This is a genomic window from Halovulum marinum, assembly GCF_009697225.1.
GTDB classification, from domain to species: domain Bacteria; phylum Pseudomonadota; class Alphaproteobacteria; order Rhodobacterales; family Rhodobacteraceae; genus Halovulum; species Halovulum marinum.
This window is the reverse complement of the sequence record NZ_WIND01000005.1, coordinates 1-54579: the sequence shown is the minus strand read 5'-3', so window position 1 is coordinate 54579 and position 54579 is coordinate 1. Positions and strand designations below refer to the sequence as shown.

Below are 54579 nucleotides of genomic sequence, written 5' to 3'. Positions count from 1 at the left end.
TTGTTTTCGGTGGTCAGCCGGTCGGCGCGGAAGTACGGCATCACCGCCGCAGCCGCCGCGTCGGCCAGCGCATGCGCGACCGAAATCAGCTCGGGGTGCTGCGTTTCCGGCACGGCTCCCATCGCATTCCGATCCGCTCAATTTTAGGTGAATACGCCCCCGCGCCGTTAACCAATGCGGCGCAGGGGCGGCAGGACTCGCTGACCGGTCAGGCCACGTCGCTCAGGACGCGGGCCAGATCGAACAGCCGGCGACGCTGGGCCTCGGGGATCGTGTAGTACGACCGAATCAGTTCCATCGCCTCCTTGTCGGCCATCAGGTCGCGGGGCATGTCGCCCTTTTCCTGCGCCGGATGCTCGGCGGCATCCTCGGCGCTGAGGCCCTCGAAGAAGAAGCTGATCGAGACGTCCAGCGCACGGGCGATGTCCCAGAGCCGAGAGGCGCTGACACGGTTCATCCCGGTCTCGTATTTCTGGATCTGCTGGAACTTGATCCCGACGGCGTCGCCAAGTTGCTGCTGGGTGATTCCGAGCATCCACCGGCGGTGGCGAATGCGTTGTCCGACGTGCGCGTCGACAGGATGTTTCATGTGCTTGCTCCCAATGCGGTGTCCAATCCCGCGTCCCGCTGCACTCTGGTCAGAGCCGAGGCTTCAACCGTGGCACGAACGAAAATCGCCGACTGGTGACGACCCTTTTATAGCATAAAGCGTGTTTGATCCAGCGCGCTCAACCGGTGATACGCATTTTTTGCACACTTTCGCCACAGTTCAACACATTACAATACAATCAAAAGTTGTAAAGCGCGGCGGCGGTGATCCGCCGACGCATCACCCCGCGGCCCGCGACGCCCGCTTGCGCTCGTGCGGATCAAGGTGCCGCTTGCGCAATCGGATGTGGTTCGGAGTCACCTCGACCAGCTCGTCCTGGTCGATATACGCGATCGCCTCCTCGAGGCTCAGACGCCGCGGCGGGGTCAGGGTCACGGCGTCGTCCTTGCCCGAGGCGCGCACGTTGGTCAGCTTCTTGCCCTTCAGCGGGTTCACCTCAAGGTCGTTTTCGCGGTTGTGCTCGCCCAGGATCATGCCCTGGTAGACCTGCTCGCCCGTGGTGACGAAGAAATAGCCCCGATCCTCAAGGTTGAACAACGCATAGGCGACCGCATTGCCGCTCTCCATCGAGATCAGCACGCCGGCGCGGCGGCCGGGAATGTTGCCCTTGTAGGGCGCCCAGCTGTGGAACACGCGGTTCAGCACGCCGGTGCCGCGGGTGTCGGTCAGGAACTCGCCGTGATAGCCGATCAGCCCGCGCGACGGCACCAGCGCGACGATCCGCGTCTTGCCGCCGGCGGCGGTGCGCATCTCGGACAGCTCGCCCTTGCGGCCGGCCAGCTTCTCGACCACCGCGCCGGCGTATTCCTCGTCGACGTCGACGGTGACTTCCTCGATCGGCTCGTTGCGCTGGCCGTCGATGTCGCGGAACAGCACCTGCGGGCGCGACACCGACAGCTCGAAGCCCTCGCGGCGCATGTTCTCGATCAGCACGCCCAGCTGCAACTCGCCGCGGCCGGCGACCTCGAAGGCCTCGCCGCCGGGGGTGTCGCTGACCTGGATCGCCACGTTCGACTCGGCCTCGCGCATCAGCCGCGCGCGGATCACCCGGCTCTGCACCTTGTCGCCGTCGCGGCCAGCCAGCGGACTGTCGTTGATCGAGAAGGTGACGCTGATCGTCGGCGGGTCGATCGGCTGCGCCGGGATCGGCATGTCCAGCGCCGGGTCGCACAGCGTGTCGGCCACGGTCGCCTTCGTCATGCCGGCCAGCGAGACGATGTCGCCCGCCTCGGCAACCTCGATCGGCTGCTGCGACAGGCCGCGGAATGCCAGGATCTTGGTGACGCGGAACCGCTCGACCTCCTTGCCGTTGCGGCTGAGCGCGCGCAGCGTGGTGCCGGCGGTCAGCCGGCCGCTTTCCACCCGGCCGGTCAGCAGCCGGCCCAGGTACGGGTCCGCCGCCAGCGTGGTCGCCAGCATCGCGAACGGCTGGTCGCGTTTCTCGATCACCTTCGGCGCGGGCACATGGCGCAGCACCAGCTTGAACAGCGCCGACAGGTCCTTCTGCGGCCCCTCCAGATCCTCGTCCGCCCAGCCCGCGCGCCCCGAGGCGTAGAGCACCGGAAAATCCAGCTGGTGCTCGTCGGCGTCCAGGCCCGCGAACAGGTCGAACACCTCGTCCAGCGCGCGGTCGGGCTCGGCGTCGGGCTTGTCGACCTTGTTCAGCACCACGATCGGCCGCAGGCCCAGCGCCAGCGCCTTCGAGGTGACGAACTTGGTCTGCGGCATCGGCCCCTCGGCGGCGTCGACCAGCAGCACCACGCCGTCGACCATGCTGAGGATGCGCTCCACCTCGCCGCCGAAATCGGCGTGGCCGGGCGTGTCGACGATGTTGACGCGCGCGCCCTGCCATTCGACGCTGGTGGCCTTGGCGAGGATGGTGATGCCGCGCTCCCGCTCCAGGTCGTTGCTGTCCATGGCGCGTTCCTGCACCGCCGCCCCTTCGCGCCAGGTGCCGGACTGCGCCAGCATGGCGTCGACCAGCGTGGTCTTGCCATGATCGACGTGCGCGATAATGGCGATGTTCCGAAGCTCCATCGGCCCGAACCCTCGATTGTGATGAGTGTGTCGCGCAGGCCATACGCGCGCCGCCGGCAAAAGGCAACTGGGCTTCCCCGCCTCCTTCCGCGCGGGTATGCTGCGCCGCAACAACAGGAGGATCCGATGCGGGCGATGCGGGTACGGACGCTGGGCGCAAGGATGGTGGCCGAGGATCTGCCCGATCCGGTACCGGGTCCGGGCGAGGTGCGGATTCAGGTCCGCGCCTGCGGGGTGAACTTCGCCGACACGCTGATGATCGACGGCCGCTACCAGGAGCGGCAGGCGCCGCCCTTCACCCCCGGCATGGAGGTCTGCGGCACCGTCGCCGCGCTGGGGCCGGGGGCGGAGCCGGCGCTGCTGGGCCGCCGCGTCGCCGCGATGCCCGGCGCCGGCGGCTTCGCCGAGGCGGTCTGCCTGCCGGCGGCGGCGTGCGTGCCGGTGCCGGAAGGGATGACCGACGCCCAGGCCGCCGGGTTCATCATCGCCTACGCCACCAGCCTGATCGCGCTGCAGCGCGCGGCGCTGGCGCCGGGCGAGACGCTGCTGGTGCTGGGCGCCGCCGGCGGCGTCGGACTGACCGCGGTCGAGGTCGGGCGGCAGATGGGCGCGACGGTGATCGCCTGCGCGCGCGGCGCGGGCAAGCTGGCGGTCGCCCGGCGCGCCGGCGCGCACCACCTGATCGACAGCGACGGCGCCGACCTGCGCGCCGAGGTCAAGGCGCTGGGCGGCGCCGATGTGGTCTATGACCCGGTCGGCGGCGCGCTGTTCGACCAGGCGCTGCGCGCGACACGGCCCGGCGCACGGCTGCTGCCGCTGGGGTTCGCCTCGGGCACGGTGCCGCAGATCCCGGCGAACATCCTGCTGGTCAAGAACCTCAGCGTGATCGGCTTCTACCTCGGCGGCCACGCCAGGCTGCATCCGGAGGCGCTGCCGCGCGCGCTGCAGACGCTGTTCGACTGGTTCGACCAGGGATGCATCGCCCCGCACGTCAGCCACGAGGTGCCGCTGGACCGGGCGAACGACGCGCTCGAGCTGCTGCGCAGCCGCGCCGCCACCGGCAAGGTGGTGGTGACGATATAGCGGCGGAGCTTGCGGCCGGCGGTCTGGCCCGCCGGCCGCAAGCTCCGCCGCTACTCGGCGGCCTTCGCCACCCGCCGGCCGTAGGCGTCGCGAACGAACTCGCACAGCGCATCGATCAGCGGCGCGTCGCTGCGCGGCAGGCGGTACATGATGATCCCCACCGCCGGCAGCTCGGGCAGCGCGCCGCCGTGGTCGATCTCCTCCAGGTAGGGCGAGGAGTTGCCGTTGATGTTGGCGTGCACCGCCAGATCCGCCGAGACGGTGGCATCGACGGTGCGCGTGCTGTCCGAGTTCACCACCATGTCCCAGGGGATCCCGGCCTCGTCCAGCGCCCGCTGCACGGCGGCGCGGAAGATGCAGGCGGTCTCGAACGCCAGGCGCAGCGGGCGCTGCCGCCAGGCGACGCCGCCGGGCGCGCCGACCCAGCTCAGCGGCAGCCGTTCCAGCACCTCGCCGCCGCGGTCCGGGGTCGGCTCGGTGGTCAGCATCAGGTCCAGCTCGCCGCGGGCGTACTGTTCCTTCAGCCCGCGGGTGAAGGACGACACCAGCTCCACCCGCACCCGCGGGAACTCGGCGGCGAAGCGCTGCAGCACGCCGGGGATGTAGGGATAGACGATGTCGTGCGGCACGCCCAGGCGCAGCTCGCCCTCGAACGCGTCGTCGCGCATCTTGCCCCAGATCTCGTCGTTCAGCGCCAGCATGCGGCGGCCATAGCTGACCAGCTGCTCGCCGTGCGCGGTCAGCGCGATGCCACGCCCCGATCGGTCGAGCAGCGGCTGGCCCAGCGATTCCTCGAGCCGCTTCAGCTGCATCGAGACCGCGCTCTGCGTCAGGTTCAGCTGCCCCGCCGCCCGGGTCACGCCGCCGGTTTCGGCGACGGTGACGAAGGCGCGCAGGGCGGTCAGGTCGAGGTTTCGCGGCATATCACAATTCCTGATGAGATCGTCATGAATCATTCATTTGTGCAATGTATCGCAAAGGGGCATATGGATCAATGTCCGACATGAGTCGGGCAGTTTGCATCACGATCTGGAATGGATTACATCATGGAACATGTCAGCCTCGGCACGGCCGGCTATGGCCTGCGGCACCCCTCGCTCTGGCAGCGCCTGCTGCGCTTCGTTCTGTCGCGCGACGCCGCCTTCCGGCAGCGTCACGCGCTGGGCCGGCTGGACGATCACCTGCGCCGCGACGTCGGCCTGCTCGACGGTCACGCCACCGTGCGCCGCAAGCACCCGCGCGACCTGCTCGACCCGTGACCGCGCCCGCCACGCCGCGCTGGCGCGCCTCCCGCCAAGCCCGAACCTGAACCGGGCGCATCCGCCTCAGGATTGCGCCCGGTCCACCAGCCGGGCCACATAAGGCCCGATGTCCCGGACGATCTGCGCCACGCCCTGCGCGTTGGGATGAATGCCATCCCCCTGCATCAGCTCGCGCACCTGCGCCAGACTGCCGCCGTCCTCGCCGGTCAGCCCCTGCAGGAAGAACGGGTACAGGATCGCGCCGTGCGCCTCGGCCAGTTCCGGGAACATGGCGTCGAACTCCCGCTTGTAGTCCGGCCCGTAGTTCCCCGGCGCCTGCATGCCGGCGACCAGCGCCGGCACGCCGCGCTCCCCGATCGCCGACAGGATCCCGTCCAGGTTGGCGCGCGAGGCCGCCGGATCGAGGCCGCGCAGCACGTCGTTGCCGCCCAGCGCCACGATCACCGCGTCGACCTCGTCCGACAGCGTCCAGCCGATCCGCGACAGCCCGCCGGCGGTGGTGTCGCCGGACACGCCGGCGTTGATCACCTCGACCTCGGGATGGCCGTTCGCGTTCAGCCACGCCTGCAGCTGCGGCACGAAGCCGTCCTCGGGCGGCAGCCCGTAGCCCTGGGTCAGGCTGTCGCCCAGCGCGGCGATGGTGATCCGCTCCTGAACCTGCGCGGCGGCCGCCGCTGCGGTCAGCAGCAGCGCCAGCAGGACCGCAACTGCCTTGCGTGCCGCCGCACCGCTCCCATATGCAGGTTTGCGCACACCACTGGAAAGAGATTTCATGACCGACCCCGTTATCTCGCTGAGCGAGGCCAGCCTGACCCTGATGGGCAACGCCGGCAAGGTCGAGATCCTCAAGGACATCACGCTGAAGGTGAACCGGGGCGAGACGCTGGGTCTGGTCGGTCCGAGCGGGTCTGGCAAATCCTCTCTCCTCATGATCATGGGCGGGCTGGAACAGGCCACCGGCGGGCGGGTCGGCGTGCTGGGCCACGACATGACGGCGATGGACGAGGACGAGCTGGCGCTGTTCCGCCGCGATCATATGGGTGTCGTGTTCCAGTCTTTCCACCTGATCCCGACGATGACCGCGCTGGAGAACGTCGCCACGCCGCTGGAGCTGGCCGGCGCCCGCGACGCCTTCGACCGCGCCGCCGACGAGCTGCGCGCCGTCGGCCTGGGCGACCGCATGGACCACTACCCGGGGCAGCTGTCCGGCGGCGAGCAGCAGCGCGTGGCGCTGGCCCGCGCCGCCGCGCCGCGCCCCGAGATCCTGCTGGCCGACGAGCCCACCGGCAACCTCGACGGCGTCAACGGCGAGGCGATCATGCAGATGCTGTTCGGGCTGCGCGACCGCCACGGCGCGACGCTGGTGCTGGTCACCCACGCCCGCGAACTGGCCGAGCGCTGCGACCGGGTGATCCGGCTGCGCGACGGACGACTGGACCGGATGGCCGAGGCCGCGGAATGAGCCGCCCGCAGCTGCGCGCCGCCGCCCGCATCGCCGGGCGCGAGTTGCGCGGCGGGCTGTCGGGGTTCCGCATCTTCCTGATCTGCCTGGCGCTGGGCGTCGCCGCGATCGCCGCCGTCGGCTCGGTCCGCACCGCGATCCAGGCCGGGCTGGAGCGCGAGGCCTCGGCGCTGCTGGGCGGCGACGCCGAGGCCGAGTTCACCTATCGCTTCGCCACCGACGAGGAAAGCGCCTGGCTCGAAGAAAATTCCGACCGGCTGTCCGAGGTGGTCGATTTCCGCTCGATGGCGGTCGCCGATCCGGACGGCGCGGCGGAGCGGGCGCTGACCCAGGTCAAGGGCGTGGACGCCGCCTACCCGCTGTTCGGCTCGGTCGCGCTGGACCCGCCGATGCCGCTGGCGCAGGCGCTGGCCGGCGCCGACGGGCTGCCGGGGCTGGTCGCCGCGCCCGCGCTGCTGGACCGGCTGGCGCTGGCGCCCGGCGACGTGCTGCGGCTGGGCACCCAGGATTTCCGGCTGATGGCGGCGCTGCTGCGCGAGCCAGACGGCGTCACCGCCAGCTTCGCGCTGGGGCCGCGCATCATCGTCGCGACGGACGCGCTCGAGGGCAGCGGGCTGATCACCACCGGCACCCTGTTCGAGACCGCCTACCGGCTGGCGCTGCCGCCCGAGGCCAACGTCGTCGCGCTGGGCCGCGAGGCGCAGCGGCGCTTCCGCGACGCCGGTCTGTCCTGGCGCGACAACCGCAACGGCACGCCCAGCGTCTCGCGCTTCGTCGACCGGCTCAGCGCCTTCCTGGTGCTGGTCGGCCTCGCCGGGCTGGCGGTCGGCGGCGTCGGCGTCTCGGCGGCGGTGCGCAGCTACATCGAGGGCAAGACCGCGACCATCGCCACGCTGAAGACGGTGGGCGCGCAGGGCGGCACGATCTTCGCGATCTACCTGATGCAGATCGGCGTGCTGGCGCTGGCCGGCGTCGGCCTGGGTCTGGTGCTGGGCGCCGGCATCCCGTGGCTGTTCGCGCCGGTGATCGAGGCGCGGCTGCCGGTGCCGGCAGAGTTCGGCCTCTATTCCGCGCCGCTGGCCGAGGCGGCATTCTACGGGCTGATGACGGCGCTGATCTTCACGCTCTGGCCGCTGGCGCGGGCCCGGCGGATTCGCGCCGCGGGGCTGTTCCGCGACGTCACCGAAGCCGACCGCCACCTGCCGTCGCGGCGCTTCATCGCGCTGATCGCGGCGCTGGCCGGTGTGCTGATCGCCGCCGCCACCTGGCTGTCGGACATGGAGTTCCTGGCGCTGTGGTCTGCCGCCGGGGTGCTGGCCGTGCTGGGCGCGCTGCTGCTGGCGGCGCGCGGCGTGCGCTGGCTGGCGCGGCGGCTGGCGCATTCGGCGCTGGCCCGCGGCCGGCCGTCGCTGCGGCTGGCGCTGGGCGCGGTCGGCGGGCCGGGGGGCGAGACCGCGGCGGTCACCCTGTCGCTGGGTCTCGGGCTGACGGTGCTCGCCACCATCGGTCAGATCGACAGCAACCTGCGCGGCGCGATCCAACGCGAGATCCCGGAGATCGCGCCGGCCTATTTCTTCATCGACATCCAGCCCGACCAGCTGGACGGCTTCCTCGTGCGTACCCGGCAGTCTGATGGCGTCACCGGGATCGAGACCGCGCCGATGCTGCGCGGCATCCTGACCCGGATCAACGGCGAGAACGCCCGCGCCTATGTCCGCGCCAGCACCGGCGAAAGCCACTGGGTGCTGCGCGGCGACCGCGGTGTGACCTATGCCGCGACCCCGCCCGACGGCACCGAGATCCTGGCCGGCGACTGGTGGCCCGAGGATTACGACGGCCCGCCGCTGCTGAGCTTTGCCGAGGAAGAGGCGCGCGAGATGGGGCTGCAGCTGGGCGACGAGGTCACCGTCAACGTGCTGGGGCGCGACCTGACCGCGACCATCGCCAACTTCCGCAAGGTCGAGTTCCAGGACATGGGCATCAACTTCGTGATGCTGCTCAACCCCGGCGCGCTGGCCGGCGCGCCGCACACCTATATCGCCACGGTCTACGCCGATCGCGGCGTCGAGGGCAGCCTGCTGCGCACCCTGGGCGGGGCCTATCCCAACATCACCGCGATCTCCGTGCGCGAGGCGATCGACCAGGTGACGCAGGCGCTGGACGGGCTGGCGGCGGCGGTGCGTTACGGCGCGGCGGCGACGCTGCTGACCGGCTTCGTGGTGCTGATCGGCGCGGCGGCGGCGGGCGAGCGGCGGCGGGTGTTCGAGGCGGCGGTGCTGAAGACCGTCGGCGCGACGCGGGCGCGGATCCTGGCCAGCTTCGCGCTGCGCTCGGCGATCCTGGGCTCGGCGGCGGGCGCGGTGGCGATCCTGGCCGGCGGGCTGGCCGGCTGGGGGGTGATGCGCTTCGTGATGGAGACCGACTACGTGTTCGAGCCGGTCTCGGCGCTGGCGATCGTCGCCGGCGGCGCGCTGGCGGCGCTGCTGGCCGGGCTGGTGTTCGCCTGGCGGCCGCTGACCAGCCGCCCGGCGCGGGTGCTGCGCGCCCAGGACTGAGCCGCGGCCGGGCGGTTGCCGCAAGCTGCGCCGGAACATGACGAAAATCGTCATGAAATGCGTCGGGGCGGGCGCCGAGGTACTTGAATTGCAGGGGCTATCTGCCAATATCAATTGCAACTGCCGGACGCTCGGCGTTCCGTGCATGGGCTGACTTATGGAGGAATGTATGGCCGAATTCGAAACTGTCCGGCGCTCGAGCGCAGGCGTTCGCACCGCGCAGATCGACCAGGGCCTGCGCGCGCACATGAACAAGGTCTACGGCACCATGTCCGTAGGCATGCTGATCACCGCCCTGGCGGCGTGGGCGATCTCGGGCCTGGCGGTCACCACCGACCCGTCGCTGGCGGTGGCGCAGATCGGCGCTGACAAGTACCTGAACAGCTTCGGCGCGGCGATCTACACCTCGCCGCTGCGCTGGGTGATCATGTTCGCGCCGCTGGCCTTCGTGTTCGGCCTGAGCGCGGGCATCAACCGGCTGTCCGAGGCCGCCGCCCAGTTGACCTTCTATGCGTTCGCTGCGGTGATGGGCCTGTCGCTCAGCTCGATCTTCCTGGTGTTCACCGGCTACTCGATTGTGCAGACCTTCCTGATCACCGCGATCGCCTTCGCCGGTCTCAGCCTGTACGGCTACACCACCAAGAAGGACATCTCGGGCTGGGGGTCGTTCCTGATCATGGGCCTGATCGGCCTGATCGTGGCGATGGTGGTGAACATCTTCCTCGCCAGCCCGGCGGTGCAGTTCGCGATCTCGGCGATCGGCGTGCTGATCTTCGCCGGCCTAACCGCCTACGACACGCAGCGGATCAAGACCCAGTACCTGGAGATGGTCAACGCCGGCGCCGGCGACTGGCTGGGCAAGGCGGCGATCATGGGTGCGCTGAACCTGTACCTGGACTTCATCAACCTGTTCATGTTCCTGCTGCAATTCCTCGGCAACCGCGAGTGATCCGCGGCGGACCCCCGAACCAGCGAAAGGCCGGCCCCGCGCCGGCCTTTTTCATTGCGCGCCGCCTGACCTGACCGCAGCCGTCCGCCAGCGCGCCGGATCGCACCTGCTGAACGCCGATCGCCGGGGGAACGCGGGCGCCCGCCTCGCCCCACGGCGCTGTCGCGGCCCTAGCGCGGCCCGGCAAGCTCCCGGCTGCGCCGAGTCGCGGCCGCCACGGTGGCGCGGATCAACGGCGGCAGGCCGGCGCGTTCGTCCATCAGCACCTCGAGACCCGCGGCGGTGGTGCCGTTCGGGCTGGTGACGTTGCGGCGCAGCGTCGCCGGATCCTCGGCCCCCGGCGCGGTGGCCAGCGCGCCGGCGCCGGCCACGGTGGCGCGCGCCAGCTGCAGCGCCAGCGCCGGCGGCAGGCCCTCGGCCGCGCCGGCGGCGGCCAGGCACTCGATCAGGTGAAAGACATAGGCCGGTCCCGAGCCCGAGACGCCGGTGACCGCATCCATCTGGCCTTCGTCCTGCAGGCGGACGACCTCGCCCACGGCGGACAGCACCTGTTCGGCCAGCGCCAGGTGCGCGTCCGTCGCGGCGGCGTTGCCGACGATGGCGGTGATGCCCCGCCCCACCGCCGCCGGCGTGTTCGGCATCGCGCGCACCACCGGCGTGCGCGGCCCGAAGGCGGCCTCGAAGCGCGCGATCGGGGTGCCGGCGGCGATCGACAGGATCACCGTGCCGCCGCCGCCCAGCGCCGCGGCGTCGGGCAGCGCCTCGTCCATGATCTGCGGCTTGACGGCGATCAGGCACAGCGCCGGCGCGGCGGGCAGATCGCCGTTCAGCGCCAGCCCCTCGGCGCGCAGCGCCTGCAGCCGCGGACCTGGGTTCGGGTCGCGCACATGCACCGCCGGGGGCGGCAGCCCGGCGGCCAGCCAGCCCTCCAGCAGGGCCGAGCCCATCTTGCCGCAGCCCAGCAGCAGTATGCCGTCTCGGGAAAGTGTCTCGAAGCTCATCCGGTCCCCCCTTGCTGGACCGCCGTTAGCGGGCGGCGCGATGCGCTGTCAAGCGCCGCAAGACCTGGAAGGCGGAAACGGGAAACGGCCGGGCGCTGGTTTTGGGGAGAGGCGCCCGGCCGGTAGGAACCGGACGGTTTGGGGGGGGAGGTGTGGCGTCCGGCCCGTGGGTCCGGCGCCCGGCACTGGCCGGGCGTCGGGATCAGAATCTCATGCGCGCCCGTAGGCTTCGGTCATCGCGATCTGCATCGCCTTCTGCGGCGTCTCGTCACCCCAGCAGACCATCTGGAACGCCGGGAAGAAGCGCTCCGAGGTGGTGACGGCGACGCGCACCATCTCGACGATCTGCTCGGCCGAGGCGGTGGCGCCCCCGGCCAGGATCAGCCCGTAGCGCCAGACCATCAGCTTCTGCTCCGGCCACAGGGTGAAGGCGCCGGCCCAGCAGCGGTCGTTGGCGCGCTCCATGGTGGCGGTCAGCGCCGGCAGCCGCGCCTCGGGGGGCTCCATGTCGAAGGCACAGATCAGCCGCAGCGTCTCGTCGTGCCCGGACCAGGCCAGGGTGAGCGAGTAGGTCCGCCAGTCGCCCTCGATCGCCATCGCGATCTGATCCTCGGCGACCCGGTCGAAATCCCATTCGTGACGCTCGGCCAGCGTCTCGACGATGTCGATGGGGTGCAGCTCTTCGGTGAGGAAGTCGTGTTCGACAATGCTCATGCCTCGGTCCCTCTGGCTATGGCCTCCGGCGGAGCGAACCCCGCTAGGGGCTGTGGGGATGTCCATGGATCGTTAAGATTTGCATCCGACCCACAACATATCGTGGCAGAAATTCCGAGCCTGTAAAGAAGAAAATCGTCAAACCCCGATGACGGTCAAGGGGCGGGCGCACGAACTCTCCCGCGGTCGCGCGGCGGCGCCGGCCGCGCGCGGCGCCTCGGCGCTGCGGCGACTCACTCGGCCAGCCTTGCCTCCAGCGCCTCGATCCGCGCCTGCAGCGCGGCGTTCTCCTCGCGCGCCTTCTGGGCCATGGCCAGCACCGCGTCGAACTCCTCGCGCGTCACCAGGTCGCGATCGGCCAGCCAGCGGTCCATCAGGCCACGCACGGCGGTCTCGGCCTCTTCCCGCGCGCCCTGGGCGACACCCATGGCATTGGTCATCAGCTGGCTGATGTCGTCGAAGATCTTGTTCCGGGTCTGCATGGTCGCCTCGTCCTCCTGGTTGCTTCAGATAATGGGGGCGCGCACCCCGATTGCCAAGGCGGCGCTTGACTTCACCCCTGCATCAGGAGATCACCGCGGGCGTCTGCTTGCGAGGTATCATGCTGTCCGTCCTGCCCTTTCCCGACATCGACCCGGCGCTGTTCACCGTCACCCTGTTCGGGATGGAGTTCTCGCTGCGCTGGTACGCGCTGGCCTATATCGGCGGGCTGCTGATCGGCTGGTGGCTGGTGGCGCGCCTGATGCGCCGCCCGGCGCTGTGGGGCGGCACCCCGCCGATGGAGCCGAAACGCACCGAGGACCTGCTGACCTGGATGGTGCTGGGCGTGGTGCTGGGCGGGCGGGCCGGCTTCGTGCTGTTCTACCAGTGGGAATACTACAGCCAGAACCCGGGCGCGATCCTGGCGGTGTGGGAGGGCGGCATGTCCTTCCACGGCGGCATGCTGGGCGTGCTGCTGGGCATCGTCGGCTTCAGCCTGGTCAACCGGCTGCCGATGGTGCGCATCGGCGACGCTATCGCTGCCGTCACCCCGGTCGGCCTGTTCCTCGGGCGCCTCGCGAACTTCATCAACGGCGAGCTCTGGGGCCGCCCGACCGACCTGCCCTGGGGCGTGGTGTTCCCGGGTCCGGCGGCGCAGACCTGCCCCGACCTGGCCGAGATCTGCGCCCGCCACCCCAGCCAGCTCTACGAGGCCGGGCTCGAGGGGCTGCTGCTGGGGCTGGTGATTCTGTGGGGGGTCAGCCGCCGCGGCTGGCTGCAGGCGCCGGGCCGGGTGACCGGCGTGTTCCTGCTCGGCTACGGTCTGGCCCGCACCTTCGTCGAGGGCTTCCGCCAGGCCGACGCGCAGTTCATCACCGAGGACAACCCGCTGGGCCATGTCCTGCAGCTGGGCGAGTTCGGCCTGACCATGGGCCAGGTGCTGTCGCTGCCGATGGTCGCGGTCGGGCTGCTGGTGCTGCTGGCCAGCCGGAGACGGCGGTGACGCCACTGGCCGAACGCCTGGCCCGGCGCATCGCCGCCGAGGGGCCGATGCGGGTGTCCGAGTTCATGGCCGCCTGCCTGACCGACCCCGAGCACGGCTACTACACCACCCGCGACCCGCTGGGCGCGGCGGGCGATTTCACCACCGCCCCCGAGATCAGCCAGATGTTCGGCGAGCTGGTCGGCCTGTGGCTGGCGCAGGTCTGGCAGGACATCGGCGCGCCCGAGGCGGTCACCCTGGCCGAGCTGGGGCCGGGCCGCGGCACGCTGATGGCCGACGTGCTGCGCGCCGCGGCGCGGCTGCCCGGCTTCCGCCAGGCCGCCCGCGTCCACCTGGTCGAGCTGAGCCCGGTGCTGCGCGCCGCGCAGGCCGCGACGCTGGCGGATGCCGCGCCGGTCTGGCACGACAGCGCCGCCGGCCTGCCCGACGACCGGCCGCTGCTGCTGGTCGCCAACGAGTTCTTCGACGCGCTGCCGGTGCGCCAGTTCCTGCGCACCGCCGACGGCTGGGCCGAGCGGATGATCGGCGCCGGCCCCGGCGGACTGGGCTACGGCCTGGCCCCCGCCGTCGCCGACCCCGAGCTGGACCGCCGCTTTCCCGGCGCCGGCCCGGACACGCTGGTCGAGACCTGCGCCCCCGGCGAGGCGGTGATCCAGGCCCTGGCGCCGGTGATCGCGGCGCGGGGCGGCGCGGCGCTGGTGATCGACTACGGCGACTGGGACGGCACCGGCGACACGCTGCAGGCGATGACCGGCCACGCCTACGCGCCGGTGCTGGAGACCGCCGGCGCGGCCGACCTGACCGCGCATGTCGGCTTCCGCTGGCTGGCCGAGGCCGCCGCGCCGTTGCGCGCCGCACCGCTGGCGACGCAGGGCGCGTTCCTCGAACGGCTGGGCATCACCGCCCGCGCCCGGGCGCTGGCGACGGGCGACAGCGCCGCCGGGATCGTCGCGGCCCACCGCCGGCTGACCCACCCCGAAGAGATGGGAACGCTGTTCAAGGTGCTGGCGCTGACCCCCGCCGGCCAGCCGCAACCGCCGGGATTCGCCTGATGACACCGCAGCCGCGCCCGCTGACCTCGCCCCTGCTGAGGGGCATCACCCACGGCTTCTTCACCCGCGACGGCGGCGTCTCGGCCGGGATCCACCAGGGGCTGAACTGCGGGCCGGGCAGCACGGACGATCCGAACGCGGTCGAGATCAACCGCCGGCGCGCCGCCGCGGCGCTGGGGGCGGAGGCGCTGCTGACCCTGCACCAGGTGCATTCCGACGTCGCGCTGGTCGCCGACCCGGACCTGGCGGCGCCGCCGCAGGCCGACGCGCTGGTCACCGACCGGCCCGGTCTGGCGATCGGGGCGCTGTCGGCCGACTGCGCCCCGGTGCTGTTCGCCGACCGGCAGGCGGGGGTCGTCGGCGCCGCCCATGCCGGCTGGAAGGGCGCGCTCGGCGGCATCGTGGAGGCGACGCTGGCGCGGATGGAAGACCTCGGCGCCGACCGCGGGCGCGTTGCCGCCGTGGTCGGGCCCTGCATCAGCCAGCGCGCCTACGAGGTCGGACCGGAGTTCTTCGAGACCTTCACCGACGAGGATCCGGACCATCACCGCTTCTTCGTGCCCGGCGCCGGCGACCGGCTGCTGTTCGACCTGCCCGGCTTCGTGCTGCACCGGCTGCGCGCCGCCGGCGTAGCCGAGGCCGAGTGGATCGGCCGCTGCACCTATTCCGACCCCGGGCGCTTTTTCAGCTACCGCCGCGCCACCCATGCCGGCGAACCCGACTACGGCCGCCTGCTGTCGGCGATCCGGCTGTGAAAGCGACCGTGAAAACCGGGATTTCACCGTGAAAACCCCCTCAACCCACTGATCCCGATAAGAAACAGAATCCGAAAACTTCGTTAACGCCCCAGATCCGGGCGCGGTCCCGCCTTCCGCGTTCCCCGAAATTTCCCCGCCGGAGGCCCCCGCCCGCCGCGCGCGGCGCGTCAGGCGCGCGGCGCGATCCGGTTCAGATGCCCCATCTTGCGCCCCGGCCGAGCCTCGGCCTTGCCGTAGAGGTGCAGGCCGGCATCGGCCACGCCGAGCTGCGCGAACACCTCGTCGCCGATCAGGTTGGTCATCACCACGTCCGAATGCCGCGACCCGTCGCCCAGCGGCCAGCCGGCGACTGCGCGCACATGCTGCTCGAACTGGTCGATCAGGCAGCCGTTCTGGGTCCAGTGGCCGGAATTGTGGACGCGCGGGGCGATCTCGTTGACCACGAGGCCCGACGGCGTCACGAACAGCTCGACCCCGATCACGCCGACGTAGTCGAGCGCGTTCAGGATCCGCCCGGCCAGCAGCACCGCGTCGGTGGCCAGCGCGCGCGGGACCCGCGCCGGCACGGTGGTGGTGTGCAGGATGCCGTTGCGGTGCACGTTCTCGCCCGGGTCGAAACAGGCGATCTGGCCGTCCGCGGCGCGGGCGCCGATGACGCTGATCTCGCGCTCGAAATCGACGAAGCCTTCCAGCACCGAGGGCGCGCCGTTCATCGCCGCCCAGGCTGCGGCGGCATCATCCGCCGCGTGCAGCCGCGCCTGGCCCTTGCCGTCATAGCCGAAACGCCGGGTCTTGAGGATCGACGGCGCGCCGATCCGCGCCACAGCGGCCTCCATGCCGGCGGCGTCGTCGACGGCGGCGAACGGAGCGACGGTCAGCCCGAGGCCCGACAGCCAGGTCTTTTCCGCCAGCCGGTCCTGGCTGACCGCCAGCGCCTGCCGGCCCGGGCGGATCGGCACCTGCGCCTCGATCGCGTCGAGCGCGGCGGTGGGGATGTTCTCGAACTCGTAGGTCGCCACGTCGACCGCCGCCGCGAAACCGCGCAGCGCGTCCAGGTCGTCATAGCCGGCATGGGTGTGCGCGGCGGCGACCTGCGCCGCCGGCGCGCCGGTGTCCGGGTCGTAGACATGGCACTTCAGGCCCAGCCGCGCCGCCGCCAGCGCCAGCATCCGGCCCAGCTGCCCGCCGCCGAGGATGCCGATGGTCGCGCCCGGCGCCAGCGCGTCAGTCACTTGACGGCTCCTCGGCGATGGCGTCGGTCTGGGCCGCGCGCCAGGCCTCCAGCCGCGCGGCCAGGCCGTCGTCGGTGGTGGCCAGCATCGCCGCCGCCAGCAGTGCGGCGTTGGCGGCCCCGGCCTCGCCGATCGCCAGCGTGCCGACCGGCACGCCCCTGGGCATCTGCACGATCGAAAGCAGCGAATCGAGCCCCGACAGCGCCCGCGACTGCACCGGCACGCCCAGCACCGGCAGCCGGGTCTTGGCGGCCAGCATCCCCGGCAGGTGCGCCGCGCCGCCGGCGCCGGCGACGAGCGCGCGCAGCCCGCGCCCCGCCGCCGCCTCGGCATAGGCGAACATCCGGTCCGGCGTGCGGTGCGCCGAGACGATCTTCGCCTCCCACGCGATGTCCAGCGCGTCGAGGATGTCGGCGGCGGCCTTCATGGTCGGCCAGTCCGACTGGCTGCCCATGACGATGCCGATCAGCGGGCGGGTCATGCGTGCGGAGTTCCTTCGGGCAATGACGTCATGCGATGATGTCGGGGGTGAGTTCGTCCTCGATCCGGGCGATCTGGTCCTTCAGCGCCAGCTTGCGCTTCTTCATCCGGCGCAGCGTCAGCATGTCGGCGCCGGCGCGGTCCTCCATGACGCGGATCGCCTCGTCGAGGTCGCGGTGTTCCTCGCGCAGGACGCCGAGCCTTGCGCGCAGGATCTCCAGGCGCTCCATCTTGTCGGCATGTGTCATGGCGGGGGTCCACGGCTTCGGATCCCTTGTCTTATGCCCCTGCACTCCCCATGTTTTCAAGTGGCAGGGCCGCCGAATTCGGGACCCCGCCGCCGCTGTCGCTTGAACAAGGGCCGAACACAATGACCAAGGCAAGCTTTGCCTCTCATCCCTACCTGCTGGGGTTCGAGCAGTTGGAGCGGATGCTGGAACGCACCGCCAAGAATGGCAATGACGGCTATCCGCCCTACAATATCGAAAGCAGGGGCGAAGGCGTCTACCGCATCACCATCGCCGTCGCCGGGTTCGCCGAAACCGACCTGTCGATCACGCTGGAGAGCGCGCAACTGGTGGTGCGCGGCAAGCAGGAAGACGACGCCCACGAGCGGGTGTTCCTGCATCGCGGCATCGCCGCACGCCAGTTCCAGCGCCAGTTCGTGCTGGCCGACGGCGTCGAGGTCGCCGGCGCGCACCTGGAGAACGGCCTGCTGCACATCGACCTGCGCAAGCAGACCCCGGAAAGCATCGTGCAACGGATAAAAATCGGCACGGCCGACGCACGGAAGGAGAGGTAGGAGATGGCGAATTACCCGTACATGACACCCGGCGACGACCGGCAGATCGCCTATGTCCGCCGCGTCGACCCGGAGACCCTGCCGGTCGAGATCCGCGACCAGACCCGCGGCATGGCCGAGATCTATTCGATCAACGGCGCCGACGGCCAGGTGCTGGCGCTGGTGGACGACCGCGAGAAGGCGTTCATCGTCGCCCGCATGAACGAGATGCAGCCGGTCAGCGTCCACTGAGCCGCCGGGCGCGCTCAGACGAACCCCCAGTAGTCGGCGTCGCCGAAGCCCTCGGCCAGCGCCACTTCCGCCAGCCCGTCGCGGCCGCGCAGCAGTTCGATCGTCTCGACGTTGCGCAGCGTCAGGCCCAGAATCTGCGCCAGCGCCGCGGCGGTGTCCGCGGCGCTGGCGACGGCATCGTAGTGCGCGTCGCTGAGCGCGATGTAGCTGGTGTCGGCGCCGGCCTTGCCGTCGTAAAGGTCGGTGTCGCCGGCGCGGCCCAGCAGCGCCGGGTCGGTGTAGAACAGCAGGTCGTCGCCGCCGCCGGCCAACAGGGTGTCGTTGCCGAGCCCGCCGATCAGCAGGTCGTCGCCGGCGCCGCCGCGCAGCAGGTCGTGGCCGCGGCCGCCGGCGATGATGTCGTCGCCGAGCTGGCCCAGCACCGTGTCGGCGCCCGAGCCGCCGCCCAGGATGTCCGCGCTGGCGCCGCCCTGCAGCGTGTCCCAGCCCAGCCCGCCGAGCACGATGTCGCGCCCGGCGTTGGTGTCGATGTCGTCGCGGCCTTGCCCGCCCAGCACGAAGTCGCGGCTGGCGCCGTAGCTGGCAATATCGTCGCCGGCGCCGAGGAAGCGCTGCACGTCAAGCTCGAGCGTCGCCGCGGTGAACACCGCCAGCAGGCCGTGGAACGCGGCCGAGGGGTGCACGTCGTCGAAGAACACGAACTGGTCGGCGTCGAAGCCCATCGGGTCCAGCCCGACCGCGGTCGGATCGTCCGGGTCGGTCACCACCGGGAACGCCTGCAGGTCGGCGTAAAAGCCGAAGGCGGTCGGATCGTCGCGCACCTCGCGGGCCAGCCGGTCCAGCTGGACGATCTCGATGTCGACGCCGCGAAAGGCGCGGCTGCCGTTCAGGTCCGCCAGCACCTCGTCGTTGATCTGACCGGCGAGATCGTCGCCCAGCGCCCGCAGATCGGCGCCCACCTGCTGGCTGGCGGGGAAGAACGAGATTGCCGGCAGGGTGTAGTAGATCAGCGTGTCGATCCCGGCATCGGCAAGCCGGCTGGCGGAGGCGCGGATCGCGTCGGCCACGTCGTCGGCGAAGTCGAGGATCTCGAAGAAGGCGATGATCGGATTGTTCGACGGGCGGAAGCTGCCCAGGTCGTTGATGCCGATCATCAGCGCCGCGGCGGTGTCGGACAGGTCGCCCGCGGTGTCCAGGAACCGGTCCACCTGCGCGCCGAGGTTGATGTCGTAGTCCTCCAGCCCCGCCGGCAGCACCATGTCGTAGCGCGCGAGCAGCGCGGTCATCGTCCCGCTGCCGATCGCCCGGGCGGCGGCGAGGGCGTGGTTCTCGCCGTCGAGGCCGGTGAGTTCGAGCAGCACGTCGGCATGCACCGGGCCGTCGGAAAACGCCCCGCCGTGATAGGGCGGCGGCGGCAGCGTCCGATCGGCGGTGCTGACCAGCGCCGAGAGGTTGCCGTTGTCGGACAGGCTGTCGCCGAAGAACACCACCGACGAATAGGCCATCGCTGCCTCCCGGTACTGGTTACGCTACGCTACGCTACCATGATACCACCCGAAGCGATTCCCGGCCATCCGCCCGTCGGCCGACAACACCGCGCCCGTGCGCGGGCAACGCGTTTGTCCCTTGCACCCGGCGGCGGAATTCGGTTGGTAGCGGCAGCACGGTACGGGGGACAGGCAGTTGGTTGACCTCAGCGACATCCATGCGCTCGACGCGCTGACCATCATTCCGGCGCAGGGCCCGATCCGCGGCCGCGCCAGCCCGCCGGGGTCGAAATCGATCACCAACCGCGCGCTGCTGCTGGCGGCGCTGGCGCCGGGCACCAGCCATGTCACCGGCGCGCTGAAGAGCCTCGACACCACGCTGATGGCCCGCGCCCTGCGGCAGCTGGGCGTCGAGGTGACCGAGCCCGACGGCACCACCTTCGTCGTGGTCTCGGAAGGCACGCTGCGCGCCCCGTCCGAGCCGCTGATGCTGGGCAATGCCGGCACCGCGATGCGGTTCCTGACCGCCGCCGTCACCCTGGCCAACGGGCCGGTGGTGGTGGACGGCGACGCGCACATGCGCAAGCGGCCGATCGGCCCGCTGGTGTCGGCGCTGGGCGGGCTGGGCATCGGCATCGAGGACACCGGCGGCTGCCCGCCGGTCACCGTGCGCGCCAACGGCGGCGTGCCGGGCGGGCGGATCGAGATCGACGGCGGGCTGTCCAGCCAGTACGTCTCGGCGCTGCTGATGCTGGCGCCGCGGGCGGCGGCGCCGGTAGAGGTCGCGCTGACCGGGCCGAAGATCGGCGCGCGCGGCTATGTCGAGCTGACCCTGGCGGCGATGCGCCGGTTCGGCGCCGAGGTCGGCGCCGCCGGCGACGGCGCCTGGCGGGTGGCGCCGACCGGCTATCACGCCGCCGAGTTCCGGGTCGAGCCCGACGCCTCGGCCGCGACCTACCTGTGGGCGGCGCAGGCGCTGACCGGGGGCGAGATCGACCTCGGCGTCTCGGACGACGCCTTCACCCAGCCCGACGCGCAGGCGCGGGCGGTGATCGCGCGGTTCCCGGACCTGCCCGAGGTGATCGAGGGCAGCCAGATGCAGGACGCGATCCCGACCATCGCCGTGCTGGCGGCGTTCAACAACCGCCCGGTGCGCTTCACCGGCATCGCCAACCTGCGGGTCAAGGAATGCGACCGGGTGGCGGCGCTGGCGACCGAGCTGAACCGGATCCGTCCCGGGCTGGCGCGCGAGGACGGCGACGATCTGATCGTCAATGCCGACCCGTCGCTGGCCGGGCAGACCCTGCCGACCCGGATCGAGACCTATGCCGACCACCGCATCGCCATGAGCTTCGCACTGGCCGGGCTGCGGATCGGCGGCATCACCATCCTGGACCCGGCCTGCACCGGCAAGACCTGGCCCGAGTACTGGGAGGTGCTGTCGGAGCTGGGCGTGCGCTTCGAGGCCCGGGCCGGGGCCTAGCCCGGGAACACCCGCTCGCGCGGGTAGCGCGGCGGCGTGCGCGTCGCCAGCATGACCCCAGCGTCAGCGGCCCGACCCGGCCGAAGAACATCAGCGCCATGATCACCACGCGGCCCAGCGCGTCCGGCTGGGCGGTCGCGCCGCGCGACAGGCCGGTGGTGCCGAAGGCCGGCGCAGCCTCGAACGCCATGGCCGGGAACGGGCCCCCGTGGATCAGCGGGATCGCGAAGATCGCCGCGACCACCGACAGCCCCGAGACCGTGACCAGCGCCAGCGCCTTGTGTACCTGATCGGGCGGAACCGAGCGGCCGGACGCCTGCAGCGACCCGCGGCGACGGAAGAAGTCGATGGTGGCCGGCAGCAGCACGACGAAGGTGGTGACCTTGATCCCGCCCGCGGTCGAGGTCGAGCCGCCGCCGATCTTCATCAGCACCGCAGGCGCGCGTTCATCGCGCACAGGATGCTGGGCTGGAGATCCTCGCCGATGGCGGCGATGGCGACGTCGGGGTGCTCCAGCCCGGCCCGGCGCAGCGCGTCCTCGTCGTCGGCGATCGGCACCTGCGCCAACTCGTCGGCGAGGCGGCCGGCGACCTGTTCCGAGATGTCGATCCCCGGCACCCGGCTGCCGAACCGGGCCAGTAGCTCGGCCACGGTGCCGCCGAAGGTGCCCAGGCCGATGACGGCGAAGCTGCGGCTGTGGTCGTAGGGGGTGCGGGCGGGCCTACTCGGCCGCCTGCACCTCCTTCTCGGCCTGCGCGGCGGCGGCCAGGAAGCGCTCGGCGTCCAGCGCCGCCATGCAGCCCATGCCGGCCGAGGTTACCGCCTGGCGGTAGACGTGATCGGTCAGATCGCCGGCGGCGAACACGCCGGGGACCGAGGTGCGGGTGCTGCCCGGCTCGACCTTGACGTAGCCGCCCATGTGCGTCTCGAGCTTGTCCTTCACCAGCTCGGACGCCGGCGCGTGGCCAATGGCGACGAACACCCCCTTGGCCGAGATCTCGGTGATCTCGCCGGTCTCAACGTGGCGCACGCGCACGCCCTCGACCCCCAGCGGCATGTCGGTGCCGGTGATCTCGTCGACCTCGTGCCACCACAGCGTCTCGATCTTCGGGTTTTTGAACAGCCGGTCCTGCAGGATCTTCTCGGCGCGCAGCTCGTCGCGGCGGTGCACCAGCGTCACCTTCGAGGCGAAGTTGGTCAGGAACAGCGCCTCCTCGACGGCGGTGTTGCCGCCGCCGACGACGACGATCTCCTGGCCGCGGTAGAAGAAGCCGTCGCAGGTGGCGCAGGCCGAGACGCCGAAGCCCTTGAACTTCTCCTCCGACGGCAGGCCAAGCCACTTCGCCTTGGCGCCCGTCGCCAGCACCAGCGCGTCGGCGGTGTAGACCGTGCCGCTGTCGCTCTGCGCGGTGAACGGGCGGCGCGACAGGTCCAGCGCGGTGATGTAGTCGTGGACGATCTCGGTGCCCATCGCCTTGGCGTGGGCCTCCATCCGCTGCATCAGCTCGGGGCCCTGCACCTCGGTGTCGCCGGGCCAGTTCTCGACCTCGGTGGTGGTGGTCAGCTGGCCGCCGGGCTCGATCCCCTGGATCAGCAGCGGCTCGAGCATGGCGCGCGCGCCGTAGACGGCGGCGGTGTAGCCGGCGGGGCCGGAGCCGATGATCAGCAGGCGGGTGTGGCGGGTCTCGGGCATCTGTGGCTCCTCTCGCGACTGGCTTTCTATATAGGCGCGTCGTTCCCGGGCCGCAATTCGCGCGGACGCCAGGCGGCCGTCGCGCCGGCCTTCACTGATATTGCGCCGAAGTGAAATATTCTTGCGCATCGGCGCTGGCTTGCGTAATAGATCCGAAAACCGACCAAAGGATAAACCGCGTGCCGAATTTCAAGCTGGACCCGATCGACCGCAAGATCCTGGCCGAACTGCAGGGCGACGGCCGGATGACCAATGTCGAGCTGTCGCGCCGCGTCGGCATCTCGGCGCCGCCCTGCCTGCGCCGCGTCCGCACCCTGGAGGAGAACGGCTTCATCCGCGGCTACCACGCCGAGGTCAACGCCCGCGAGCTGGGCTTCGAGGTGCAGGTCTTCGCCATGGTCAGCCTGACCAGCCAGGCCGAGGCGGCGCTGTCGGCGTTCGAGGCCCGCGCCCGCGCCTGGCCGCTGGTGCGCGAGTGCCACATGCTCAACGGCGAGATCGACTTCATCCTGAAGTGCGTGGCGCCGGACCTGTCGACCTTCCAGAGCTTCCTGACCGAGCAGCTGACCGCGGCCGAGAACGTCGCCAGCGTCAAGACCTCGCTGGTGATCCGCAACGCCAAGGACGAGCCCGGCGTGCCGTTCGAGGTGATCGAGGCGCGCGCGGCGATGGACGACTAGCGGCACAACGGGAGAGACGCGATGGGACTGGATGCACTGGCCGCCGGCAATGTCGCCGTGGTCACCGGCGGCGCCGGCGGGATCGGCCTGGCCGCGGCGCAGCGTTTCGCCGCGCACGGCATGGCGCTGGCGATCGCCGACCTGCGCGAGGATCTGTTCGACGCGGCCGCGGCGGCGCTGCGCGCGCGCGGCGCCGCCGAGGTCCTCGCCCGCCCGGTCGACGTCGCCGACCGCGCCGCGGTCGAGGCGTTCCGGGACGAGATCCTGAACCGGTACGGCCGCATCGACGTGCTGATGTGCAACGCCGGAATCCAGCCCGGCAGCGACATCTTCGATACCTCCCGAAGCTGGCAGCGCATCCTCGACGTCAACCTCGGGGGGGTGGTGAACTGCTGTCAGGCGATGGTGCCGGGCATGATCGCGGCGGGCCGGCCCGGAATGGTGATCGCCACCGGCTCCAAGCAGGGCATCACCACCCCGCCGGGCGATCCGGCCTACAACACCTCGAAGGCCGGCGTGAAGGTGTTCACCGAGGCCCTGGCGCACCACCTGCGCGAGGTCGGCGCCGCGGTCTCTGCGCACCTGCTGATCCCCGGCTTCGTCTACACCGGCCTGACCCGCGGCGACCGCACCGAGAAGCCCGCCGCCGCCTGGACCCCGGAGCAGACCGCCGAATTCCTGATGCGACGGCTGGCCGCGGGCGATTTCTACATCCTGTGCCCGGACAACGACGTGCCCCGCGCCCTGGACGAGAAGCGCATGGCCTGGGCGATGGGCGACATCATCGAGAACCGCCCGCCGCTGTCGCGCTGGCACGCGGCGTGGAGCGCCGCGTTCGAGGACTTCCTGAAGAAGGTCTGAGCCCGGCCGCGGGCGCCGCCGCCGGCCGCGCCGCCCCGCCGTCCACTTTTCGCCAGATATCCCCGCCGGAGGCATCCGGCGCCGGCCACGGCGCGCGGCGCCCGACCCGCCGGGCGCGTCGTCAGTCCAGCTCGGCCGCCGAACTGATCACCCGCGACAGGATGCCGTAGTTCACCGCTTCCTCGGTGTTCATCCACTTGTCGCGCTCGATGTCCTTGCGGACCTGGTCGATGTCGGTGCCGGTGGTGGCCGAGATGATCTGCGCCAGGCGCTCGCGCATCTGCTCGATCTGCTCGGCCTGGATCTCGATGTCCGAGGCGGTGCCGCCGACCCCGCCCGAGGGCTGGTGGATCAGGAACCTGGTGTTCGGCAGGCAGAAGCGGTTTTCCTTCTTCGCCGCCAGGAAGATGTGCGTCCCGGCCGAGGCCACCCAGCCGGTGCCGACCATGCGCACCGTCGGCTTGATGAACTGGATGATGTCGTGGATCGTGTCGCCGGCCTCGACATGCCCGCCCTGGCTGTTGATGAACATGGTGATCGGCGCGTCCGACTCGCCGGCCAGCGCCAGCAGCTGCGCGGTGACGCGCTTGGCCATCTTCTGGTCGATGCCCTCGCAGATGATGACCTGGCGCGAGGCCAGCAGCAGGTTGGTGATCGGGTCCGGGCGGTTGTGGTCGTCGGTGGTGGTCTCGTCGCTCATCGCTCGGTGGTCCTTTGCGGCAAATGTCCCACCCGAGGTATGCCGGTTGCGCCGGAAGGACAAGGCCCGGCGCGCGGCGGCCGGGGCCGGCGCGCGGCCCCGGCACCGGTTCAGGCCGGCATCCGGTAGCCCGGGGTCGATTCCGAGATCCGCCGCTCCTCGTCGTCCATGTCCTCGGCGATGTGCTCGAACAGCGGCGTCGACAGGTAGCGCTCGCCGGTGTCGGGCAGCATGCACAGGATCACCGATCCCGGCTCGGCCCGTTCGGCGATCTGCATCGCCAGCGCGAAGGTCGCGCCGCCCGAGACGCCGGTGAAGATCCCCTCCTGCTGCGCCAGCTTGCGCGCCCAGCTCATGCCGTCGGGCCCGGAGACGGCGATCAGCTCGTCGTAGAGCGCGTCGTCGATCGCCTCCTGCAGCACCAGCGGGATGAAGTCGGGCGTCCAGCCCTGGATCGGGTGCGGCTCGAACGCCGGGTGGCTTTGCGCCGGCGCGCCGTCCGCGCCGCGGGCCTGGCCCTTGCCCGAGCCGACGATCGCCGCGTTGGCCGGCTCGCTGAGGATGATCTTCGTCTCCGGCCGCTCGCGCCGCAGCACCCGGCCGACGCCGGTGACGGTGCCGCCGGTGCCGTAGCCGGTGACGAAGTAGTCCAGCCGCTGACCGTCGAAATCGGCCAGGATCTCCTGCGCGGTGGTCGCCTCGTGGATCGCGGCGTTGGCCGGCGTCTCGAACTGGCGCGCCAGGAACCAGCCGTGCGCCTCGGCCAGCTCGGCGGCCTTGCGGTACATGCCGAAGCCCTTCTCGGCGCGCGGCGTCAGCACCACCCTGGCGCCGAGAAAGCGCATCAGCCGCCGGCGTTCGATCGAGAAGCTGTCGGCCATGGTCACCACCAGCGGGTAGCCCTTGGCGGCGCAGACCATCGCCAGGCCGATGCCGGTGTTGCCGCTGGTCGCCTCGACCACGGTCTGGCCGGGCTTGAGGCTGCCGTCGCGCTCGGCCGCCTCGATGATGCCGATCGCCAGCCGGTCCTTGACCGAGGCGGCCGGATTGAACGCCTCGGCCTTGACGTAGATCGTCACGCCCTCGGGCGCGAGGCGGTTGATGCGGATCGCGGGCGTGTCGCCGATGGTGTCGATGACGCTGTCGAACAGGCGGCCGCGCCCCTTGGTGCGGCGCACCGATGAGATGTCCATGATGAGCTCCCTGTTGCGGGCCCGGACCGGGCCCGGCGGGCGCATGTTAGCAGAACCCGCGCGTGCGGCAGCGGGCAAATGCCACACCGGCACGCCAGTGCTGACGCGGCCGGTGGGGCAGCGGCCAGGGGCCGCCGCGCCCGGGTCAGCCGGCGTAGCCGGGTCAGCCGGCGTAGCCGTGGCGGGCGGCGTTGGCCTCGGCGTCGGATCTGCGGCCGTAGCCCTCGCAGGCGGCGCCGACGATCTGGCCGTTCTGCGCCCGCCGGCGCCAGCGGTGCTCGCCCTTCTTGTCGGTGTAGAATTCCCACTTGTCGGTGGCGACCGCGCCGCGGTTCATGTTCTTCTCGCAGTCGGACCTGGAATTGTAGCCCTCGGTCGCCGCGCCGACGACCTTGCCGTTCGAGGCCAGGCGGCGCCAGCGGTACTTGCCGCCCTTGTCGGTGTAGACTTCGTACTTGTCGTTTTCCCCGGCCATGAGCCGTCCCTCCACTGTCGTTCCGGTGCGCCGAGTGTGGCGCAACGTATACGCGCCGCGCAATCCCCCCGTCAGGCCGGCGGGATCAGCGGTTGCGGAGCTGCAGCACGGTGCCCAGCGTGCGCAGCAGCACCGCCAGGTCCCGCCGCAGCGAGCGGTTGCGCACATAGTCGAGATCGATCTCGAGCCGGCTGGGCGGCGCCGCGCCGGATTTCGACGCCACCTGCGCCGGGCCGGTCAGCCCCGGCCGGACCGAGCAGCGCAGCGCCCAGTCCTCGGGGTCGTAGCCCGCCTGCTGCGCCGGCGTGTCCGGGCGCGGCCCGACCAGGCTCATGTCGCCGGCCAGCACGTTGATCAGCTGCGGCAGCTCGTCGATGCTGGTCCGCCGCAGCCAGCGGCCCAGCGGCGTGATCCGCGGATCGCCGGCCGCCGTCTGCCAGCCGCCGCGCCGCTCGGCGTCGGGCACCATGGTTCGGATCTTCCACATCCGGAACCGGCGCCCGTGCAGGCCGACGCGTTCCTGCCGGAAGAAGGCCGGGCCGCCGTCCTGCAGCCGCACCGCCAGCGCCGCGCCGCCCCACAGCGGCAGCGTCACCAACAGCGCGGTCGCCGCGACGGCGATGTCCAGACCACGGCGCGCGGCGGCCTGGGCTGCGGCGGCGTCAGAGAAGTTCGGCGGCGACATCCGCGACCCTTTCCGCCGCGCCGCCCACCGGCGGCACGTCGAGCCGCGCCAGCGCCGGCGCGGCGACCGTCGCCAGCGCGGCCGGCAGCCCGTCCGGCGCATCGATGTCCCACGCCAGGCCGTATTCCGCGAGCGGCGGGATGCCCCGGTTGGCGATGGTGATCACCGGCTTGCCGCACAGCGCCGCCTGCAGGCCGACGGTCGAGGACTGCTGCACCACCACGTCGGCGGCGTGGATCAGCGTCTCGATCGGCGTGTCCGGCAGCCGCAGCACGCGGGCGTCGGTGCGCGGCCAGCTTTCGCCCGGGGCGCTCGGATGCGGGCGCAGCAGCAGCCGCAGGTCCGGGTCGGCGTCGAGCGCCGCCTGCAGCCCCGGCACGATCCGCGCCGACGGCAGCAGCGGCTTGTCGCGCACCAGAGTCGAGGGCAGCTGCTGCGGCCACAGCACCACCCGCCGGCGTTCCCACCCGGCGTTCTCGCGCAGCCGCTGCGCTGCCGCCGCGTGGGCCGGATCGACCAGACCGTCGAACGCCGGGTTCCCGGTGACGCGGATTTCCCGCGCCGGCCGGCCCGCGTCGCGCAGCGCCGCGGCCACCGGACCGCTCAGCACGGTGATCAGATCGCCATGACCGGCGCGGCGGACATAGTCCATCTCGTAGACCAGGAAATGGTCGCTGACGCACAGCGCGCGGCGCCCGCCGGCGCGCGCCGCGGCCAGCGCCGCGCTTTCCGCCCGCGGTGCGCTGGTGGCGATCACCAGGTCCGGTGCAAGCTGGTCCAGCAGCCGCGACAGGCCGCGCACCGGGTGGAAGGCGCGCCGGCCCTCGGCGGCGAAATGCGCGCGCGCCGCGGCCTCGCCCAGCTCCTCGGCCAGCTCGGCAAGGCCGAGGCCGTGGTAGACATGCGTGTCCTGGTCCGAGATCGCCGGGTGCGCCGACACCGGCGCCACCGACGCGCCGAGCGCGACGATCCGGTCCGCGTCCGGCCAACCGGCGATTAGATCGGCGAGCGTCACGAACGGCAGGCGCGAGGCCCGAGCGTCGGTGATCGCGACGTTCAGCGGCAGCAGCGTCACCTCGGCCCCGCGGCGCTGCAGCGCCCGCGCCACCGGTGTCAGCATGCGCATGTGCCCGCCACCGTATCCGACGAACAGCAGGCGACGCCCCGTGATGCCCATTCCGTCTGCAGCTCCGTGCCTCGTCCGGGGTCACGGTGCACCATCGCCCGGACCGAGTAAACGCCGGATCAGGCGCGCTGCACCCGCCGCGGCCCGCGCACCGCCAGCGCCACGCCGCCAAGGATCAGCGCGGCGGCCAGGGCGAAGGTCAGGCTGGCGCTCTCGCCCAGCAGCACGATGCCGCCGGCAAGCGCGATCAGCGGCACGGTCAGCTGCGCCACCGCCGCCAGGCTGGCGTCGAGCGCCGGCAGCGCCGCGTACCAGATCGCATAGCCCAGCCCCGAGGCCGCCGCCCCCGAGGCCACCGCCAGCGCCACCGCGGTGCCGGTCACCGGCGCGCCCGGGTCGCCCGCCGCCAGCATCAGCGCCAGCGCCACCGGCGCGGCGTAGACGAAGTTGCCGGCGGTGGTCGCCAGCGGATCGCCGGCGCGCGCGCCGCGCAGCGAGTACACCCCCCAGCCCGCCGCCGCCAGCAGCATCATCGCCGCGCCCAGCGGGTCCGGCGCCGCGGCGCCGGGCAGGAACAGCACCGCCAGCCCCGCAAGCCCCATCGCCGAGCCGGCCCAGCGGTACGGCCCCGGCCGCTGCCCGGCCAGCAGCGCGCCGCCGAACATGGTGATCTGCACGCCGCCGAACAGCAGCAGCGCGCCCAGCCCGGTATCAAGCGTGACGTAGGCGAACGAGAAGAACACCGCGTAGACCAGCAGCGCCGCCGCCGACAGCGGCGTGCCCGCGCGCAGGATCGAGGACCCGCCGCGCGCCGCCGCCAGCGCCGCGAGCACCGCCGCGCCCGAGACCAGCCGGATCGCGGTGAAGACGGCCGGGTCCATGTCCTGCCCGGCCAGCGCGGCGCGGTTCAGGATCGAGTTCGCGGCGAAGGCGACCAGCGCCGTGACGGTGAGCAGCAGGATCCGCATCTGCCGACTATGGGCGCGCCCCGCGCGGCCCGCAAGCGCGCTTGCCGGCGGGGGCGTGACCATGCGATGCAGGGCCATGACACGCACCCCGATCCGGCTGGCCGTGCGCGCGCTGATCCTGCACCGGGACCGGCTGCTGCTGGTCAACGCCTACCCCGGCGGGCAGAGCGACCTGTGGTGCGCGCCCGGCGGCGGCGCCGAGCCCGGCGCCAGCCTGGCCGACAACCTGGCGCGCGAGGTCTGGGAGGAGACCGGCCTCAGCATCGCCGCCGAGCGGCCCGCCGGCATCAACGAGTTCCACGATCCGGGCAGCGGCTTTCACCAGGTCGACATCTTCTTCCACGCCCGGATCTCCGGCGGCGCGCTGGACCCGGCCTGGGCCGACCCCGAGGCGGTGGTCAGCCGGCGGCGCTTCTTCGCCCGCGCCGAGCTGGGGACGATCCGGTTCAAGCCCGACACGCTGCCGCGCATGGCCTTCGACGGCGCGGAGGGCGCGGCCGCGGTCTACGACGGGCTGGAGCGGCTGGTCCGCTGATCCGGCCGCCCGGCAGGTGTCCGCCGGCTGCGGCGCGGGCCGCGGCGGCGGGGCTGGGCGGCGGCGGCCCGGCGCGCTAGGCTGCTGCCGAGTCCAAGCCGCCGATGAGTTGCCCCCGTGAGCCGTTTCCTGCCCCTGCCCACTGCCTTTCTTCCCCGCGTCCTGCTGGCCGCCGCGCTGCTGGCGCTGGCCGCCTGCGGCGGCGGCGGCGAGACGGTCAGCCGCAGCGCCGCCGCCACCGCGCCGCTGCATCCGAACGAGACCCCCGAGCTGCGAGCGATGATCGTCGCCGCGGCGCAACAGTATCAGGTGCCGGTGTCGCTGGTGCAGCGCGTCGTGCTGCGCGAGAGCGGCCACCGGCCGGGCGCGCGCAACGGGCCCAACTACGGGCTGATGCAGATCCACCCGCAGACCGCGCGGACCATGGGCTACCGCGGCCCCGCCGAGGGGCTGCTGGATCCGCGCACCAATCTTCGCTACGCGGTGAAATACCTGCGCGGCGCGTGGCTGGTGGCCGATGGCAACCCGGACCGGGCGGTGCGGTGGTATTCGCGCGGCTACTACTACGAGGCCAAGCGCCGCGGCCTGCTGGAGGCGACCGGGCTGCGCTGACCGGGGAACATTGAACGGGCCGACCGGCCCGCGCCGCGGCCTAGCTGCCGGCGACATTCCAGCCGCGCGCCGCGCCGCCGAACATCTCGCAGCCGTCGGCGGTCAGCGCGACGGTGTCCTCGAGCTTCACCAGCCCGCGGCGGGGATGGTTCATCGAGGTCTCGACCGACAGCACCATGCCGGCCTCGAGCGGCGCGTCGGCGTCCTCGCCGTCATACATCCGGTTCGACATCAGGAACGGCGCCTCGTGACTGACCAGCCCCATGCCATGGATCACCAGGTCGGTGCAGGCCCGGTTAGGCCCCTCGGCCAGCACCGCGTTGCCGCGCTCCAGCGCCGTGCGGCCGGCGGCACCGGCGCGCAGCTGCGCGAACGCCGCCTGCTGCGTCGCGTCGACCTCGGCCAGCAGGTCCTGCAACTCGGCGTCGGGCGGGCCCAGCACCGCCATGCGGCACAGATCGCCGATGTAGCCGTCGAGGTTGCCGCCCGAATCGATCGACAGCACCTCGCCCGGCTGCCAGCGCTGGTCCGACGGCGCGCGGTTGCGGTCGGCGCCCATCGCCACCAGGCAGTAGTCGAAGTGCAGGCCGCGGCGGGTCTCCTCCTGGCGCATGCGCTCGACGATCTCGGCCTTGCCGGTGCCCGGCCCGGCGCCGGCGACGGTGGCCTGCATCGCCTCGACGATGCGCTCGGACGCCTGCCTCAGCCGGTCCAGCTCGTCCGGGCGCTTGACCGCGCGCAGCCGCTCCAGCACCCCGGTGGCGTCGCCGAAGCGCGCCTCGGGCAGGCCGTCGCGCAGCACCGCCATCGCATCGACGGTCAGGAACGCGGGCTCGATGCCGATGTGCGCGCGGTCCCGGCCGGTGGCCTTCAGATGCTCGACCGCGCAGCGCGCGGCGTCGCGCGTGCCGAAGCTGACGGTGTGCACATGCGGCATCCAGAACGGGCGCAGGGCGTGGTCCCAGGCCTCCATCGCGCTGCCGACATAGGCGGCCTCGTCGAGGCGCTCGCGGGCATAGACCACCAGCGGCAGGTAGCGGCTGTGGCCCAGCGCCTGCATCGACTGGAAGAAGAAGAACGCGTGCCCGCCCAGCAGGTAGCGGGTGTTGTGGCCCGAGTTGACCAACAGAACGTCCAGCCCGCGGTCCGCCATCAGCCGGTCGGCCAGCGCGGTATCGAACGGGGCGCGCGGATCCGCGGCGCCGGTGTCGGGTGTCATCGTCGGGTCCTTCCTGGGGGGCCGGTGGCATGCGCCACGGCGGACTGTAGCACGCCGCCGGGGTCCTGTCGCGCCGGCGGGATCCCGTCGCGCACGCGGCCGGCAACGAAAAAGGGGGGCCGGAGCCCCCCTTTCCCAGGTCTTTCGCCAGGCGGCGGCGATTACATCATGCCGCCCATGCCGCCCATGTCGGGCATGCCGGCGCCGCCGCCCTGGCCTTTCGGCTCGGGCTTGTCGGCAACCATGGCTTCGGTGGTGATCAGCAGACCGGCGACCGAGGCCGCGTCTTCCAGCGCGGTGCGCACGACCTTGGCCGGGTCGATCACGCCGAACTTGAACATGTCGCCGTACTCTTCGGTCTGGGCGTTGAAGCCGAAGGCCAGGTCGTCCGACTCGCGGATCTTGCCGGCAACCACGGCGCCGTCGACGCCGGCGTTCTCGGCGATCTGGCGCAACGGGGCTTCCAGCGCGCGGCGCACGATGGCGATACCCGCGTTCTGGTCGCTGTTGACGCCTTGCACACCGGCCAGGGCCTTGGCGGCCTGCACCAGCGCGACGCCGCCGCCGACCACGATGCCTTCCTGAACGGCGGCACGGGTGGCGTTCAGCGCGTCATCGACGCGGTCCTTGCGCTCTTTCACCTCGATCTCGGTCGCACCGCCGACGCGGATGACGGCGACGCCGCCAGCCAGCTTGGCCAGACGCTCCTGCAGCTTCTCGCGGTCGTAGTCCGAGGTGGTTTCCTCGATCTGCGCGCGGATCTGGGCGACGCGGGCGTTGATCTCGGCCTTCTCGCCGGCACCGTCGACGATGGTGGTCTCGTCCTTGGTGATCGACACCTTCTTGGCCGAGCCGAGCATGTCCATGGTGACATTCTCGAGCTTCATGCCCAGGTCTTCCGAGATCACCTGGCCGCCGGTCAGGATCGCGATGTCCTGCAGCATCGCCTTGCGGCGGTCGCCGAAGCCCGGCGCCTTGACGGCGGCGATCTTCAGGCCACCGCGCAGCTTGTTGACCACCAGGGTCGCCAGCGCCTCGCCGTCCACGTCCTCGGCGATGATCAGCAGCGGCTTGCCCGACTGGATCACCTGCTCGAGCAGCGGAACCATCGGCTGCAGCGACGAGAGCTTCTTCTCGTGCAGCAGGATGATGGCGTCGTCCAGCTCGGTGGTCATCTTGTCGGCGTTGGTGATGAAGTACGGCGACAGGTAACCGCGGTCGAACTGCATGCCCTCGACCACGTCGGTCTCGGTCTCGAGGCCCTTGTTCTCCTCGACGGTGATCACACCCTCGTTGCCGACCTTCTGCATCGCGTCGGCGATTTGGCGGCCGATTTCGGCTTCGCCGTTGGCCGAGATGGTGCCGACCTGGGCGACCTCGTCCGAGCCGGACACGTCGCGGGCGGCCGACTTGATGTGCTCGACGGCCTTGGAGACGGCCATGTCGATGCCGCGCTTGACGTCCATCGGGTTCATGCCGGCGGCGACCGACTTCATGCCCTCGCGGACGATGGCGTGGGCCAGCACGGTGGCGGTGGTGGTGCCGTCACCGGCGGTGTCGTTGGTGCGCGAAGCGACTTCGCGGACCATCTGCGCGCCCATGTTCTCGAACTTGTCCTCCAGTTCGATTTCCTTGGCGACGGTGACGCCGTCCTTGGTGATGCGCGGGGCACCGAACGACTTGTCGATGACGACATTGCGGCCTTTCGGGCCGAGGGTCACGCGGACGGCGTTGGCGAGGGTGTCGACACCCTTCATCATCTTGTCGCGCGCGATCGTGTTGAATTTCACGTCCTTAGCGGCCATGTGCGTAGTCTCCGTTTGTCAGGAAGCGATGGGATCAGGCAGCGGCGGAGGCGGCGGTGTCACCCAGCACGCCCAGGATGTCGCTCTCTTTCATGATCAGCAGGTCTTCGCCGTCGAGCTTGATCTCGGTGCCCGACCACTTGCCGAACAGGATCCGGTCGCCGGCCTTGACGTCCATCGGAATGCGCTCGCCATCCTCGTCGCGGGCGCCGGCGCCAACGGCGATGATCTCGCCTTCGGCCGGCTTTTCCTTGGCGGTGTCGGGGATGATCAGGCCGCCGGCGGTCTTGTCGTCGCCCTCGATGCGGCGGACGAGCACGCGGTCATGCAGAGGTGTGAAGTTCATGGAGAGTGCTCCTCTCAAGCAGTCCAAAACCCGGGTGGCATCCCAGTCCTTAGCACTCGCCACCCTTGAGTGCTAACAGCGCCGAAATAAGGATCGCGGGATTGTGTGTCAAGAGGATCACGCGCCGCTTCACGCAATGCCGTGCGCGTGGCGGCGAAGCCGGCGCCGCACTAGGTAACAGGGACCTAGAGAACCTGCCCCCGGGGGACAACCCATGCGACGCCGTTTTCTTCCGGCCCTGGCCGCACTGCTGCTGGCGCCCGCCATCGCCGCCGCCGACGCCGACGCCGAGGCCGCCTGCGCGGGGCGCGACCTCTCCGCCGGCTGGGCGCCGGAGTTCGCCGCCGCGATCGCCGCCGAGGCCGGCGCCACCGCGCACGGCGAGGGCCGGTTCTGGGAGGTCACCCGCGACGGCGCCAGCTCGGTGCTGTTCGGCACCATCCACCTGGCCGACGACGCCGTGGCGACGCCGCCGGCGGCGCTGGCCGACCGGGTCGCCGCGGCCGAGGAACTGCTGATCGAGGTCACCCTGGCCGAGGAGCAGCGGATGCTGCGCTCGATCCTGATGGACCCGGGGCGGATCCTGGCCGAAGGCGGGCGGCTTCTGAGCGACCACCTGCCCGCGGCCGAGTTCGACGAGATTGTCGCGCTGCTGGCCGATTACGGCCTGACCCGCGAGCTGGCCGAACGGATGGCGCCCTGGTACCTGCTGGTCACGCTGTCGAACCCGGCCTGCATCGTCGCCGAGATGGCCGCTGGCGGGCTGATCCTGGACCGCCGCATCGAGGCGCTGGCCGAATCGCACGGCGTGCCGGTCAACGGGCTGGAAAGCTTCGAGGACGTGTTCGACCTGTTCGCCGTGCTGCCCTACGACGACCAGGTCGAGATGCTGCGCGCCTCGCTGCCGACCTTCGCGCTGGCCGAGGACTACCTGGAGACGACGCGGCAAATGTATCTGCGCGGCGAAATCGCGGCGATCCGCGCCTTTGCTCATGCCGCTTTGCGCCGCGAGCTGGGACCGGAGCGCGCCGACGCGATGGCGGCGGCGCTGTTCGGGCGGCTGCTGGACACCCGCAACCGGCGCTGGATCGAGACGCTGGAGCCGAAGCTGGCCGCCGGCGGGCGCGTGGTCGCGGTCGGCGCGCTGCACCTGGGCGGCGACACCGGGCTGCTGCGGCTGCTGGAGCGGCGCGGCTATCGGATCCGCCGGCTGGACTGAGCCGCGCCCCGCCGGCTCGGTTGCGGGCGGCGGGCTTTGCCACTATCCCTTGGGCCGTGCGCATCTCCCGCGAAGGCTCTTTCCCCATGACCCAGATCGTCTCCTCGCTCGAGGACATCTCCCACCGGTACGACGTGCTCTACTGCGACCTGTGGGGCTGCCTGCACGACGGCACGCGGGTGTTCCCCGAGGCGGCGGCGGCGCTGCAGCGGTTCCGCGCCGGCGGCGGCTCGGTGATCCTGGTGACCAATTCGCCGCGGCCGCGGCGCACGGTGAAGACGCAGATCGCCGGGCTGGGCGCGCCGGCGGACAGCTACGACGACATCGCCTCGTCCGGCGACGCGGCGCAGCAGGCGATGGCGGCGGGACTGTTCGGACGGAAGGTGTTCCATATCGGCCCCGAGCGCGACCTGCCGTTCTTCGAGCACGAGGACGGCAGCCCGATCGACGTCGAGCGGGTGCCGCTGGAGCAGGCCGAGGGGGTGATCTGCACCGGCCTGCGCGACGACCGGACCGAGACCCCGGGGGACTACAAGCTGACGCTGATGCGGGCCAAGGCGCGCGGGCTGAAGCTGCTGTGCGCCAACCCCGACGTGGTGGTCGACATCGGCGACCAGCGGATCTGGTGCGCCGGCGCGCTGGCGGCGCTGTACACCGAACTGGGCGGCGAGTCGCACTATTTCGGCAAGCCGCACGCGCCGATCTACGCGCTGGCGCGGCGGCGCGCCGAGCGGATCCGCGGCGCCGAGGTGCGCGACGCCGACATCCTGTGCATCGGCGACGGCATCGACACCGACATCCGCGGCGGCGTCGGCGAGGGGCTGGACACGCTGTTCATCGCCGGCGGGCTGGCGGCGCGCGAGACCGGCATGCGCAAGGGCGAGCCCGACCCAGAGGCGCTGATCGGCTTTCTCGAGGACGCCAGGCTGAGCCCGACGGCGGCGATCGGCATGCTGCGCTGAGCATGGCGCCGGCGCTGCGCTCGTTCCGGACGCTGGTCCCGGCGCTGTGCCTGGTGCAGCTGGGTTTCGCCACCGTGTTCGCCGACCATTTCCTGCTCGAGCGCACGATGATCGGCGGCAACGCCGAGCTGTACGCGTTCCTGCGCGAGCGGCTGGCGGTGTTCGACCTGCCGCCCGATTTCTACGACGCGCAGTACCAGAACGCCGCCTACGACGACGCCGTCGACTACCTGGTCGGCATCGCCGGCGCGGAAACCCGCGAGCCGTTCCGGTTCCGGGTGCTCTACATCTGGCTGGTGCAGGGGCTGACCGCACTTCTGTCGGACTGCGAGACCATCCGCAGCGGCTGCGGCCTGCAGGCCGCCGCGTTCGCCGCCAAGCTGGTCAACTGGGGCGCGATCCTGGCGACCTTCGCGGTGCTGGTCGCCGCCGCGCCGCGCGTGCGGCGCGACAGCCCGGTGACGCTGGCGCTGGCGGCGGTCGGGACGTTCAGCTTCGGCACGCTGATGACCGCGCCGTTCGTGATGGCCGACATCCTGAGCGGCCTGGTGTTCGCGCTGGCGGCGCTGTTCTACCTGCAGCACCGGTTCCTGGCGCTGGTGGCGACGGTGTGCGCCGGCATCCTGGTCAAGGAGATCTCGATCGTGCTGGGTGTGCTGATCGCGGCCGAACTGCTGCGCGCCGACCGCCGCCCGCTGGCGCTGATCCTGGCCGGCGGCGCGCTACCGCTGGCCCTGTTCGTCGCCGTGCGCGTGGCGTTGGGCGGCGATCCGCTGTCGCTGAACTACGGCTGGGACGTCAGCCGCGGCGAGTTCGAGATCCGCTATTTCTTCATGCACGCGAAGGGCCTGTTCGTGCCGTTCCTGACCAAGGTGCTGTTCGGCGTCGGGGTGCCGCTGCTGCTGCTGCTGGCGGCGCTGCGCAACGACGCCGCCCGCCCCGCGCTGCTGCCCTTCGCCGGCGTGTGCGCGGCGCTGCTGGTGGCGAACCTCTTTCTGGCCTCGATGGTGGTGCGGGTGACCGCGCCGCTGGCGCCGCTGCTTGCCGCGGCGCTGATCGCGCACGCCGGGCTGCTCTACGAACGGCAACCGCGCCGCGCAATCTGATTGCGCAATACGCTGCACTTACGAAATAATGTTACCGAAATATTCTTGCGCGGCACTGCAGGATTTGCTACCAAGGATGCACGGACCCGGTCCGAGGAGGGCGCGATGCTGGACAGGCCGCATGACAACCTGCCGCGCGGAACCATCTGCATCGAGGATTTGGAGATCGGGCTGGCCCGCTCGGTCTCCAAGACCGTCACCGACCAGGACATCGCGCTGTTCGCGCAGGTCTCGACCGACCACAACCCGGTGCACCTGGACGAGGCCTATGCCCGCGACACGATCTTCGCCGGCCGGGTCGCGCACGGCATGCTGACCGCCAGCCTGATCTCGGCGGTGATCGGCGAGCAGCTTCCAGGGCACGGCAGCGTCTATCTGAAACAGGACCTGAAATTCCTCGCACCGGTGCGTCCCGGCGACCGGGTGACGGCCAGCGTCACCGTCGCCGCGATCGACCATTCGCGCCGCCGGGTCACGCTTGATTGTCTGTGCCGCGTGGGCGATACCGAGGTCCTGAAGGGCGAGGCGCTGGTGCTCGCGCCCAGCCGCAAGTTCGACTGAGGGGCCAGCCGCGCCGGCCCCGCCCAAGGGGGCCATGAGACGCCATTCCCGCTATCTCGATCTCGATCCGCAGGACCGGGGCGCCAGCGTCGCCATCGGCAATTTCGACGGCGTCCACCTGGGCCACCAGGCGGTGATCGACCGCGCCCGCGCCGCCGCCGCGCGGCTGGACGTGCCGCTGGGCGTGGTCACCTTCGAGCCGCATCCGCGCAGCCATTTTGCCCCCGACGCGCCGCCGTTCCGGCTGATGAACGCCGAGACCCGCGCCCACCGGCTGGACAAGCTGGGCGTCGACCAGCTTTACGAGCTGCCGTTCGACGCCGGCATGGCCGCGCTGACCGCCGAGCGCTTCGTGCGCGAGGTGCTGGTCGGCGGGCTGGGCGTGGCGCATGTCGTGGTCGGCGCCGACTTCCGCTTCGGCAACCGGCGCGCCGGCGACGTGACGCTGCTGCAGCGCCTGGGCGCGGACCTGGGGTTCGGCGTCGAGATCGCGCCGCTGCTGGGCCAGGACGACACCGACTTTTCCTCTACCGCGATCCGCAAGGCGCTGAGCGACGGCGATCCGGGCCGCGCGGCGAAGATGCTGGGCCACTGGCACCGCATCGACGGCACCGTGATCCGCGGCGACCGGCGCGGGCGCGAGCTGGGCTTTCCCACCGCCAACCTGTCGATGGCCGGGCTGCACCTGCCGCGGTTCGGCGTTTACGCGGTGCTGTTCGACGTGCTGACCGGGCCGCACGCCGGCAGCTATCGCGGCGCGGCCTCGCTGGGGGTGCGGCCGACCTTCGGCGTCAACGCGCCGAACCTGGAAACCCATGTGCTGGACTTCGAGGGCGATCTCTACGGCGCCGAGGTCTCGGTCGCGCTGGTCGAGTTCATCCGCCCCGAGGCGGCGTTCGACGGGGTCGCGGCGCTGGTCGCGCAGATGCACGACGACGTGGCCAGGATCCGCCGGGTGCTGGCCGAAACCGCCTGAGGCCCCCTTTCCCTTCCCCCGTTTGCGGAGTATCTGCGCCTCATGAGCGATGATCCCGCAAAACGCCCCGGCGGCGGCGCTTCCAAGCCGCGCACCGGCCGGCGTGCCCCCGAAGCGCGCGCCGACGCGCCCGACCCGATCGCGCCCGATCCGGTCGAGCGCGACCCGATCGCGCGCGACGGCGTCCGCGAGGGGTTCTGGCGCCGCTTCCCCCTGGAGCAGCTGACCCCGCGCGAGTGGGAGGCGCTGTGCGACGGCTGCGGCAAGTGCTGCCTGCGCAAGATCGAGTTCGAGGACACCGGCGAGGTCGAGTACACCAACGTCGCCTGCAAGCTGCTGGACTGCCAGAGCTGCCGCTGCACCGACTACGCCAACCGCAAGAAGATCGTGCCCGACTGCGTGGTGATCACCCCCGAGACGCTGGAGCGGATCCTGTACTGGATGCCCTCGACCTGCGCCTACCGGCTGCTCGCCGAGGGCCGGCCGCTGGAGCCGTGGCACCCGCTGGTCTCGGGGCGCGCCGAAAGCGTGCGCGAGGCAGGGATCTCGCTGGCCGGGCACATGGTCTCGGAAGAGCGGGTCGACGACGACGACCTGGAGGATTACATCGTGGAAGGGCTTCAGTGATGCATTTCGAATCCGACAATTCCGGTCCCGCCCACCCGTCGGTGCTGGAGGCGCTGGCGCAGGCCAACCGCGGCTACGCCGGCTCCTACGGCGGCGACGATCTGACCGGGCGGGTCCGCGACCGCATCCGCGAGATCTTCGAGGCGCCCGAGGCGGCGGTCTACCTGGTGGCCACCGGCACCGCGGCTAACGCGCTGGGGCTGGCGACGATCTGCGAGCCGTACCAGACCGTGCTGTGCCACCCGATCGCCCACATCGAGGAGGACGAGTGCGGCGCCCCGGAGTTCTTCACCGGCGGCGCCAAGCTGACCCACGTGCCGGGCGAGAACGGCAAGATCGCTGGGCGCGCGCTGGCGCAGGCGATCGCCGGCTGCCGGCAGGGCTTCGTGCACGCGGTGCAGCGCGGGCCGCTGTCGATCAGCCAGGCGACCGAGACCGGCACCGTCTATGCGCTGGGCGAGCTCTACGCGCTGACCGGGCAGGCCAGGGACGCCGGCATGAAGGTGCATATGGACGGCGCGCGCTTCGCCAACGCGCTGGCCTCGCTGGGCTGCACCCCGGCCGAGATGAGCTGGAAGGCCGGCGTCGACGTGCTGTCCTTCGGCGGCACCAAGAACGGGCTGCTGGCGGCCGAGGCGGTGGTGATCTTCGATCCCGGCCTGGCTTGGGAATTCGAGCTGCGCCGCAAGCGCGCCGGGCACCTGTTCTCGAAGTACCGGGTGCTGTCGGCGCAGTTCGACGCCTATCTGGCCGGCGATCTGTGGCTGAAGCTGGCCGCCGACGCCAACACCTGCGCCGGCGCGCTGGCCGAGGGGCTGGCGCAGGTGGACGGCACCCGGCTGGTCTACCCGCCCGACGCCAACATGGTGTTCTTCGAGGCCCATGCCGACCGGCACCGCGCGCTGCGCGCCGCCGGCGCACGCTATCACCTGTGGCCCGCCGGCGCCGCGCTGGAGGGCGCCGGCGACGCGCCGGTCGCCGCCCGCCTGGTCTGCGGCTGGTCGACCGGCGCGGCCGAGGTCGACGGCTTCCTGACGGCGCTGCGGGCCGCCTGACGGCTCAGCCCCCGGCCAGCTTGCGGTCCAGGTATTCCAGCCGGTCCTGGCCCCAGAACAGCTCGTGATCGCAGTAGTAGGTCGGCGCCCCGAACACGCCGATGTCCAGCGCGTCCTGGGTGTTCTTCTCGTAGATCTCGACCGCGCTCAGCATGTCGCGATCGGCGATGCCGGCGTCGAAGCCGGCGGCCTCGAGGCATTCGCGGACGATGTGATCCTCGGCGATGTCCTTCTCCTCGACCCAGCAGGCGCGCAGGAAGTTCTGCGCCAGCTTGCCGACGTCGCCCCTGCCGCTGTCCCGCGCCACCATCTGCGCCGAGATGATCGCGGTGCAGGCGGGCACCGGGTTGGTCGGAAAGTGCCGGGGCTGGATGTTCACCGGCAGCCCGTGGGTCGCGGCGATGCGGCGGATCTCGGTCATCCGGTAGCTCTTGCGCGCCTCGTGGCGCTGCGGCAGCGCCGGGGTGCCGTGCGCCTCGAACACCTTGGGCAGCGCGAACGGCTTGTACTCGATGTCGACGCCGTGCCGGGCGGCGATCTCCTCCAGCCGGCTGCCGGCGAGATAGGTGAACGGCGAAAGCGGGAACAGGTAGTAGTCGATGCGTGCCATGCGGGGCCTCCGGTGCGATCTGGCTCGGCCCGCATCATGGTTTGCCGGCGAGACTTTGCAAGGGCCGGCTGGGGTGCTAATGGGGCGGCGACCGTCCCCCCGCCGTCACGAGGCCCCGATGACAAAGACCCAGCCCAAGCTGATCGCCGGCAATTCCAACCGCCCGCTGGCCGAGGCGATCGCCCGCCGCATGACCTTTCACCGCGGCGAGCCGGTGCGGCTGATCAAGACCCGCGTCGAGCGCTTCAACGACGCCGAGATCTTCGTCGAGGTCTACGACAACGTCCGCAGCGAGGACATGTTCATCATCCAGTCGACGTCGAACCCGGCGAACGACAACCTGATGGAGCTGCTGATCATGTCCGACGCGCTGCGGCGCTCGTCGGCGAACCGGATCACCGCGGTGATCCCCTATTTCGGCTACGCCCGGCAGGACCGCCGCACCAAGGCCCGCACCCCGATCAGCGCCAAGCTGGTCGCCAACCTGCTGACCGAGGCCGGGATCGAGCGGGTGCTGACCATGGACCTGCACGCCGCGCAGATCCAGGGCTTCTTCGACATCCCGGTGGACAACCTCTATGCCGCGCCGGTGTTCGCGCTGGACATCCGCCACCACTTCCGGGAGCTGGACAAGATCACCGTGGTCTCGCCCGACGTCGGCGGCGTGGCCCGCGCGCGCGAGCTGGCCGAGCGCATCGGCGCCGACCTGGCGATCGTCGACAAGCGCCGCTCGGCGCCCGGCGAGGTCGCCTCGATGACGGTGATCGGCGAGGTCAGGGGCCGCAACTGCATCATCGTCGACGACATCTGCGACACCGCCGGCACGCTTTGCAAGGCGGCCGACCTGCTGAAGGACGAGGGCGCGGCCGAGGTGCACGCCTACATCAGCCACGGCGTGCTGAGCGGCCCGGCGGTCGAGCGCATCGCCAATTCGGTGATGAAGTCGCTGGTGATCACCGACAGCATCGAGCCCACCGCGCAGGTGCGCGCCGCCGCCAACATCCGCATCATCCCGACCGCGCCGATCTTCGCGCAGGCGATCCAGAACATCGCCAACGGCACCTCGGTCTCGTCGCTGTTCGACGTCGAGACCATCGCGCCGATCTACGAGGTGGCTTACCCGGCCGCCTGATCCGAAGGCGGCCCGCCGGGCTCGCCGTCCTCTCCGGGGGCCGGACCGGCGCCGGCGCGACCCGCCCGCGCCTGCCGCTTCTTCAGCGCCCGCAGATCCTCGCGCAGGCGGTCGATCTCGACCGACTGCCGGTTCAGGGTCAGCGCGATCGTGTCCAGCGCCTCGTCCGAGAAGATCGCGTTGCGGTCGGCGACGTGCTCGGGCAGCCGCGGCTCGGCGAGGGTGAAGCCGAATTCGCGCTCCAGCCAGGCCAGCTCGCGGTCGATCTTCGGCTTCAGCGCCCGCAGCGCCTCGGCCGGCAGGGTGAACTTGCCGCCGCCCAGCTCGAAGAGGTATTCGCGCGGCCCCGTCGGCAGGCGCTCGCGCAGCAGGGCGCCGTTCAGCGCGTCCGCGATCAGCGTCGCCGCCGCGCTGAGGCCGGGGTTGGCGATGTGCGGCTCGATCGACGCGAACGCCTCGGGCACGCCGATCGCGTGGCAGATGTCGGCGACCGGGCTGCGTTCCGGCATCCGCGCCACGTCGAACGCGCGCAGCACGATGGCGTCCTTGCCAAACCGGTCGATCCACGGCGTCAGCGCCCGCTCGTAGGATTCGACGTAATTGGCAAGCCGCACGTCCAGCCGCGCCGCGCCGGTCTTGACGTTCTGCGCCAGCAGCGACGGGATCCGCGACCACGGGTGGCGGACGTAGAACACCACCCGCACCTGCCGGGCCACCGAGCGCAGCAGCGCCGTCAGCCGGTCCATCTCGGTGCCGCTCAACCCCATCATGTGTTCGGTGCTGATCAGCCCCGCCGGGGTCTGCGCGTCCGCCGCCCCGTCGCGCAGCGCCGCCACCGCGCGCGCCGCGAACCGGGCGATCTGCGGTTCCGCCATGCCGCGCCGGCGCACCTGCGCGACCCTGGCCGGATCGTCGGCGACATGCGCCAGCAGACCGCCGGGGCGGCGGACGTAGTGCATGCCGAAGCGGCGCAGCGCCTCGGAGTTGCGGAAGAACGTGCCCTGGATCGACGAGGTGCCGGTCTTGCCCGAGCCGATGTGGCAGTAGAGAACGTCAAACATCGGCAGCCCGCCTCGTATCCGGGGTCTCGTTCGCGGCGCCGGCCGGCGCCAGCGCGGCGATCTCGCGGCGCAGGCGCGCGATTTCCTGCGCCTGCCGGTGCAGCGCCAGCGCCAGCGACTCGAGCACCGCGTCCGAGAAGATCGCGTTGCGGTCGTCGACGTGCTCTCTCAAGGGCGGCTCGTCCAGCACCAGCCCGAACTCGCGCTCCAGAAAGGCCAGCTCGCGGTCGATCTGCGGCTTCAGCGACCGGATCACCTCGGGCGGGACGGTGAACTTCGGCCCGGTGATGCCGTTCAGGTAGTCGCGCGGGCCGCGGCCGTCGGAATAGACCGGATAGTGCCGGTACAGCCGGTCGGCGATCAGCACCGCCGCGGCCGAGATGCCCTCGTTGGCCTGTGCGATCTCCAGCTCGGCGAACGCCTCCGGCGCGCCGATCGCGGCGCAGAAATCGGCGATCGGGCTGCCCTGCGGCATCTTGTGCGGCTCGAACGGGCGCACGTCGATCCGGGCCTTGCCGAAGACCTCGATCCAGTGCCGCAGCTGGCCGCTGTACGGCTCGATGAACTTGGCGATGCCGGTGTCCAGCCCGCAGTGCCCCGACTTGACCCGCTGGGCAAAGGCCGAGGCGATCTTGGAATGCGGATGGCGCGCGTAGTAGAGCACGCGGACCTCGCGCGCCAGCGGCGCCAGCAGGGCCTGCACCGCCGCGACCTCGTCGCGGTCGAACGGCAGCATGTGCTCGCTGCTCAGCACGGCGGTGCGCAGCGCCGGCTTGCCGGCCGCCGCGCGCAGCGCCTCGAGTTCGCGGTCGCGCAGCGTTCCGATGGCGTCGTCGGTCATCCGGGCGGCGCGGATCGGCGCCAGCCGCTGCGGCTGCTTGCACACCGCGCTGAGCGCGCCCATCGGCCGCGGCACATAGTAGATCCCGTGACGTTCCAGCGTCTCGAGGTTGCGGGTGAAAGTGCCCTGGATCGACGACGTCGCCGTCTTTCCGGATCCGGTATGGACATACACGCGGTCAAACATTGTGCGGTCCGATCCCTCGTTCCGCCGCGACAACGCCGGTCCGGCCGACGGTCCGCCGACGGCCCGCGATCAGCCGATTCGACGGATCAGTTCAGCGATGTCGTTCACGCGCTGGCGCGCGGCGATCTTGTCCGGCGCGCTGTCGACCGCCTCTTCGGCATCCTTGCGAAGCGCCTCGAGCATCTCGCGCGAGGCTTCGGCCTGCGGCACCGCGTGCTCGGCCAGGATCGAGGTGCCGGATTCGGAGATCTCGGCAAAGCCGCCGGTGACGACATATGCATCGCCCGACACGGTCACGATCCCGGGGCGCAGCGTGGTCACGGTGGGGGCGTGATGGTCCATCACGGTCATCTCGCCCTCGGTGCCGGGGATCTGGACGCGGTCCGCCTCGGTCGAGACCAGCTGGCGTTCCGGGGTGACGATGTCGACGCGCATTTGGGATCCCTCGGTTCTGGTTGGGCGATGCTCGCCCGCGGTGTTTAGTGCCCCCGCAACCGGGCTTCAAGCAGTTCCTGTGTCGCACCGCCGCGCGTTGCGGATTTGTTAAGCTTTCCGGGGCCAATCTGGCGCGGAAAACGGGACCGCAGGCAAGGGACAGGTGGTTTGGGAATCGCGGGCAATCTGGGATTGGCGGGCAGGCAGGAGCCGTGCGACCTGACGGGGCGCACCTTCCTGCTGGGCGTCGGCGCGCAGAAGACCGGCACCTCGTGGCTGTACCGCTACCTGGCGGAGCATCCCGAAGCGTTCATGCCGATGATCAAGGAGCTGCACGTCTTCGACGCGCATTTCCGGCCGGACTGGTTCGGGCGCTACGACCGCTCGTTCCCGCGCCGGCTGGTGCAGGCGCTGGACCGGCAGCGCGCGCGCGGGCAGGCGCAGCTGACCGGGCGGGCGCTGCAGCTGCTCGACCGGGCACTGATCGGCGAGGACATCCGCCGCTATCCCGACCTGTTCCGCGCCCTGCCCGGCCCGGCGCGGCTGACCGGCGACATCACTCCGTCCTATGCCGTGCTGGACGCCGGGCATTTCAGGCAGATCCGGCAGCTTCTGACCGACGCCGGGCTGAAGCCGCGGGTCGTGTTCCTGATGCGCGACCCGGTGGAGCGGGTCTGGTCGGCGACCCGGATGTGGGGCCGCAAGCACGGCATCGACGATGCCGAGCAGCTGCGCGCCGCGGCGCTGGCACAGCTCGACCGCCCGGAAGAGCTTGCCCGCAGCCGCTATGACCACACCGTCGCCGCGCTCGAGGCCGCCTTCCCCGCCGAGGAGCTGTTCTTCGGCTTCTACGAGACGTTGTTCTGCGATCCCAGCGTCCGCGCGCTGTGCGCCCACCTCGGCATCCGTTATCTGCCCGGCGACTACGGCCGCACGATCAACGCCTCGCCGCGGCCGGCCGAACTGCTGCCGGCGCAGGCGCAGCTGATCCGCCGCGCGCTGGCGCCGGTCTACGAGTTCTGCGAAACGCGCTTCGGCCACGACCTGCCGGCGACCTGGCGCACGCGCTCGGCCCGCGCTGCCTGAGCGGCGCGCGCCGCCCCCGGCGCCGGACCGGCGTGATCGACCGGATGACAACCTGAGCGCCCGCGGACGGCGCCGCACCGGGTTTGCCATCGAAAGGCGCCCGGACCCCGCGCCGGCCCGGCGGCGATGAAAAAGGCCCGCCGGATCGCTCCGGCGGGCCCTTGACGATATCGGAACTGTCGGTCCGGGCGCGCCGTCAGGCGGCTTCGGCGGCCAGCTTCTCGGCCTTGGCGACGACATCCTCGATGCCGCCGACCATGTAGAAGGCGGCTTCCGGCAGGTGGTCGTACTCGCCGGCGACCACCGCCTTGAACGACTTGATCGTGTCCTCCAGCGGCACCTGCACGCCGGGCGAGCCGGTGAACACCTCGGCGACGTCGAACGGCTGGCTGAGGAAGCGCTGGATCTTGCGCGCGCGGGCCACGGTCAGCTTGTCCTCCTCGCTGAGCTCGTCCATGCCGAGAATGGCGATGATGTCCTGCAGCGACTTGTAGCGCTGCAGCGTGCCCTGCACGTCGCGCGCCACCTGGTAGTGTTCCTCGCCGACGACCGCCGGGTCGAGGATCCGGCTGGTCGAGTCCAGCGGGTCCACCGCCGGGTAGATGCCCAGCTCGGAGATCGCACGCGACAGCACGGTGGTGGCGTCGAGGTGCGCGAACGAGGTCGCCGGCGCCGGGTCGGTCAGATCGTCCGCGGGCACGTAGATCGCCTGCACCGAGGTGATCGAGCCGCGCTTGGTCGAGGTGATCCGCTCCTGCATCTGGCCCATGTCGGTGGCCAGCGTCGGCTGGTAGCCCACCGCCGAGGGAATGCGGCCCAGCAGCGCCGACACTTCCGAGCCGGCCTGGGTGAAGCGGAAGATGTTGTCGACGAAGAACAGCACGTCGGTGCCGGACTGGTCGCGGAACTGCTCGGCCATGGTCAGGCCGGTCAGCGCGACGCGGGCGCGGGCCCCCGGCGGCTCGTTCATCTGGCCGTAGACCAGCGCCACCTTCGACTTGGTCAGGTCGTCGGCGTTGATCACGCCGGACTCGATGAATTCGTAGTAGAGGTCGTTGCCCTCGCGGGTGCGCTCGCCGACGCCGGCGAACACCGAGTAGCCCGCGTGCACCTTGGCGATGTTGTTGATCAGTTCCTGGATCAGCACCGTCTTGCCGACGCCGGCACCGCCGAACAGGCCGATCTTGCCGCCCTTCGAATACGGCGCCAGCAGGTCGATGACCTTGATGCCGGTGACCAGGATGTCGGTCGAGGTCGACTGCTCGGCGAACGCCGGTGCCTCGGCGTGGATCGGGCGTCTTTCCGAGCTTTCGACCGGACCCTTCTCGTCCACCGGCTCGCCGACGACGTTCAGGATGCGGCCCAGCGTGCCGTCGCCCACGGGCACGGTGATCGGGCCGTCGGTGTCGACGACGCGGCCGCCGCGCACCAGGCCTTCGGTCGAGTCCATGGCGATGCAGCGTACGGTCGCTTCGCCCAGGTGCTGCGCCACTTCCAGGATCAGCCGGTTGCCGTTGTTGTCGGTTTCCAGCGCGTTCAGGATCTCGGGCAGGTTGTCGTCGAACTGGACGTCGACAACCGCGCCGATCACCTGTGTGATTTTGCCTTCAGCATTTGCCATTATGAGTGTCTCCGTCCCTTAGAGCGCCTCGGCGCCCGAGATGATCTCGATGAGTTCGTTGGTGATCGCCGCCTGACGCGAACGGTTGTACTGGATCGTCAGCCTGTCGATCATGTCACCCGCGTTGCGCGTGGCGTTGTCCATTGCGCTCATCCGTGCGCCCTGCTCGGACGCGGCGTTCTCGAGCAGTGCGGTGAAGATCTGCGTCGCGATCGAGCGCGGCAGCAGGTCGGCGAGGATCGCCTCCTCGTCCGGCTCGTAGTCGTACAGCGTGCCCTGCGACGCCGCCTCGCCTTCCGGCTCGTCGAAGGTCGCCGGGATCAGCTGGGTGGCGGTGGGGATCTGCGAGATCACCGACTGGAAGGTGTTGTAGTAGATCTTGCAGACGTCGAACTCGCCGGCCGCGAACCTGGCCAGCACGTCCTGCGCGATCTCGTGCGCGTTGCCGTAGCCGACGTTCTTGACCTCGGACAGGTCGACATGGCCGATCAGGTGGTCGCCCATGTCGCGGCGCAGCTGTTCGCGGCCCTTCTTGCCGACGGTCAGGATCTTCACCGTCTTGCCATCGGCCAACAGCTTGTTGGCCTCATAGCGCGCCAGCCGCACGATCGACGAGTTGAAGCCGCCGCACAGGCCGCGCTCGGCGGTGGCGACGATCAGCAGATAGGTCTGCTCCCGACCGGTGCCGGTCAGCAGCTTGGGTGCGGTGGGGCTGTTCTTGGCGCCCCGTGCGAGGTTCGACAGCACCGCGTTCATCCGCTCGGCATAGGGCCGGGCGGCCTGCGCAGACTCCTCGGCGCGGCGCAGCTTGGCGGCGGCCACCATCTGCATCGCCTTGGTGATCTTGCGCGTCGACTTGACGCTGTCGATCCGGATTTTCAGGTCCTTGAGGCTTGGCATCGGCCAGTCTCTCCTTCCGAGGGGTCAGTCAGCGCGGATCAGGCGAAATCTTTCGCGAAATCGTCGATCGCCGACCTGATCGCCTCTTCCAGATCCCCCGCGACCTTGCGGTCGTTGTTGGTGATGTCCGCCAGCAGGTCCTGGTTGTTGGCCCGGACGTGGGTCAGCAGGCCGCGCTCGAACCGCTGCACGTCGCGCACCGCGATCTTGTCCAGATAGCCGTGCGTGCCGGCGTAGATCACCATCACCTGCTCGGCGTTGGTCAGCGGCGAGTACTGCGGCTGCTTCAGCAGCTCGGTCAGGCGCGCGCCGCGGTTCAGCAGGCGCTGGGTGGCGGCGTCGAGGTCCGAGCCGAACTGGGCGAAGGCGGCCATCTCGCGGTACTGGGCCAGTTCCAGCTTGATCGAGCCGGCGACCGACTTCATCGCCTTGGTCTGCGCGGCCGAGCCGACGCGCGACACCGACAGGCCGGTGTTCACCGCGGGGCGGATGCCCTGGTAGAACAGCTCGGTCTCCAGGAAGATCTGGCCGTCGGTGATCGAGATCACGTTGGTCGGAATGAACGCCGACACGTCGCCGGCCTGGGTCTCGATGATCGGCAGCGCGGTCAGCGAACCGGCGCCGAAATCCTCGTTCAGCTTGGCCGACCGCTCCAGCAGGCGCGAGTGCAGATAGAACACGTCGCCGGGATAGGCTTCACGGCCCGGCGGGCGGCGCAGCAGCAGCGACATCTGGCGATAGGCCACGGCCTGCTTCGACAGGTCGTCGTAGATCGCCAACGCATGCATGCCGTTGTCGCGGAAGTATTCCGCCATCGCGGTCGCCGAGTACGGCGCCAGGTACTGCATCGGCGCCGGCTCGGAGGCGGTCGCGGCGACCACGATCGAGTAGGCCATCGCGCCGGTCTCTTCCAGCTTCTTCACCAGCTGGGCGACGGTCGAGCGCTTCTGGCCGACGACGACGTAGACGCAGTACAGCTTCTTGCTTTCGTCGTCGGTGTCGTTGACCGACTTCTGGTTCAGCACGGTGTCCAGCGCCACCGCCGACTTGCCGGTCTGGCGGTCGCCGATGATCAGCTCGCGCTGGCCGCGGCCGATCGGGATCAGCGCGTCGATCGCCTTCAGGCCCGTGGCCATCGGCTCGTGCACCGACTTGCGCGGGATGATGCCCGGCGCCTTGACGTCGGCGACGCGGCGCTCGGTCGTCTCGATCGCGCCCTTGCCGTCGATCGGGTTGCCCAGCGCGTCGACGACGCGGCCCAGCAGCGCCTTGCCCACCGGCACGTCGACGATCGAGTTGGTGCGCTTGACGGTGTCGCCCTCGCCGATGTCGCGGTCCGAGCCGAAGATCACGATGCCGACGTTGTCGACCTCGAGGTTCAGCGCCATGCCGCGGATGCCGCCGGGGAATTCGACCATCTCGCCGGCCTGGACGTTGTCGAGGCCGTGCACGCGCGCGATGCCGTCGCCGACGGACAGCACGCGTCCGACCTCGGCGACCTCGGCGTCCTGGCCGAAGTTCTTGATCTGCTCCTTGAGGATCGCAGAGATCTCTGCAGCTTGGATCGCCATTTATCCGACCTCTTTCATGACATTTTTCAGACTGTCGAGCTTGGCGCGGACCGAGGTGTCGATCATGCGCGAGCCCAGTTGAACCACGAGTCCGCCGATGAGGCTTTCATCGACGGTGGTGTTGATCTTGACCTCGCTGCCGGCGGCCTCGTGCAGGGCGGCGGCCAGCGCCTGCGCCTGCGCGTCGCTGAGCGGGCTGGCGGCGCGCACCTCGGCAGTGACGACGCCGCGGTGGCGCGCGATCAGCCGCTGCACGTCGCGGATCAGCGCCGGCAGCACGAACAGCCGGCGCTTGGCGGCCATCAGGCCGAGCGTGTTGGCGGTCAGCGTGGACAGGCCCATCTTGTCGGCGACCGCGGCCATGCCCCGGCCCTGCTGGTCGCGGGTGTAGACCGGCGAGCCGATCAGCTCGCGCAGATCGTCGCTTTCGGCCAGCGCCGACTGCAGCGCCTCCAGATCGCCCTCAAGGCTGTCGATCTGATCGGCCTCGCGCGCCAGTTCGAACAGCGCGGTCGCATAGCGGCCGGAAATGCCGGACGTCAGGGAACCAGAGTCGGACAAGGGCTACTCCGTTTCTTGTGGGCGACCACGGGGACAAGCAGCCCGCGCCCGCATGCAGGCGGGGTCGGTGAGAACCCCGGCGAAATCGGCGCGGTGATAGCAGAGCGTTCCCATGCTGGCAAGAATGCTTGCTGCGCCGCGCACGCGGTACGGGGCCCCGCGAAACAAGGTCGGGGGCCGCGCGGGCGTCCCGCCTGCGACGCTTTGCGCCATCGCCGGCGGGGCGCGGCGGATCACCCCGGCGATTCCGCCCGGCGCACCGGCCGCAGCTGCGCGGTGCGCCCGGTCGCCGGCTTGGGCTTGGGCTGGGTCAGTCCCTCGAGCACCTCAAGCGGTCCGGGCACGGTCAGCGGCTTGCCGCGGTTCGGCGTGGCGTAGACCTGCTTGCTGGCCTCGACAAGCAGCGTGCCGGCCAGCATCTGCGCGTCCAGCCGGCGGCCCAGCCCTTCCCAGATGCGGTCGGTGCGCAGCCAGAACCGCTTGTGGCTGGGCGGGGTGTACAGCGCCGCGGTGTGGCGCTCGGGCAGGAAGCCGTGCTTGCGCAGCAGGCTTTCCACCTGCCCGGTGCTGTACGGCCGGCCATAGCCGAACGGCGTGGTCTCGCGCCGGGCCCAGATCCCCGAGCGGTTGGGCACGATGAAGATCGCGTAGCCGCCGGGCGCCAGCACGCGGTTGACCTCCTCCATCAGCGCGTTGGCGCGCTCGCAGGTCTCCAGCCCGTGGGCGACGATCAGCCGGTCCACCATCCCCGCCGACAGCGGCCAGTTGGTCTCCTCGACCAGCACCGCGTGGTTGGCGACGCCCTGCGGCCAGGCCATCACCCCCTGCTGCCCCGGCATCAGCGAGATCACCCGCCGGCTGTCGGCCAGGAACGGGCGCAGGAACGGGTTCGCGAAGCCGAAGCCGACCACCGTCATGTGCTTGGTCTGGGGCCACAGCCGGCGCAGTTCCTCCTGCAGGACGCGCTGCGCCATCCGGCCCAGTTTGGTCCGGTAGTAAAAAGCCCTAAGGTCGACCACATCCAGGTGCATGCCGCGCCCTATTTCCGGAGGATCCGATGTCCCTCGAAACCGTAACCATCCCCTGCCGAAGTGACAACTACGCCTACCTGCTGCGCGACGGCGTCAAGGGCGAGACCGCCGTGGTCGACGTGCCCGAGGCGGCGCCGATCCTGGCGGCGCTGCGGCAGCGAGACTGGGGGCTGGACCTGATCCTGATCACCCACCACCACGCCGACCATGTCGACGGCACCGAGGAGGTGCGCAAGGCCACCGGCGCGAAGGTGCTGGGCGCGCGCGCCGACGCCCACCGGCTGCCGCCGCTGGCGCGCGCGCTGGCGCCCGGCGACCGGGTCGCGCTGGGCGGGTCCGTGGCCGAAGTGCTGGACGTCTCGGGGCACACGGTGGGGCACATCGCCTTCCACTTCGCCGCGGACGCCGCGGTGTTCACCGCCGACAGCCTGATGGCGCTGGGCTGCGGCCGGATCTTCGAGGGCACCCCCGAGATGATGTGGAAAAGCCTGTCGCGGCTGGCCGCGCTGCCGCCCGAGACGCGGGTCTACTCGGGGCACGAGTACACCCAGACCAACGCCCGCTTCGCCCTGACCGTGGAGCCCGGCAACGGCGCGCTCGAGGCCCGCGCCGCGCGCATCGACGCGCTGCGCGCCAGGGGCGAGCCCACGGTCCCGGCCAGCCTGCGCGAGGAGCTGGACACCAACCCGTTCCTGCGTGCCGCCCGCCCCGAGGTGAAGCAGGCGCTCGGCATGCCCGGCGCCACCGACGTGCAGGTGTTCGCCGAGATCCGCGCCCGCAAGGACCGGTTCTGAGCGCGCCACAGCGCGCAGCCGTGCAAGCGCGTCCGGCCCGCCGCGCCGGTGTACGCGGCCCGGTGTGTGCGTTCCGGTGTGCGCGGGGTGGAAATTCGCCGAATGGCGGTGCATCCGCGCCACAGGTGTGCCCCGGGTTCGCGGCCGCGAAGGCATGAAAACTTGCGGTACGCGGACCACAACCACTTGTACCGTGTCACGGCACGCCTACTTTATGCCACGAAGCCAGTGCAGGATACTGCTTAAACATTCGGCACCGCCGGCGCGCTTCGCAGGCTTCTGATCCAAACACGGCGCGATCACAAAATTGTCCTTGAAGCCCCGGCGACAAACCCGAAATGATAAGATCAGGCTACGGGCTGACGGGTGACTCCGAACTCCATCGGGGTCACGAGAGACAAGGAAGCAGACATGCCATCTTTCTCGAACACCCTTGAGACGGCGATCCACAACGCGCTGGGCCTCGCGAACGAGCGCCGCCACGAACTGGCGACGCTCGAGCACCTGCTGCTGGCGCTGGTGGACGAGCCCGACGCCGCGAGGGTGATGAAGGCGTGCTCGGTCGACCTGGAGGAACTGCGCCAGACGCTGACCAAGTTCCTGGACGAGGAACTGGACAGCCTGGTGTCCGACATCGACGGCTCCGAGGCGGCGCCGACCACCGGGTTCCAGCGCGTGATCCAGCGCGCCGCGATCCATGTGCAGAGCTCGGGCCGGACCGAGGTCACCGGCGCCAACGTGCTGGTCGCGATCTTCGCCGAACGCGAAAGCCACGCCGCCTATTTCCTGCAGGAGCAGGACATGACCCGCTACGACGCGGTGAACTACATCAGCCACGGCGTCGCCAAGGACCCGTCCTACGGCGAGAGCCGGCCGATCACCGGCGCCGAGGAGGCCGAGACCCAGGCCGAGACCCCGCCCCAGAAGGAGGGCGAGGAGACGGCGCTGCAGAAGTACTGCGTCGATCTGAACGCCAAGGCGCGCAAGGGCGACGTCGATCCGCTGATCGGCCGCGACCACGAGGTCGAGCGCTGCATCCAGGTGCTGTGCCGCCGGCGCAAGAACAACCCGATCCTGGTCGGCGACCCCGGCGTCGGCAAGACCGCCATCGCCGAGGGGCTGGCGCGCAAGATCGTCGACGGCGAGGTGCCCAAGGTGCTGTCCGGCACCACGATCTTCTCGCTCGACATGGGCGCGCTGCTGGCCGGTACCCGCTACCGCGGCGATTTCGAGGAGCGGCTGAAGGCGGTGATGAAGGAGCTCGAGGATCACCCCGACGCGGTGCTGTTCATCGACGAGATCCACACCGTGATCGGCGCCGGCGCGACCTCGGGCGGCGCGATGGACGCGTCGAACCTGCTCAAGCCCGCGCTGCAGGGCGGCAAGATGCGCTGCATGGGCTCGACCACCTACAAGGAGTTCCGCCAGCACTTCGAGAAGGACCGCGCGCTCAGCCGCCGGTTCCAGAAGATCGACGTGAACGAGCCGACGGTGGACGACACGATCAAGATCCTGCGCGGCCTGAAGCCCTATTTCGAGCAGCACCACGACATCCGCTACACCAACGACGCGATCAAGACCGCGGTCGACCTGTCGGCGCGCTACATCCACGACCGCAAGCTGCCCGACAAGGCGATCGACGTGATCGACGAGGCCGGCGCGGCGCAGATGCTGGTGCCCGACAGCAAGCGCCGGCGCACCATCGGCGCCAAGGACATCGAGGCGGTGGTCGCCAAGATCGCCCGGATCCCGGCGAAGAACGTCTCGAAGGACGACGCCGCCGTGCTGAAGGACCTGGAGACCAACCTCAAGCGCGTGGTGTTCGGCCAGGACGCGGCGATCGAGGCGCTGTCATCGGCGATCAAGCTGTCGCGCGCCGGGCTGCGCGAGCCGGAAAAGCCGATCGGCAACTACCTGTTCGCCGGCCCCACCGGCGTCGGCAAGACCGAGGTCGCCAAGCAGCTGGCCGCGGTGATGGGGATCGAGTTCACCCGCTTCGACATGTCCGAGTACATGGAGAAGCACTCGGTCAGCCGCCTGATCGGCGCGCCGCCGGGCTATGTCGGCTTCGACCAGGGCGGTCTGCTGACCGACACGGTGGATCAGAACCCGCACTGCGTGCTGCTGCTCGACGAGATCGAGAAGGCGCACCCGGACGTCTACAACATCCTGTTGCAGGTGATGGACCACGGCAAGCTGACCGACCACAACGGCCGCACCACCGACTTCCGCAACGTGGTGCTGATCATGACCTCGAACGCCGGCGCGGCCGAGCTGGCGAAAGAGGCGATCGGCTTCGGTCGCGACACCCGCCAGGGCGAGGACATGGCCGAGATCGAGCGCCAGTTCAGCCCCGAGTTCCGCAACCGGCTGGACGCGGTCATCAGCTTCGGCGCGCTGCCGAAGGCGGTGATCCTGCAGGTGGTCGAGAAGTTCGTGCTGCAGCTCGAGGCGCAGCTGATGGACCGCAACGTCGCCATCGAGCTGACCCCGGCCGCCGCCGAGTGGCTGGCCGAGCGCGGCTACGACGAGAAGATGGGCGCCCGCCCGCTGGCCCGCGTGATCCAGGAGCACATCAAGAAGCCCCTGGCCGAGGAGCTGCTGTTCGGCCGGCTGGCCAAGGGCGGCACCGTCCGCGTCGCGGTCGATACCGAGGCGGACGCGC

The 54579-nt window shown here is 70.9% G+C and carries 59 protein-coding genes (1 of these 59 only partly in view); 26 read left to right on the top strand and 33 right to left on the bottom strand.

Annotated features, from left to right (window positions below):
* The 3 genes from hisN to typA all read right to left on the bottom strand — a co-directional run.
* Positions 1-122 carry the start of a histidinol-phosphatase gene (hisN, locus tag GE300_RS08780; protein ID WP_154446191.1) on the bottom strand. The gene continues 691 nt to the left of window position 1, outside the view, so only the first 122 of its 813 coding nucleotides appear in the window; its start codon is at positions 120-122; its stop codon lies off the left edge, out of view.
* Positions 123-208: 86 nt separating this feature from the next.
* The gene (locus GE300_RS08775; RefSeq protein WP_154446190.1) at positions 209-589 is read right to left on the bottom strand and encodes a helix-turn-helix domain-containing protein; all 381 of its coding nucleotides are present in this window, start codon (positions 587-589) and stop codon (positions 209-211) included.
* 240 nt (positions 590-829) lie between these two features.
* Complete coding sequence (gene typA / locus GE300_RS08770; RefSeq protein ID WP_154446189.1) at positions 830-2647, bottom strand: translational GTPase TypA; 1818 nt, start codon at positions 2645-2647, stop codon at positions 830-832.
* 126 nt (positions 2648-2773) lie between these two features.
* On the opposite strand from typA, the gene GE300_RS08765 reads away from it, so the two are divergent.
* Complete coding sequence (locus GE300_RS08765) at positions 2774-3730, top strand: NADPH:quinone oxidoreductase family protein (RefSeq protein ID WP_154446188.1); 957 nt, start codon at positions 2774-2776, stop codon at positions 3728-3730.
* A gap of 50 nt (positions 3731-3780) precedes the next feature.
* Here the strand turns inward: GE300_RS08765 and GE300_RS08760 are convergent, their stop codons facing one another.
* Positions 3781-4653 (bottom strand): LysR family transcriptional regulator, encoded by an 873-nt coding sequence (locus tag GE300_RS08760; protein ID WP_154446187.1) that lies wholly within the window; start codon positions 4651-4653, stop codon positions 3781-3783.
* A 123-nt stretch (positions 4654-4776) separates the two neighbouring features.
* Here GE300_RS08760 and GE300_RS08755 point away from each other — a divergent pair, with 123 nt between their 5' ends.
* The gene (locus GE300_RS08755) at positions 4777-4989 is read left to right on the top strand and encodes a hypothetical protein (protein WP_154446186.1); all 213 of its coding nucleotides are present in this window, start codon (positions 4777-4779) and stop codon (positions 4987-4989) included.
* A gap of 66 nt (positions 4990-5055) precedes the next feature.
* On the opposite strand, the gene GE300_RS08750 is transcribed toward GE300_RS08755, so the two are convergent.
* A complete protein-coding gene (locus GE300_RS08750; RefSeq protein WP_154446185.1) occupies positions 5056-5766 on the bottom strand; it encodes an arylesterase in 711 nt (236 codons plus the stop codon).
* Here GE300_RS08750 and GE300_RS08745 point away from each other — a divergent pair.
* The 3 genes from GE300_RS08745 to GE300_RS08735 all read left to right on the top strand — a co-directional run bounded on the left by GE300_RS08745 (position 5765) and on the right by GE300_RS08735 (position 9958).
* On the top strand, positions 5765-6454 hold the full coding sequence (locus GE300_RS08745) for an ABC transporter ATP-binding protein (RefSeq protein ID WP_154446184.1): 690 nt from the start codon (positions 5765-5767) through the stop codon (positions 6452-6454). The genes GE300_RS08750 and GE300_RS08745 overlap by 2 nt on opposite strands.
* Positions 6451-9009 carry an ABC transporter permease gene (locus GE300_RS08740; protein WP_154446183.1) on the top strand — a complete coding sequence of 853 codons (2559 nt, stop codon included), beginning with the start codon at positions 6451-6453 and terminating at the stop codon, positions 9007-9009. The genes GE300_RS08745 and GE300_RS08740 overlap by 4 nt, the downstream gene beginning before the upstream one ends.
* Positions 9010-9178: 169 nt before the next feature.
* Positions 9179-9958, top strand: a complete 780-nt coding sequence (locus tag GE300_RS08735) for a Bax inhibitor-1/YccA family protein (protein ID WP_154446182.1) — start codon at positions 9179-9181, stop codon at positions 9956-9958.
* A gap of 170 nt (positions 9959-10128) precedes the next feature.
* On the opposite strand, the gene proC is transcribed toward GE300_RS08735, so the two are convergent.
* From proC to GE300_RS08720, 3 genes are all read right to left on the bottom strand, one after another.
* A complete protein-coding gene (gene proC / locus GE300_RS08730) occupies positions 10129-10959 on the bottom strand; it encodes a pyrroline-5-carboxylate reductase (protein ID WP_154446181.1) in 831 nt (276 codons plus the stop codon).
* 210 nt (positions 10960-11169) lie between these two features.
* On the bottom strand, positions 11170-11673 hold the full coding sequence (locus tag GE300_RS08725; protein WP_154446180.1) for a type III secretion system chaperone family protein: 504 nt from the start codon (positions 11671-11673) through the stop codon (positions 11170-11172).
* 233 nt (positions 11674-11906) lie between these two features.
* Positions 11907-12155, bottom strand: coding sequence for an accessory factor UbiK family protein (locus GE300_RS08720; RefSeq protein WP_154446179.1), 249 nt, complete (start codon positions 12153-12155; stop codon positions 11907-11909).
* 119 nt (positions 12156-12274) lie between these two features.
* On the opposite strand from GE300_RS08720, the gene lgt reads away from it, so the two are divergent.
* From lgt to pgeF, 3 genes are read left to right on the top strand one after another with little or no spacing between them, the layout of a single operon-like run.
* On the top strand, positions 12275-13156 hold the full coding sequence (lgt, locus tag GE300_RS08715; protein WP_154446178.1) for a prolipoprotein diacylglyceryl transferase: 882 nt from the start codon (positions 12275-12277) through the stop codon (positions 13154-13156).
* Positions 13153-14208, top strand: a complete 1056-nt coding sequence (locus GE300_RS08710) for a class I SAM-dependent methyltransferase (RefSeq protein WP_325063163.1) — start codon at positions 13153-13155, stop codon at positions 14206-14208. The genes lgt and GE300_RS08710 overlap by 4 nt, the downstream gene beginning before the upstream one ends.
* A complete protein-coding gene (pgeF, locus tag GE300_RS08705; RefSeq protein ID WP_154446177.1) occupies positions 14208-14963 on the top strand; it encodes a peptidoglycan editing factor PgeF in 756 nt (251 codons plus the stop codon). The genes GE300_RS08710 and pgeF overlap by 1 nt, the downstream gene beginning before the upstream one ends.
* A 170-nt stretch (positions 14964-15133) precedes the next feature.
* On the opposite strand, the gene GE300_RS08700 is transcribed toward pgeF, so the two are convergent.
* From GE300_RS08700 to GE300_RS08695, 3 genes are read right to left on the bottom strand one after another with little or no spacing between them, the layout of a single operon-like run.
* Complete coding sequence (locus tag GE300_RS08700; protein WP_325063162.1) at positions 15134-16198, bottom strand: 5-(carboxyamino)imidazole ribonucleotide synthase; 1065 nt, start codon at positions 16196-16198, stop codon at positions 15134-15136.
* A complete protein-coding gene (purE, locus tag GE300_RS22930; RefSeq protein WP_233416893.1) occupies positions 16191-16679 on the bottom strand; it encodes a 5-(carboxyamino)imidazole ribonucleotide mutase in 489 nt (162 codons plus the stop codon). The genes GE300_RS08700 and purE overlap by 8 nt, the downstream gene beginning before the upstream one ends.
* Before the next feature lie 28 nt (positions 16680-16707).
* Entirely contained in the window at positions 16708-16926 is a 219-nt protein-coding gene (locus GE300_RS08695; protein ID WP_154446175.1) for a YdcH family protein, read from the bottom strand.
* Between the two features lie 122 nt (positions 16927-17048).
* Between GE300_RS08695 and GE300_RS08690 the strand changes: the two genes are divergently transcribed.
* On the top strand, positions 17049-17480 hold the full coding sequence (locus GE300_RS08690) for an Hsp20 family protein (RefSeq protein WP_154446174.1): 432 nt from the start codon (positions 17049-17051) through the stop codon (positions 17478-17480).
* Positions 17481-17483: 3 nt separating this feature from the next.
* Positions 17484-17711 carry a DUF1150 family protein gene (locus GE300_RS08685; RefSeq protein WP_154446173.1) on the top strand — a complete coding sequence of 76 codons (228 nt, stop codon included), beginning with the start codon at positions 17484-17486 and terminating at the stop codon, positions 17709-17711.
* A 14-nt stretch (positions 17712-17725) separates the two neighbouring features.
* On the opposite strand, the gene GE300_RS08680 is transcribed toward GE300_RS08685, so the two are convergent.
* The gene (locus GE300_RS08680; RefSeq protein WP_154446172.1) at positions 17726-19216 is read right to left on the bottom strand and encodes an SGNH/GDSL hydrolase family protein; all 1491 of its coding nucleotides are present in this window, start codon (positions 19214-19216) and stop codon (positions 17726-17728) included.
* A 178-nt stretch (positions 19217-19394) separates the two neighbouring features.
* On the opposite strand from GE300_RS08680, the gene GE300_RS08675 reads away from it, so the two are divergent.
* Positions 19395-20681, top strand: coding sequence for a 3-phosphoshikimate 1-carboxyvinyltransferase (locus GE300_RS08675; protein ID WP_154446171.1), 1287 nt, complete (start codon positions 19395-19397; stop codon positions 20679-20681).
* Here GE300_RS08675 and GE300_RS23855 read toward each other — a convergent pair.
* The 3 genes from GE300_RS23855 to trxB form a co-directional block, all read right to left on the bottom strand.
* Positions 20581-21108, bottom strand: coding sequence for a potassium transporter TrkG (locus GE300_RS23855; RefSeq protein ID WP_407647705.1), 528 nt, complete (start codon positions 21106-21108; stop codon positions 20581-20583). The genes GE300_RS08675 and GE300_RS23855 overlap by 101 nt on opposite strands.
* Complete coding sequence (locus GE300_RS08665; protein ID WP_325063161.1) at positions 21108-21332, bottom strand: NAD-binding protein; 225 nt, start codon at positions 21330-21332, stop codon at positions 21108-21110. Before GE300_RS08665 ends, GE300_RS23855 begins: the two co-directional genes overlap by 1 nt.
* A 70-nt stretch (positions 21333-21402) precedes the next feature.
* Entirely contained in the window at positions 21403-22374 is a 972-nt protein-coding gene (gene trxB, locus GE300_RS08660) for a thioredoxin-disulfide reductase (RefSeq protein WP_154446168.1), read from the bottom strand.
* Between the two features lie 179 nt (positions 22375-22553).
* Here trxB and GE300_RS08655 point away from each other — a divergent pair, with 179 nt between their 5' ends.
* Both GE300_RS08655 and GE300_RS08650 read left to right on the top strand, forming a co-directional pair.
* Positions 22554-23054, top strand: a complete 501-nt coding sequence (locus tag GE300_RS08655; RefSeq protein WP_325063160.1) for an Lrp/AsnC family transcriptional regulator — start codon at positions 22554-22556, stop codon at positions 23052-23054.
* 21 nt (positions 23055-23075) lie between these two features.
* Positions 23076-23915, top strand: a complete 840-nt coding sequence (locus GE300_RS08650) for an SDR family NAD(P)-dependent oxidoreductase (protein ID WP_154446167.1) — start codon at positions 23076-23078, stop codon at positions 23913-23915.
* Positions 23916-24036: 121 nt separating this feature from the next.
* On the opposite strand, the gene GE300_RS08645 is transcribed toward GE300_RS08650, so the two are convergent.
* From GE300_RS08645 to GE300_RS08620, 6 genes are all read right to left on the bottom strand, one after another.
* On the bottom strand, positions 24037-24615 hold the full coding sequence (locus GE300_RS08645; protein ID WP_154446166.1) for an ATP-dependent Clp protease proteolytic subunit: 579 nt from the start codon (positions 24613-24615) through the stop codon (positions 24037-24039).
* A gap of 110 nt (positions 24616-24725) precedes the next feature.
* The gene (gene cysK / locus GE300_RS08640; RefSeq protein ID WP_154446165.1) at positions 24726-25808 is read right to left on the bottom strand and encodes a cysteine synthase A; all 1083 of its coding nucleotides are present in this window, start codon (positions 25806-25808) and stop codon (positions 24726-24728) included.
* Positions 25809-25971: 163 nt separating this feature from the next.
* On the bottom strand, positions 25972-26283 hold the full coding sequence (locus GE300_RS08635) for a YegP family protein (protein WP_154446164.1): 312 nt from the start codon (positions 26281-26283) through the stop codon (positions 25972-25974).
* Between the two features lie 85 nt (positions 26284-26368).
* Positions 26369-26968 carry a sugar transferase gene (locus GE300_RS08630; RefSeq protein WP_154446163.1) on the bottom strand — a complete coding sequence of 200 codons (600 nt, stop codon included), beginning with the start codon at positions 26966-26968 and terminating at the stop codon, positions 26369-26371.
* The gene (locus GE300_RS08625) at positions 26946-28145 is read right to left on the bottom strand and encodes a glycosyltransferase (RefSeq protein ID WP_154446162.1); all 1200 of its coding nucleotides are present in this window, start codon (positions 28143-28145) and stop codon (positions 26946-26948) included. Before GE300_RS08625 ends, GE300_RS08630 begins: the two co-directional genes overlap by 23 nt.
* 68 nt (positions 28146-28213) lie before the next feature.
* The gene (locus GE300_RS08620) at positions 28214-29140 is read right to left on the bottom strand and encodes a DMT family transporter (protein ID WP_325063159.1); all 927 of its coding nucleotides are present in this window, start codon (positions 29138-29140) and stop codon (positions 28214-28216) included.
* Between GE300_RS08620 and GE300_RS08615 the strand changes: the two genes are divergently transcribed.
* Positions 29139-29597: an NUDIX domain-containing protein gene (locus tag GE300_RS08615; protein WP_154446161.1), complete on the top strand. Its 459-nt coding sequence runs from the start codon at positions 29139-29141 to the stop codon at positions 29595-29597. The genes GE300_RS08620 and GE300_RS08615 overlap by 2 nt on opposite strands.
* Before the next feature lie 117 nt (positions 29598-29714).
* A complete protein-coding gene (locus tag GE300_RS08610; protein WP_407647702.1) occupies positions 29715-30209 on the top strand; it encodes a transglycosylase SLT domain-containing protein in 495 nt (164 codons plus the stop codon).
* A gap of 40 nt (positions 30210-30249) precedes the next feature.
* Here GE300_RS08610 and GE300_RS08605 read toward each other — a convergent pair whose 3' ends face one another.
* From GE300_RS08605 to GE300_RS08595, 3 genes are all read right to left on the bottom strand, one after another.
* On the bottom strand, positions 30250-31428 hold the full coding sequence (locus tag GE300_RS08605) for a M24 family metallopeptidase (RefSeq protein ID WP_154446160.1): 1179 nt from the start codon (positions 31426-31428) through the stop codon (positions 30250-30252).
* Positions 31429-31589: 161 nt separating this feature from the next.
* Positions 31590-33233 (bottom strand): chaperonin GroEL, encoded by a 1644-nt coding sequence (groL, locus tag GE300_RS08600; protein ID WP_154446159.1) that lies wholly within the window; start codon positions 33231-33233, stop codon positions 31590-31592.
* Between the two features lie 34 nt (positions 33234-33267).
* Positions 33268-33579, bottom strand: a complete 312-nt coding sequence (locus tag GE300_RS08595) for a co-chaperone GroES (protein ID WP_154446158.1) — start codon at positions 33577-33579, stop codon at positions 33268-33270.
* A 214-nt stretch (positions 33580-33793) separates the two neighbouring features.
* Here GE300_RS08595 and GE300_RS08590 point away from each other — a divergent pair, with 214 nt between their 5' ends.
* The 7 genes from GE300_RS08590 (at position 33794) to GE300_RS08560 (ending at position 40085) form a co-directional block, all read left to right on the top strand.
* Complete coding sequence (locus GE300_RS08590) at positions 33794-34798, top strand: TraB/GumN family protein (protein ID WP_154446157.1); 1005 nt, start codon at positions 33794-33796, stop codon at positions 34796-34798.
* A gap of 86 nt (positions 34799-34884) precedes the next feature.
* Complete coding sequence (locus GE300_RS08585; RefSeq protein ID WP_154446156.1) at positions 34885-35760, top strand: TIGR01459 family HAD-type hydrolase; 876 nt, start codon at positions 34885-34887, stop codon at positions 35758-35760.
* A 2-nt stretch (positions 35761-35762) separates the two neighbouring features.
* The gene (locus GE300_RS08580) at positions 35763-36866 is read left to right on the top strand and encodes a glycosyltransferase family protein (protein ID WP_154446155.1); all 1104 of its coding nucleotides are present in this window, start codon (positions 35763-35765) and stop codon (positions 36864-36866) included.
* A gap of 105 nt (positions 36867-36971) precedes the next feature.
* The gene (locus GE300_RS08575; protein ID WP_154446154.1) at positions 36972-37427 is read left to right on the top strand and encodes a MaoC family dehydratase; all 456 of its coding nucleotides are present in this window, start codon (positions 36972-36974) and stop codon (positions 37425-37427) included.
* A 34-nt stretch (positions 37428-37461) separates the two neighbouring features.
* Positions 37462-38403 carry a bifunctional riboflavin kinase/FAD synthetase gene (locus tag GE300_RS08570; RefSeq protein ID WP_154446153.1) on the top strand — a complete coding sequence of 314 codons (942 nt, stop codon included), beginning with the start codon at positions 37462-37464 and terminating at the stop codon, positions 38401-38403.
* Positions 38404-38571: 168 nt separating this feature from the next.
* The gene (locus GE300_RS08565; RefSeq protein WP_325063180.1) at positions 38572-39030 is read left to right on the top strand and encodes a YcgN family cysteine cluster protein; all 459 of its coding nucleotides are present in this window, start codon (positions 38572-38574) and stop codon (positions 39028-39030) included.
* The gene (locus tag GE300_RS08560) at positions 39030-40085 is read left to right on the top strand and encodes a threonine aldolase family protein (RefSeq protein WP_154446151.1); all 1056 of its coding nucleotides are present in this window, start codon (positions 39030-39032) and stop codon (positions 40083-40085) included. The genes GE300_RS08565 and GE300_RS08560 overlap by 1 nt, the downstream gene beginning before the upstream one ends.
* Before the next feature lie 4 nt (positions 40086-40089).
* Here GE300_RS08560 and GE300_RS08555 read toward each other — a convergent pair whose 3' ends face one another.
* Positions 40090-40695 carry a 2-hydroxychromene-2-carboxylate isomerase gene (locus tag GE300_RS08555; RefSeq protein ID WP_154446150.1) on the bottom strand — a complete coding sequence of 202 codons (606 nt, stop codon included), beginning with the start codon at positions 40693-40695 and terminating at the stop codon, positions 40090-40092.
* 118 nt (positions 40696-40813) lie between these two features.
* Between GE300_RS08555 and GE300_RS08550 the strand changes: the two genes are divergently transcribed.
* Entirely contained in the window at positions 40814-41827 is a 1014-nt protein-coding gene (locus GE300_RS08550; protein ID WP_154446149.1) for a ribose-phosphate pyrophosphokinase, read from the top strand.
* Here the strand turns inward: GE300_RS08550 and GE300_RS08545 are convergent.
* From GE300_RS08545 to atpC, 3 genes are all read right to left on the bottom strand, one after another.
* On the bottom strand, positions 41812-42888 hold the full coding sequence (locus tag GE300_RS08545) for a hypothetical protein (RefSeq protein ID WP_154446148.1): 1077 nt from the start codon (positions 42886-42888) through the stop codon (positions 41812-41814). The two genes, GE300_RS08550 and GE300_RS08545, sit on opposite strands and share 16 nt — an antisense overlap.
* Positions 42881-43915 carry a hypothetical protein gene (locus tag GE300_RS08540; RefSeq protein WP_154446147.1) on the bottom strand — a complete coding sequence of 345 codons (1035 nt, stop codon included), beginning with the start codon at positions 43913-43915 and terminating at the stop codon, positions 42881-42883. Before GE300_RS08540 ends, GE300_RS08545 begins: the two co-directional genes overlap by 8 nt.
* Positions 43916-43984: 69 nt before the next feature.
* Positions 43985-44350 carry an ATP synthase F1 subunit epsilon gene (gene atpC, locus GE300_RS08535; RefSeq protein ID WP_154446146.1) on the bottom strand — a complete coding sequence of 122 codons (366 nt, stop codon included), beginning with the start codon at positions 44348-44350 and terminating at the stop codon, positions 43985-43987.
* A gap of 192 nt (positions 44351-44542) precedes the next feature.
* On the opposite strand from atpC, the gene GE300_RS08530 reads away from it, so the two are divergent.
* Positions 44543-45436 carry a sulfotransferase family protein gene (locus GE300_RS08530; protein WP_233416891.1) on the top strand — a complete coding sequence of 298 codons (894 nt, stop codon included), beginning with the start codon at positions 44543-44545 and terminating at the stop codon, positions 45434-45436.
* A 196-nt stretch (positions 45437-45632) separates the two neighbouring features.
* Here GE300_RS08530 and atpD read toward each other — a convergent pair whose 3' ends face one another.
* The 5 genes from atpD to GE300_RS08505 all read right to left on the bottom strand — a co-directional run bounded on the left by atpD (position 45633) and on the right by GE300_RS08505 (position 51120).
* Positions 45633-47057, bottom strand: coding sequence for a F0F1 ATP synthase subunit beta (gene atpD, locus GE300_RS08525; protein WP_154446144.1), 1425 nt, complete (start codon positions 47055-47057; stop codon positions 45633-45635).
* A gap of 18 nt (positions 47058-47075) precedes the next feature.
* Positions 47076-47957: a F0F1 ATP synthase subunit gamma gene (locus GE300_RS08520; RefSeq protein WP_154446143.1), complete on the bottom strand. Its 882-nt coding sequence runs from the start codon at positions 47955-47957 to the stop codon at positions 47076-47078.
* Between the two features lie 38 nt (positions 47958-47995).
* Positions 47996-49528, bottom strand: coding sequence for a F0F1 ATP synthase subunit alpha (atpA, locus tag GE300_RS08515; protein ID WP_154446142.1), 1533 nt, complete (start codon positions 49526-49528; stop codon positions 47996-47998).
* Entirely contained in the window at positions 49529-50089 is a 561-nt protein-coding gene (locus GE300_RS08510; RefSeq protein ID WP_154446141.1) for a F0F1 ATP synthase subunit delta, read from the bottom strand.
* Between the two features lie 233 nt (positions 50090-50322).
* Entirely contained in the window at positions 50323-51120 is a 798-nt protein-coding gene (locus GE300_RS08505) for a methyltransferase domain-containing protein (RefSeq protein WP_154446140.1), read from the bottom strand.
* A 26-nt stretch (positions 51121-51146) separates the two neighbouring features.
* Between GE300_RS08505 and gloB the strand changes: the two genes are divergently transcribed.
* Complete coding sequence (gene gloB / locus GE300_RS08500; protein WP_154446139.1) at positions 51147-51914, top strand: hydroxyacylglutathione hydrolase; 768 nt, start codon at positions 51147-51149, stop codon at positions 51912-51914.
* 411 nt (positions 51915-52325) lie between these two features.
* Positions 52326-54579, top strand: a 2254-nt coding sequence (gene clpA, locus GE300_RS08495) for an ATP-dependent Clp protease ATP-binding subunit ClpA (RefSeq protein WP_154446138.1), incomplete at its 3' end; no start/stop codon positions are given.

Excerpts from the sequence above, each read along its gene's own strand:
- GE300_RS08775 (WP_154446190.1), bottom strand. The coding sequence starts at position 589 with ATGAAACATCCTGTCGACGCGCACGTCGGACAACGCATTCGCCACCGC.
- typA (WP_154446189.1), bottom strand. The coding sequence starts at position 2,647 with ATGGAGCTTCGGAACATCGCCATTATCGCGCACGTCGATCATGGCAAG.
- GE300_RS08765 (WP_154446188.1), top strand. The coding sequence starts at position 2,774 with ATGCGGGCGATGCGGGTACGGACGCTGGGCGCAAGGATGGTGGCCGAG.
- GE300_RS08760 (WP_154446187.1), bottom strand. The coding sequence starts at position 4,653 with ATGCCGCGAAACCTCGACCTGACCGCCCTGCGCGCCTTCGTCACCGTC.
- GE300_RS08755 (WP_154446186.1), top strand. The coding sequence starts at position 4,777 with ATGGAACATGTCAGCCTCGGCACGGCCGGCTATGGCCTGCGGCACCCC.
- GE300_RS08745 (WP_154446184.1), top strand. The coding sequence starts at position 5,765 with ATGACCGACCCCGTTATCTCGCTGAGCGAGGCCAGCCTGACCCTGATG.
- GE300_RS08750 (WP_154446185.1), bottom strand. The coding sequence starts at position 5,766 with ATGAAATCTCTTTCCAGTGGTGTGCGCAAACCTGCATATGGGAGCGGT.
- GE300_RS08740 (WP_154446183.1), top strand. The coding sequence starts at position 6,451 with ATGAGCCGCCCGCAGCTGCGCGCCGCCGCCCGCATCGCCGGGCGCGAG.
- GE300_RS08735 (WP_154446182.1), top strand. The coding sequence starts at position 9,179 with ATGGCCGAATTCGAAACTGTCCGGCGCTCGAGCGCAGGCGTTCGCACC.
- proC (WP_154446181.1), bottom strand. The coding sequence starts at position 10,959 with ATGAGCTTCGAGACACTTTCCCGAGACGGCATACTGCTGCTGGGCTGC.
- GE300_RS08725 (WP_154446180.1), bottom strand. The coding sequence starts at position 11,673 with ATGAGCATTGTCGAACACGACTTCCTCACCGAAGAGCTGCACCCCATC.
- GE300_RS08720 (WP_154446179.1), bottom strand. The coding sequence starts at position 12,155 with ATGCAGACCCGGAACAAGATCTTCGACGACATCAGCCAGCTGATGACC.
- lgt (WP_154446178.1), top strand. The coding sequence starts at position 12,275 with ATGCTGTCCGTCCTGCCCTTTCCCGACATCGACCCGGCGCTGTTCACC.
- pgeF (WP_154446177.1), top strand. The coding sequence starts at position 14,208 with ATGACACCGCAGCCGCGCCCGCTGACCTCGCCCCTGCTGAGGGGCATC.
- purE (WP_233416893.1), bottom strand. The coding sequence starts at position 16,679 with ATGACCCGCCCGCTGATCGGCATCGTCATGGGCAGCCAGTCGGACTGG.
- GE300_RS08695 (WP_154446175.1), bottom strand. The coding sequence starts at position 16,926 with ATGACACATGCCGACAAGATGGAGCGCCTGGAGATCCTGCGCGCAAGG.
- GE300_RS08690 (WP_154446174.1), top strand. The coding sequence starts at position 17,049 with ATGACCAAGGCAAGCTTTGCCTCTCATCCCTACCTGCTGGGGTTCGAG.
- GE300_RS08685 (WP_154446173.1), top strand. The coding sequence starts at position 17,484 with ATGGCGAATTACCCGTACATGACACCCGGCGACGACCGGCAGATCGCC.
- GE300_RS08680 (WP_154446172.1), bottom strand. The coding sequence starts at position 19,216 with ATGGCCTATTCGTCGGTGGTGTTCTTCGGCGACAGCCTGTCCGACAAC.
- GE300_RS23855 (WP_407647705.1), bottom strand. The coding sequence starts at position 21,108 with ATGAAGATCGGCGGCGGCTCGACCTCGACCGCGGGCGGGATCAAGGTC.
- trxB (WP_154446168.1), bottom strand. The coding sequence starts at position 22,374 with ATGCCCGAGACCCGCCACACCCGCCTGCTGATCATCGGCTCCGGCCCC.
- GE300_RS08650 (WP_154446167.1), top strand. The coding sequence starts at position 23,076 with ATGGGACTGGATGCACTGGCCGCCGGCAATGTCGCCGTGGTCACCGGC.
- GE300_RS08645 (WP_154446166.1), bottom strand. The coding sequence starts at position 24,615 with ATGAGCGACGAGACCACCACCGACGACCACAACCGCCCGGACCCGATC.
- cysK (WP_154446165.1), bottom strand. The coding sequence starts at position 25,808 with ATGGACATCTCATCGGTGCGCCGCACCAAGGGGCGCGGCCGCCTGTTC.
- GE300_RS08635 (WP_154446164.1), bottom strand. The coding sequence starts at position 26,283 with ATGGCCGGGGAAAACGACAAGTACGAAGTCTACACCGACAAGGGCGGC.
- GE300_RS08630 (WP_154446163.1), bottom strand. The coding sequence starts at position 26,968 with ATGTCGCCGCCGAACTTCTCTGACGCCGCCGCAGCCCAGGCCGCCGCG.
- GE300_RS08625 (WP_154446162.1), bottom strand. The coding sequence starts at position 28,145 with ATGGGCATCACGGGGCGTCGCCTGCTGTTCGTCGGATACGGTGGCGGG.
- GE300_RS08615 (WP_154446161.1), top strand. The coding sequence starts at position 29,139 with ATGACACGCACCCCGATCCGGCTGGCCGTGCGCGCGCTGATCCTGCAC.
- GE300_RS08620 (WP_325063159.1), bottom strand. The coding sequence starts at position 29,140 with ATGGCCCTGCATCGCATGGTCACGCCCCCGCCGGCAAGCGCGCTTGCG.
- GE300_RS08605 (WP_154446160.1), bottom strand. The coding sequence starts at position 31,428 with ATGACACCCGACACCGGCGCCGCGGATCCGCGCGCCCCGTTCGATACC.
- groL (WP_154446159.1), bottom strand. The coding sequence starts at position 33,233 with ATGGCCGCTAAGGACGTGAAATTCAACACGATCGCGCGCGACAAGATG.
- GE300_RS08595 (WP_154446158.1), bottom strand. The coding sequence starts at position 33,579 with ATGAACTTCACACCTCTGCATGACCGCGTGCTCGTCCGCCGCATCGAG.
- GE300_RS08590 (WP_154446157.1), top strand. The coding sequence starts at position 33,794 with ATGCGACGCCGTTTTCTTCCGGCCCTGGCCGCACTGCTGCTGGCGCCC.
- GE300_RS08585 (WP_154446156.1), top strand. The coding sequence starts at position 34,885 with ATGACCCAGATCGTCTCCTCGCTCGAGGACATCTCCCACCGGTACGAC.
- GE300_RS08580 (WP_154446155.1), top strand. The coding sequence starts at position 35,763 with ATGGCGCCGGCGCTGCGCTCGTTCCGGACGCTGGTCCCGGCGCTGTGC.
- GE300_RS08575 (WP_154446154.1), top strand. The coding sequence starts at position 36,972 with ATGCTGGACAGGCCGCATGACAACCTGCCGCGCGGAACCATCTGCATC.
- GE300_RS08570 (WP_154446153.1), top strand. The coding sequence starts at position 37,462 with ATGAGACGCCATTCCCGCTATCTCGATCTCGATCCGCAGGACCGGGGC.
- GE300_RS08560 (WP_154446151.1), top strand. The coding sequence starts at position 39,030 with ATGCATTTCGAATCCGACAATTCCGGTCCCGCCCACCCGTCGGTGCTG.
- GE300_RS08555 (WP_154446150.1), bottom strand. The coding sequence starts at position 40,695 with ATGGCACGCATCGACTACTACCTGTTCCCGCTTTCGCCGTTCACCTAT.
- GE300_RS08550 (WP_154446149.1), top strand. The coding sequence starts at position 40,814 with ATGACAAAGACCCAGCCCAAGCTGATCGCCGGCAATTCCAACCGCCCG.
- GE300_RS08545 (WP_154446148.1), bottom strand. The coding sequence starts at position 42,888 with ATGTTTGACGTTCTCTACTGCCACATCGGCTCGGGCAAGACCGGCACC.
- GE300_RS08540 (WP_154446147.1), bottom strand. The coding sequence starts at position 43,915 with ATGTTTGACCGCGTGTATGTCCATACCGGATCCGGAAAGACGGCGACG.
- atpC (WP_154446146.1), bottom strand. The coding sequence starts at position 44,350 with ATGCGCGTCGACATCGTCACCCCGGAACGCCAGCTGGTCTCGACCGAG.
- atpD (WP_154446144.1), bottom strand. The coding sequence starts at position 47,057 with ATGGCAAATGCTGAAGGCAAAATCACACAGGTGATCGGCGCGGTTGTC.
- GE300_RS08520 (WP_154446143.1), bottom strand. The coding sequence starts at position 47,957 with ATGCCAAGCCTCAAGGACCTGAAAATCCGGATCGACAGCGTCAAGTCG.
- atpA (WP_154446142.1), bottom strand. The coding sequence starts at position 49,528 with ATGGCGATCCAAGCTGCAGAGATCTCTGCGATCCTCAAGGAGCAGATC.
- GE300_RS08505 (WP_154446140.1), bottom strand. The coding sequence starts at position 51,120 with ATGCACCTGGATGTGGTCGACCTTAGGGCTTTTTACTACCGGACCAAA.
- gloB (WP_154446139.1), top strand. The coding sequence starts at position 51,147 with ATGTCCCTCGAAACCGTAACCATCCCCTGCCGAAGTGACAACTACGCC.